The organism is Parafrankia sp. FMc2 (genome assembly GCF_041008525.1).
Classification (GTDB): Bacteria; Actinomycetota; Actinomycetes; order Frankiales; family Frankiaceae; genus Parafrankia.
Genome location: NZ_JBFLUG010000013.1, coordinates 1 through 57,671, shown reverse-complemented (window position 1 = coordinate 57,671; position 57,671 = coordinate 1). Strand labels below are relative to the sequence as shown.

Below are 57,671 nucleotides of genomic sequence, written 5' to 3'. Positions count from 1 at the left end.
AACGCGCGTCCGGTGTTCTGCTCCACGCTGCGCGGCGCGGCCGCCGGGGGGGTGCTGCGCGATCTCGCCGGGGTGGACGCCCTGGTCGTGACGGTGCTCGCCGCCGGCGGCACCCGCCCTGCGGACGCCTCCGCCGGTGGTGACGAGGAGGCGTGGGACGTCGGCGCGCTCGCCGCGCTGGACGTCCCGGTCGTGCAGGGGCTGTGCCTGACGTCCTCCCGTGCGGTCTGGGACGGCAGCGACGCCGGCCTGTCGCCGATGGACGCCGCCATGCAGGTCGCCATCCCCGAGTTCGACGGCCGGATCATCACCGTGCCGTTCTCCTTCAAGGAGGAGGGGCCGGGCGGTGTCCCGGTGTACGCGGCGGATCCGGAGCGCACCGCCCGGGTCGCCGGGATCGCCGCGCGGCTGGCCGCGCTGCGGCACACCCCGCCCGCCGAGAAGAAGATCGCCATTGTGCTCTCCTCGTATCCGACGAAGCACTCGCGGGTGGGTAACGCCGTCGGCCTGGACACGCCCGCCTCGGCGGTGCTGCTGCTCGACGCGCTGCGCGCCGCCGGCTATGACCTCGGCGACGGCTACCCGGGAGAGGAGCTGCGCCCCGCCGCCGCCGCCGAGATCACCAGGCCGGACGCCTCGGTCGGGGACACGCTGATCCACGCGCTGATCGCCGCCGGCGGCCACGACGTCGAATGGCTGACCGCCGAACAGCTCGCCGCCGCGCCCGCGCGGGTGCCCGCGTCGACCTACGAGCGCTGGTTCGCCCGCCTGCCCGAGCCGCTGCGCGCCGCGATGTCCCAGCACTGGGGCCCGCCGCCCGGCTCGCTCTACGTCGACGACGGCAGCCCGCTGGTCGGGAACGGCGCCACGAGCGGCGCCACGAGCGGCGTGGGGGTGCGGTCGGGGACGTCGGCGGCGGAGCCGGCGATCGTGCTGGCCGCGCTGCGGTTCGGCAACATCGTCGTGATGATCCAGCCGCCGCGGGGGTTCGGGGAGAACCCGGTGGCGATCTACCACGACCCCGACCTGCCGCCGTCCCATCACTACCTGGCGGCCTACCGCTGGCTGGACGAGGTCTTCGGCGCCGACGCCGTCATCCATCTCGGCAAGCACGGAACGCTGGAGTGGCTGCCCGGCAAGGGGCTCGGCCTGTCGGCCGGCTGCGCGCCGGACGCCGTCCTCGGCGACCTGCCGTTCGTCTACCCGTTCCTGGTCAACGACCCGGGGGAGGGCACCCAGGCCAAGCGCCGCGCGCACGCGGTGATCGTCGACCATCTGGTGCCGCCGATGGCACGGGCCGACTCCTACGGCGACATGGCCCGGTTGGAACAGCTCCTGGACGAGTACGCGACGCTGGCCGCCCTCGACCCGGCGAAGCTGCCGGCGGTGCGCGCCCAGATCTGGACGCTGATCCAGTCCGCCCAGCTGCACCACGACCTCGGCCAGGCCGACCGGCCCAGCGACGACGACTTCGACGACTTCCTGCTGCACGTCGACGGCTACCTGTGCGAGGTGAAGGACACCCAGATCCGCGACGGCCTGCACATCCTCGGGGTGGCGCCGGCGGGGGAGGCGCAGACGAACCTGGTCACCGCGATCCTGCGCGCGAACCAGATGTGGGCGGGCAGCGCAGGCGCCGTACCGGGCCTGCGCACGGCGCTCGGGCACACCGAGGGCGACCTCGAGGCGTCCCGGGCGCAGGTGGACGCGTTCGAGGAGACGGCCCGCTCGCTGGTCGCCGCACTGGAGTCCGCCGCGTGGTCACCGGACGCCGTCCGCGACGTCGTGGCCCGTCATGTGATCTCCCCGGCCGACGCCGGAGCCGGTGCCGGGCCCGGTGCCGGAGCCGCCGCCGGCGAGCCGGGGGGCGGCGTCGGCGAGCCGGGGGGCGGCGTCGGGGTGCCGGCCGCGGCGCGGAGCGTCGGGGTGCCGGCCGCGGCGCGGAGCGAGGTCGAGCGGGTTCTCGGGTTCGCGGCGACGGAGGTCGTCCCCCGGCTGAACCGCACCCCGGACGAGATCGGCAACACGCTGCGGGCGCTCGGCGGCCGGTTCGTGCCGCCCGGCCCGTCCGGCTCGCCGACCCGCGGCCTGGTCAACGTGCTGCCCACCGGGCGCAACTTCGCCTCCGTCGACCCGAAGGCCATCCCGTCCCGGCTCGCCTGGGAGACCGGCCGTGCGCTCGCCGACTCGCTGCTGGAGCGCTACCTCGCCGACACCGGCGGCTACCCGGCCTCCGTCGGGCTGACCGTGTGGGGGACGTCCGCCATGCGCACCCAGGGCGACGACATCGCCGAGGTGCTCTGGCTGCTCGGCTGCCGCCCGACCTGGGATGACGCGTCCCGGCGGGTGACCGGCTTCGAGATCGTGCCGGGCCCGGAGCTGGGGCGTCCGCGGGTCGACGTGGTGGTACGGATCTCCGGGTTCTTCCGCGACGCCTTCCCGCACGTCGTCGCCCTGCTCGACGACGCGGTACGGGCGGTGGCCGCGCTCGACGAGCCGGACGACGTCAACGCCCTGGCCGCGCACGTCCGTGCGGACCTGGCCGCCCTCGGTCTCCCCGGCGCCCTGCGCCCGGCGAGCCCGTCCGGATCGGCGGATCCGGCCGGTTCCTCCGGTTCGCCCGGCGCGTCGGGCCCGGTCGACCCGGCGGCGTTGCGGCGGGCGACGACGCGGATCTTCGGGTCGAAGCCCGGGGCCTACGGCGCCGGCCTGCTGCCCCTGATCGACTCGCGGCAGTGGCGCTCGGACGCCGACCTCGCCGAGGTGTACGCGGTGTGGGGCGGCTACGCCTACGGCCGCGGTCTGGACGGCGCCGAGGCCCGGGCCGACATGGAGACGGCGTTCCGCCGTATCCAGATCGCGGTCAAGAACCAGGACACCCGCGAGCACGACCTGGTCGACTCGGACGACTACTTCCAGTACCACGGCGGGATGGTGGCAGCCGTGCGGGCGCTGACCGGGACGTCTCCCGCCGCCTACGTCGGGGACAGCGCGCTGCCCGACGCGGTGCGCACCCGCACCCTGCAGGAGGAGACCCACCGGGTGTTCCGCGCCAGGGTGGTGAACCCGCGCTGGATCGCCGCGATGCGCCGGCACGGCTACAAGGGCGCCTTCGAGCTGGCCGCGACCGTCGACTACCTGTTCGGCTACGACGCCACCGCCGGGGTCGTCCAGGACTGGATGTACGAGTCGCTGGCGGCCTCCTACGTGTTCGACCCGGAGAACCGGGAGTTCCTCCGGACGTCCAACCCGTGGGCTCTGCGTGGCATGACCGAGCGTCTGCTGGAGGCCGCCGAGCGCGGCCTGTGGGAGGCGCCCGAGGAGAGCACGCTGGCCGGTCTGCAGGCCACCTACCTGGAACTGGAAGGTGACCTTGAGGCCGCGGGCGAGGAGGGCGCCGCGGAGTAGGAGGCGCCAGCGCCGGTCGGGATTCTCCCGGCGCGCGGGCCCCGCCGCGGCGATGAGCTTCTGTCGGTGGGTAGGTCCAAGGTGTCGACACCACGCGAACGGCGGCGGGGGCGCACCCCCAGGCCCACGCACCGTGCGCCACGACGGCGAAGGAGCCCGCGATGCCCGCGAACGACACCACCCTGCCCGGCGCCCCCTGCTGGATCGATCTGATGACCTCGGACGTCGACGGTGCCCGCGCCTTCTACGCGGAGCTGTTCGGCTGGGTCCCCGGCGAGCAGTCCGAGGAGTTCGGCGGGTACTTCATGTTCTTCTCTCCGGACGGCCGGATGATCGCCGGCGGGATGCCGAAGCAGGCGGCCGAGGCGCCGGACGTCTGGACCACCTACCTGCTGACCCCGGACGCGGCGAAGACCACGGAGGCCGTGAGAGAGCACGGCGGCACCGTGATGGTCCCGCCGATGCCCATCGCGGACCTGGGCACCATGGCCGTGGTCACCGACCCGACCGGCGCCGTGGTCGGCATGTGGCAGCAGGGCACGCACCGCGGGTTCCAGGTGCTCGCCGAGCCGGGTGCGCCGGGCTGGTTCGAGCTGATGACCCGCGACTTCAGGGCCGCCGTGCCCTTCTACAGGCAGGTCTTCGGCTGGCAGGCGGAGGTCGTCGGTGACAGTGACGAGTTCCGCTACTCCGTGCTGGTCGACGGCGCCGGCGAGCAGTACGCCGGGGTCATGGACGCCGCCGGCTTCCTCCCGGAGGGCGTGCCGTCGCACTGGGGCGTGTACTTCGCGGTGGAGGACACCGACGACGCCGTCGCGCTGGCCGAGAAGCTCGGCGGCTTCACCGCCCAGGCCCCGGTGGACACGCCCTACGGCCGCCTGGCGATCGCGGCCGACCCCACCGGTGCCATCTTCAAGCTCGTCGGGCCGAACAAGGAGGAGCAGCCGAAGGGCTGACGCCCGCCGCGGGTGCCAGCGCGGCGGGTGCCAGCGCGGCGGGCCGGCGAAGCGGGCGGAACCGGGCTTCCGCCCGCGGCCGGCGCCTTCTGCCTGCTTCTGGGCGGGATGGCCGTGCGGCGATGAGTTTCTGTCGGTGGTCGGGTCCAAGGTGTCGACAGCACGCGAACGGCGAACGCCGGGCGCACACCGCGTACCGCGCGCCACGACAGCGAAGGAGCCCGTGATGCCCGCTCACGAGACCACCCTGACCGGAGCCCCCTGCTGGGTCGACCTGATGACCGCCGATGTCGACGGGGCACGCCGCTTCTACAGCGAGCTGTTCGGCTGGACCGCCGAGGAGCCGGATGCCGAGTTCGGCGGGTACTTCACCTTCACCCGCAACGGTCGCCGCGTCGCGGGCGGGATGCCCAAGCAGCAGCCCGAACTGCCCGACGTCTGGTCCGTCTACCTCCTGACGCAGGACGCGGAGAAGACCGTGGCCGCGGTCCCCGAGCACGGCGGCAGCGTCATGATCCCGCCGATGGCGGTCGCCGACCTCGGCACCATGGCCGTGGTGACGGATCCGGCCGGCGCGGTGATCGGCCTGTGGCAGCCGGGAGCGCACCGCGGCTTCGAGCTGCTGGCCGAGCCGGGCGCGCCGGGCTGGTTCGAGCTGATGACCCGCGACTTCGGCAGCTCCGTGCCGTTCTACCAGGAGGTCTTCGGGTGGCACACCAAGATCATGGGTGACGGCGACGACTTCCGCTACACCGTCCAGGTCGACGACTCCGGCGACGAGCACGCGGGGATCATGGACGCGTCGGCTTTTCTCCCGGAGGGCGTGCCGTCGCACTGGGGCGTGTACTTCGCGGTCGAGGACACCGACGCCACCCTCGCGCTCACCGACAGGCTCGGTGGCGCGACCGTCCAGCCGGCCACCGACACCCCCTACGGGCGTCTCGCGGTCGCGACCGACCCGACCGGGGCCGTCTTCAAGCTGCTCGGCCCGAACAAGGAGGAGAAGGAGGCGCCGGCCAAGGGCTGAGGCACCTACCCGCCGTCGCCCCGGGGCGGGCCGCACCTGGAGCGGGCCGCCAGGGGCGATCTGGCGGATGCTCGCGGTCGGGCCCAGCAGGCCTGGCCGGGCGCAGATCTCCCCGCGGGCTTCGAGGACCGCCCGGTCCGACGCCCCGCCCTGACCGCCCCACAGGAACCGGGCGGGCGTCCGCGGCCTTGCGCATCGCCGCGATCTCGACCATGGTCCGCGGCGACAGCCGCGCAGGACTGCCGGCGCGGGTCACGGGTGCGGGTTGTCGGAGGCTGTGGGTACAGGTCCGTGGCTGTTGACCATGCTGACGGTGCCCTCCGCGAGCCGGTACGACAGGCCGACCACAGCGCATCGTCCTGCGGCGACCTCGGCCGCGAGCAGGACCGACCGGCCGACCAGGCCATCAACCGTCCGCCGGATGTGCGTGCGTACGAACGCGTCGATATCGGTGTGCCCGGCTGCCCGCGCGGACAGCACGCTGGGCATGACCCGCTCGACCACGTCCCCGAGGTAGCCCACAGGCGCGATCCCGTCACGATCCGCCTCGGACGCCGCGGTGACGGCGCCGCACGAATCGTGTCCGAGAACGACGACGAGGGGTGCGCCGAGCACGCTGACGCCGTACTCGATGCTGCCCAGTACCTCGGGCCCCGCGACGTGCCCGGCGGTCCGGACCACGAAGAGGTCTCCCAGCCCCCGATCGAAGATGATCTCGGCTGCCAGTCGGGAGTCGGAGCATCCGAACAGCACGGCGAAGGGATGCTGTCTGGGCGCCACCGCCGAGCGGCGGTCGGCGTCCTGGTTCGGGTGCAGCCGTTCACCCTGTACGAAACGCGCGTTGCCTTCCCTCAGGACTGCGAACGCCTTGGCGGGCGAGGAGACAGCGAGATCGAGATCGGGCACGCACAGCAACCTATCTCTGGTCCGGGGCACAACGAGCCCGATCGCGACAACACCGCCGACGTTGCGGAACTCGGCGACGACGGGCACCGGCACCGGCACCGCCAGCGCCGCGCCGCGCCGTCCGATGGATCAGAAATCGAGCAGGTTGTCGCGGAAGAGGTCGTGCGGGTAGGAGGAGCGCATCAGGCCGCGCCGGCGCAGGGCGGGTGCGAGCCCGTCCGCGATCTCGCTGACGGACCGGCGGTGCACCGGCGTGGCGATCAGGAAACCATCGCCGCCGACGGTCTCCATGACCTCGCCCATCTGCACGGCGACCGTGTCCGGTGAGCCGACCAGCTCCACGGACTCGACCGTGTCGTGGTCCATCACGGTCTCCCGCAGCGTGCGCCCGCCGGCGGCCGCGGTGAAGCGGGCCATCGAGCTCTGGTGCCCGTTGACCTTCCCGGTGAGGTCGGGGAACGGCGCGTCCAGATCGAACTGCGCGAAGTCGATGCCGCTGAAGTAGGACATCTGGCCGAGGATCGTGTCCATGACCGCCGGGTCGCGCTGCCGGGCGCGGCGGCGGGCCAGGGTGTCGCGGGCCTCGGTGTCGGTCTCCCCGAGTACGGGGCTGACCAGGAAGAGCACCTTGCAGTCGGACGGCTTGCGCCCGTGCCGGATCATCCGCGCGGAGATGTCGTCGCGGTAGGCGCGCATGGCGTCGACCCCGTGCGGGACGGCGATGATCGTGTCGGCGTGGCGGGCGGCGAACTCCCGGCCGGCGGGGGAGCCGCCGGCCTGGCAGATCACCGGCCGGCCCTGCGGCCCGGCGGGGGCGTTGAGCGGCCCGCGGCTGCGGTGGAAGCGGCCCTCGAAGTCGATCCTGTGCACCTTGCGGTGGTCGGCGAACACCCCGTCGGCGGCGACGACCGCGCCGGGCTCCCAGGAGGAGAGGAGACGGTCGACCAGCTCCATCCACTCGTCGGCCATGTCGTAGCGCAGGTCGTGCTCGAAGTGCTCCGGCAGGCCGAAGTTCTGCGCGCTGCGGTGGCTGCTGGACGTGACCAGGTTCGCCCCGACACGGCCCGCGGAGAGATGGTCGAGCGAGGCGAGCATCCGGGCCGCCATGAACGGTGGGTAGAAGGACGTGGACACGGTCGCGACCAGCCCGATGTGCGAGGTCGCCTGGCTCATCACCGCGACCGCCGCCATCGGGTCCAGCCGCGGGGACTCCCAGGCGTGCGCGAGGTCGACCTCCATCGTCCCCTGGTACGTGTCCGTGATCATGAGGCCGTCCTCGAGGATCAGGTAGTCGAAGAAGGCGCGTTCGAGTGAGCGGGCGAGGTCGGTGTAGAAGCCGCCGCCCGTCCACTCGGTGGCGAGGGTCCCCGACCACTGGTCGTTCCAGGCCTGCGGCCCGAAGCCGCTGCCGACGAACCAGCCCAGGTGGAACATGCGCGCCTCCCGCACAGTCGCACCCGCGCCCGGACGGCATGCGGCGACGAAGGCCGGCGGGGATGGTCTGGCCGGCCTGACGCGCGCGGGTCGGTGGATCCGATCACGCGGCAGTGTCACCGCCGGGGATTGCGGGGCAGCCACCGCCTGATTGCCCTGCCGTTGCGCCGCGCACGCGGCGGGGGAGCCTCGGGCTGGCGTGCGGTTCGGACCTCTTCGCGCCGCCCCGGCCCCGGGTTTCCCCCACCGAAAAAGACCGGCCGATGCCGTGACCCGTGCTGGAAGATGGGGCCGTGAGCGATTTTCGGCTGGTCAGCCCGCCTGTTCTGGCAGGGGCGAAGATCCTGCGCGACGAACACCTTCGGCGAGACGCCGGCCGCCACCAGCTGGGCTGGGCCGCAGCCCAGGTCGTGATCGTCGATGCCGAGGGCCGCAGCCCGGTCGAGTGGACAGCCGCCCCAGCCGTCCCCAGCGCCCCGGCCGCCTCCGGCGCGTCGCAGTCCGACACCGCGCAGCCCGGGCCCCGGCTGCGGACCGTCGCGGCCAGGGACTTCGCCGCCGCCCCACCGCCGGACGCGGTGCTGCTCGGTGAGGCCGAATCCCTGACCTACTGGGCGGTGCGGGGCGCGCGGGACGAGGCTGCGGCGGACGGCCCGTCCCCGTGGCTGAACCTGTACACCGTGGGCGCCGAGCTGCCGGCGCTCGAGGCCGCCGTGATGGCTGCCGCCGTCGCCCTGCTGAGCTGGCACGACAACGCACGGTTCTGCGCCAGGGACGGTTCGCCGACGCGCCCGCGCAACGCCGGCTGGGCGCGGGTCTGCGAGGCGGGGCAGCATGAGGAGTACCCGCGCACCGACCCGGCGGTGATCTGCCTGGTCCACGACGGCGCCGACCGGGTGCTGCTGGCCCGCCAGCGCACCTGGCCCGCCGATCGTTTCTCGGTGCTCGCCGGCTTCGTCGAGGCCGGTGAGTCCCTCGAGGCCTGCGTGGCACGGGAGATCGCCGAGGAGGTCGGCGTCGACGTCTCCGACATCAGCTACCTGGGCAGCCAGGCATGGCCCTTCCCGCGGTCGCTGATGATCGGTTTCCACGCCGTCGCGGACCCGCGCCAGCCCATCCGGCTCGACGACAAGGAGATCGCCGAGGCGAGATGGGTGCACCGCCACGACCTTGACGGTGCCCTGGCGCGGAACGACTGGGCAGCCGCAACCGACGCCGACCGGGGCCAGCTGCTGCTCCCAGGACGGCTGTCCATCGCCCGGACCATGATCGATTCCTGGGCTGCGGCAGTGACGTCACGGCACTGACGTCGGCACTGATGTCTGCACTGACGTCGCGGTGGTGACGTCACGGCCCTCGGTCGAGGGATCGGTCAGGGCAGGATCTCGACGTACCCGTCGGTTCCGTGCACGCGGATCCGCTGCCCGTCCCGGATCAGCCGGGTGGCCCGCTGCACGCCCACGACGGCCGGCAGGCCGTACTCCCGGGCGATCACCGCGCCATGCGTCATCAGGCCGCCCACCTCCGTCACCAGGCCGGCGACCGCGACGAACAGGGGCGACCAGCTGGGGTCCGTGAAGGCCGTGACCAGAATGTCGCCCGCCTCGAGATCGGCCTGCGCCAGGTCAGGGATGACGCGGGCCCGCCCCTCGACGGTCCCGGCGGAGACCGGCACACCGATCAGGGCACCGGCCGGCACGTCGTCGCGCCGGTACGCCCCGGTGAGGGCCTCGCCGTCCGAGGTGAGGACCCGGGGCGGGGTGAGCGCGTGGTACGAGCGGAACGCGTCCCTGCGCTGCTGGAGGAGCTGGTCATCCACCTGCTGCGCGCGCACGACGTCATGGAACTCCTGGAACGTGAGGTAGAAGACGTCCTCCCGCTCGCGGAGGACACCGGCCCGCACCAGGCGCTCGGCCTCCGCCAGCAGGGCCTGCCTGTAGACGAAGGAGCGGCTGACGATGCCGTACTTCGGGTACTCCCGGTACCCGATGAAAGTGCGGACCCGGTCGATCATCCGCCTGGTCTCGTCGGCCTTCTCGTCTCCGCCCGGCAGGGCCCGCAGGCGTGACAGCACGTCCTGTGCCTTCCGCTGTGCCCGCTGCCGGCCCTGCTCGAAGCGCCGCCGGGCGGCGCCCGGCTCGAAGTTCCTGACATTGTCAAGGATGACGGGCACGAGCGTGGTGGGGCGCTCGCGCCACCGCGGCCTCGTGATGTCGATCTCGCCGACGCAGCGCATGCCGTACCGGTCGAGATACGCCTCGATGGCGTCGCGCGCCTCGGCCCCACCCGGCAGTGTCGCCAGCTCGTCCAGGAAGTCGTCGTCCTCGACGCCCTGCAGGAACGCCACGACCTCCGACAGCGGGCGGATCACGTCGGCGACGTCGAGCAGCGCCAGGCCCATCTCGGACGTGACGTTGCCGGGGGCGGACAGCGTCAGCGTGTCAGCGGCGTTCTTCTCGCCCAGCCACTCCTGCAGCCTGTCGTTGAGCCACCAGGTGGCCTCCATCCCCGCCATGATCACCCGCATGCTCAGCGGATCACCCAGGAGGCGCCTGTGTTCCGCGAAGGCCTCCAGCAGGAAGTCGAACAGTGCCGGTCCGGTCCTCGTCCGGATGTCGCGCTCGAGGGCGGCGACGGACGCCCGGCTGCGCTCGACCAGCTCGGCGACGATGGCCGGATCGGTCTCGACCGGGGCGGGCACGGCGCCGCCCGGCGGCCCGGCGGGACTCGTGTCCGGGAGCGACGGGACGAAGCCGTCCTGGTCGAGGACGGTCTCCAGCGCGTCCCTGACCAACGGATCGCCCCTGCCCATGGCGTCCAGCAGGCCGGCGCGGCTCGCGGGTGAGACCAGCCGCGGGGTGACGTCCACGAACAGCCTCCCGCCGGCCTCGTGCATCGGCACCAGGGCCGTCAGCCGCCACAGGGACAGCCCCAGCGGCTTCATCGGGTCGGTCATCATCTGCCCGTGACCGACCGAGACGTAGACGTGGTTCTCCTGGTCACCGGCCTCGGGGATGGGGAACAGCGTCGTGATCGGCCGGCTCTGCACGATCTGGAAGCCACCCTCGGCCAGGCACCATTCGATGTCCTGCGGGCGGCCGAAGTGCGCCTCGATCCGCCGCCCGAGCCGCACGAGCCGCAGGACCTGCGCGTCCGTCAGCGCCGGCTGCCTCTGCCGCTGCGCGTCGATGGCCACCACCTGCGTACCACCGGCCGCCACGGCGTGAACGGCACGCTGTTTGGCGGCGATCGCCCGGGCGACGACGTCGCCGTGCCGCACCGTGAAGACGTCCGGGTTCACCAGGCCGGAGACCACGGCCTCGCCGAGGCCGAAGCCGGCCTCCACGGTGGCGACCGTCCGGTTTCCCGTGACGGGGTCGGCCGTGAACAGGACGCCGGCCGCCGCCGGGAGAACCATCTGCTGCACGACCACGGCCATGTGGACCGTGCGGTGGTCGAGGCCGTTGCGCTGGCGGTAGGTCACGGCCCGCTCGGTGAACAGCGAGGCCCAGCACCGGCTGACGTGCCGCAGGATCTCCGCCGGCCCGACGACGTTCAGGTAGGTGTCCTGCTGGCCGGCGAAGGAGGCCGTCGGCAGGTCCTCCGCCGTCGCGCTCGATCGGACGGCGTAGGCGGCCTGCTCGCCGTGCCGCGCAAGCGCGCGGATGATCGCCGACGCGAGGTCGTGCGGGATGGCGACCCCTTCGATGATCCGGCGAAGCTGTGCGCTGAGTGCGCGAATCCCCTCCCGGTCGTCCGGGCTCATGCCGGACAGCTGCTCCAGCCGATCGTCGATCGACGGCGCTTCCGCCATGATCCGCCGGAAGGCACCGGTCGTCACACAGAAGCCACCCGGCACCCGGATGCCGTCGATCCGAGACAGCCCGCCCAGGTGCGCGCCCTTGCCACCAGCGACCGCGGCCTGCGTCTCGTCGACCTCCCGAAGATCCAGCACATACTTTTCGATCATGAACGATGCCTCCGCGGCAGCCGTGCTCGCCTCCACTGACGCGGCCGATCGCATCACCGGCGCCGCCAGCGCTGCCGAACCTCTCGTCGGGCCTGTCGTCATTCCTGGCCGTCCTCCCTCTGGTGGGTCAGCCGGTCGCGCCGGCCGTTCGGTCGGCACGCAGCCCCGCACCGGTGCCCCGAACGCCCGCGAGCGCACTGCCAGTTCCACCGCTGGCCCGGCCTCACCATGTGCCCCCTACGTCGACACCACACCCCACGTCGTGCCCCCTTTCCGCGTGTCGTGGCCTCGGCCGACGATTCTGTGGCACGACCCGGGCCTTGCTGCAAGCCCCCCCGTGCGATATAAATTAGAAGTGGCGGGGAGCGGGTTTCCCCGCCGTTCTGATGCCTCCGCCCTTCTCGTATCTCTACCTCTGCTGTTCGTTCATCTCGCGCCGTCGGTGTTGTTCGTCGCTGAGACTGACTGGCTTCCTGTCGGGCGGTGGCGTGCGCATACGGATTCGTGGGTGTAGGTGGAGGTCTTCTTGGCCCGCGACGCAGCCGTCGAACTGGGCGTTCGCCGCTGTCGGCAGGGCTCGAAGGTGATTTCCTGGCCGGGAGATGGCGTCGGCCATCTCCCGCTGTGCCGGTATTGATAAAGGTCGGACCGGATGAGTGGCGCGGGCGAATGAAAGGGTTCACGTCGGCGGCCTGAACGGGTCGCCGAAACGCGGGAAGAATCCGCTGAAGTCTTTGGTTGACGCGCTTCCACCGGCTTCTGCCGGCTTTCGATGTCGGCGTCGGACCGTGTTCGCACCTCTGCTCTGTTGCCGGTGTGGCGCCGGGCGGGGTCGGCTTTGTCCGCGCCCCGACCCGTCTCGAGCGTGCGTCAGGGCGAGAGCCTCGGCGGCCGTGACAGCCCCGCAGGTGCTGGTTGCTGAAACTAGTTACATGTGTGATGGTCTGGCTGCTTGCCGGTGCGCACGTCCCGCCGCCAACGGCCTGGGTCCTACCGCGGTCAGTGGAGGATTCCCGTCGTCCGTGACACGGACGTTCCGATGCCTCGGATGGCGCCGGCATCACCTGTCCCATCAGTCCCCTGGCGATCGGGGAGCAAGGAGCAGCAGCATGACCGTGGTCGTTGTCGGCGCCGGTGTCTACGGCGCGGCGGTAACTGCCTCGCTGACAGAACGGGGTGCTCACGTCCTCCTGGTGGAGGCCGCAGCGGCGGGAGGCGGCACCTCCGGCGCGACGTTCGCGTGGACGAATTCCTCGGGTCGGCATCCGCGTCCCTATCATGATCTTCGTGTCGCGGGAATGGAGGCCCACCGCCGGTTGGCGGCCGCGGTGCCCGGCAGCGACTGGTACCACGAGAGCGGGAACCTGGAATGGGTCGCCGGTGATGACGAACGGGAGAAACTGCGGACGAGGGTCGCCGGCCTCGTCGCCCGCGGCTATGAGACACAGTGGCTCAGCCGAGCGGAGGTGGTGGCTCTGGAACCGGGTATCGCCCCCGACGAGCTGCCGGCAGCCGAGATCGTTTTCTTCCCCCGGGAGGGATGGCTCGAGCCGGCCCGCCTGATCGGGCACCTGCTGGCCAGCTCCGCGGCCCGCGGCGCCGAACTCGTCACCGGGGACCCGGTCACCGGCCTGGAGATCCCCGCGGGAGGGGGATTCTCGGTTCGACTCGCCTCGGGACGGCGGATCGCCGCGGAGGCGGTGGTGAACTGCGCGGGCCCACAGGCCGATGAGATCGCCCGTCTCGCCGGCCTGGACCTGCCGATGCGCAACACCCGCGGCGTGCTCGTCCGCACCGCCCCGACCGCCCCGACCGCCGCTGCCGCCGTCCCGGTGTCCCGTGTGGTCCGTGCGCCACGCGTCCATCTGCGCCCGGACGGAAGCGGCGGGCTGCTGCTGCACTCCGCCGAGATCGACCGTGCCCTTGGCACGTCCGACACCGGCGAGATCAGTGTCGCGCCGTCAGCGGTCGAGGAGCTCCTCGAGGCAGGCCGCACGCTCTACCCCGGCACCCGACCCGCGGCGGGCGCGACCGACGCGGCGGGCACGGCGGGCACGGCGGGTACGGCGGCGCACAGCGTCCTGGTCGGTGAACGGCCCATTCCCACGGACGGCCTGCCGGTGCTCGGGCGGGTCGCCGATCTACCTCGCTTCCACTTCGCCGTCTCGCACAGCGGCGCGACGCTCTGCCTGCACGCGGGCGACCTGGTCGCGGCGGAGGTGCTCGGAGAGGACCGCGGCGAGGCCCTGGCGGCGTTCCGGTTCGAGCGGTTCCGCCCGCCGGGCGGGTGAGGCGGCGGCGATGCCCATGGTTGTCCTGCACAACGCCGACGTGATCGACGGCCGCGGCGGCGATCCGCGCCGCGGCCTCGACATCGTCATCGCCGGCGATGTGATCCGAGAGATCGTTCCGTCGCGCCCCGCCGAGTCGTACGAGACGGTCGACGAGATCCTCGACTGCGCGGGCATGCTGGCGATTCCCGGTCTCATCAACAACCACACCCACGGCACCGCGTACGGTCCGCTGTTCCCGAGTGGGCATGTCGGCCTGGCTCCCGAGCAGGTGCTGGCCAATCTCGACCGGCACCTGCTGGAGGGGACGACGACGGTGCTCTGCGTGGACGGCTTCGTCACCGCGGACGACCTCGCCCGGACCGACAGCGCTCATCCGGTCAACGTCCGGCTGGCCAGCTGTAACACTCCCGCCTGCCTGGAGGCGGCCACCATCGCGGACGGTGGCGGTCTCACCGAGGCCAACCGCCGGTTCACCGCCCGCCAGGCCGTCGGCGCGGGAGCCGTCGCGCTCGGTGAGATCGGGGCCGGTCACACCCTCGGCGGGGGAGGGGCGAGCTATCTGTACATCCCGGCCGAAATCGCGCGACGCACCGGGGTCACGATCACACCGCGACAGGCGAACGGGCTGAAGATCGCCGTCCTGGGCCGCCACATCGCGGTGTCGGCCTTCGATCGGGACGCCGTCGAACAGGCACTGGCCGCCGCCGGGCTGACCGGCCGGCTGTCGGTCGAGGACGTGCGAGACCTTGTCTCGTCCATCGTGCTGCCCGCGTTCGACGTCGCACTGCACGGGCTCGGCGAGGCGGCCGAGCAGGCACGCGCCCTGGGCGTGCCGGTGGCGGTGCACAACGCGGCCGCGTCGATGACCCAGGTCATGTCCCTCGCGGCCACCGATGTCACGATGATCGCCGGGCACTCCAACCACTCCAGCTTCGAGCTGCGCGAAGCCCTCGAGCATGCGGAACGGCTCAGGGAGGCGGGGGTCATCGTGGACGTCTCCACCCTCGACACGTTCGGCGCCAGGCGGCTCACGACCGGCCCCGAGCTGCTCTATGCGCTGTTCTCCGCCGGGCTCGTCGACACGATCTCGACCGACTACGCGGGCGGCCACCACGATCCGATCCTGCTGGCGATCGACAGCTCCGTCGCAGCGGGTGTCGTGAGCCTGCCGGCCGCGATTGCCATGGCGACCGCGAACGTCGCGGATGCCATCCCGGGGCTGGCGTCCCGCCGTGGCCGCGTCGTGCCGGGCGCGATCGCAGACCTGGTGGTGACGGATCCCGCGCGGCTGGCTGCGGTGGACACCGTCCTGATCGGTGGCGAGATCGCCGTCCGTCACGGCCGCCGTGCCACCGACTGACCAGAGGCCCTGACGAACGCAGCTCTGTGCGGCCCCGAGGAACGCGGCCCCGAGGAAGGTACCGGAGGAGACATGACGAAGCGGGTGACCATCGGTGACGTCGCCGCGCACGCGGGTGTGTCCACGGCGACGGTCTCCCGGGTGCTCAACGGCGGGCCCGTCACCCCGCCGACGGCCGCCCGGGTGTGGGAGACGGTGACCCGTCTCGGATACACCCCCAACGCGCTCACGAGAGGCATCTTCGCCGGGCGCTCCCGCACGATCGGCGTCGTCGTCCGTGACCTGAGCAGCCCCTTCTACCTGGACCTGATGCGCGGCATCGATGACGTCGCGGCCGCCCACGACAGCCTCGTGATGTTCACCAGCACGTTCCGCCCGAACGACCACGAGGCCGCGCTGGTCGGGATGATGGACGAACACCGGGTGCGCGGGCTGATCGCGACGACCGACGAGAGCACCGACGGCCGCCTCCGCCAGCTGGCCGAGAACGGCACTCCGTGCGTGATCGTCGCGCGCGCTGTTCCGGGTGCGGGCGTTGTTCCGGGTCCGCCGCCGGCCCTGCACTCCATCAGCCTGGACAACGTGGCGGCCGGCCGGCTGATGGCCACGCATCTGGCCGCGTGCGGGCGGTCATCCGTCGGGGTCGTGACCTCCGGTGACCGCTCCTCCCAGCTGGGGCGCCTCGCGGGGCTGCGTAACGCCCTCACCGGCCTCGGGCTACCCCTGCCCGAGTCGGCGGTGACCGTTGCGCAGAGCGTGACGGAGGTCGACCGGGCGGTGGGCCTGCTCCTCGGGCGTGCTCGGGACCAGGGGAGGCCACTGGACGCGATTGCGTGCACCGCCGGCCGGCTGACCGTGGCCGCCCACACCGCGCTGACTGCCCGAGGGCTCGCCATGCCCGGCGACATCGCCTTCCTGACGATGGACGACTTCGCCTGGGCGCCCGCGCTCGGCATCACCGTGATCACCCAGCCCGCCTACCGGATGGGCCGCCGAGCCGCCGAGCTCGTCGTCGAATCCCCGGGCGAGACGGTCGCCGTGCTCGTCGAACCGTCGCTGGTCGCCCGCAGGTCCTGCGGTGAGGCTCAGGAATCCCGCGAGGTGCTCCGCGAGCGACGGCGGGCGGACGGCCGCCACGACCAGTGACCGGGCAGATCGACCGATGACATCCCGGCCCGCTGCCGGCGGGACCACAGGCGCCAGGTGAACGGACCCGCCTTCATGCTGACCGAGGACAGGCCCTGGGCGCCCATGTTGAACCGCAGCGGCCCGGCCTTGGACCGGTTCGTGTAGCGCAGACCCATCGTTTCCTCCTGGTGGGCAGGGATTCTCGGACTCGCGTGGTGTCGGATTCGCGCGGTGCGGCCGGCTGTGCCCCTTGTGTGCCCCGATCGGGCCCGTCAAACCTTTGTCCGCCGCCGCGGGGGTGACGGCGGTGACACATCCGCTGGCGCGTTGGTGGCAGCGTCTGCCCACTGTCGATCGGCGGCCGGCCCCCTGGCACATAGCGTTTCCTGCCGAAGGCTCCTGCGGCGGGCCCGCCGGACGCCGCGTCGGAGGCTGCCCGGGCACCCGGGAACGCTGCACCTGACGAAGGGGCTCGCCGGATCGTGGGCAGGCGCCGCGCGGCCCTGTGACGCGAACACGTCCACGTTCCCTCCCGCCCAGCCGGTGCCCCCAGGGGCACCCGACCGAACACGACGGGTGACACAGATGGCCACAGACAACCCTGCCCCCGCCGAGACCGCCCCGGGCCCGCTGGGCGCCCCGGGCCCGCCGGGCACGCCGGGCACGCGCCCGCAGCCGGTCGGTGTGTTCCCCCTGCCCGCGGGCTTCCTGCTGGTGCCCGGCGGGGAGGAGACGGCGACCGTCCGCCGTTCCCTCGCGGCGGGGATGCTCCCGACCGCGTGGCCGCCGGAGCTGGCCGCGATCGAGCTCGCCTACCGGGGGGACGTCGCCGGCGCCGCCGAGCGCCTGCAGGGCGACGACGTGGTCACCCGCTACAACCGGTTCGTGCTGGACCCCGCGGGCACCCCGGCGCAGCAGCTCGTGGCACTGCGCGCGGACCTCGGCGCGGAGCTCGGCGTGCTGGTGGACGTCGTGCGCTTCGCCACCGGCGAGCGGCGCGAGCCGCCCGCCCCGGGTGACGCGACCGGGGAGATCGCGGCGCTGGTGTGCTCCGCGCAGGCCGCGCACGCGATGGCGGCCGGCCGCATCGGTGACGCCGGGCGGGCACTCGCCCAGGGCATCGGCGCGGCAGCGGAGTCGGCCCCCGGCCTGGCCGCCCAGCTGATGGCGACCGCCGCCGGGCTGCGCCGCGATGCCGAGGGCCCCACCTTCGCCGTCGTCACCGACCTCACCACGGCGCTGGCCGCCCTCGCCTCCACCGACCTGGCCGCCGGACGGGCCGAGCTGCACCTCACCCTCGGCTCGGTGCACCACGAGCTCGCCGGCGACGACCTGGCCGGGCTGCGCACCGCCGCCGAGAACTACCTGGCGGCACTGCGCCTGATCACCATCGACACCGCGCCGGAGCTGTTCGCCTCCGCCCAGGTCAGTCTTGCCGCCGCCTACCTGGCGATGCCGATGAACTCCGCCTCCGACCAGCTGCGGATCGGCGTGGCCATGCAGGGCCTGCGCACCGCGCTCACGGTCTACACCCGTGAGACGCATCCGTCGGAGTGGTCCAGCACGCAGCTGAACCTGGCGAACGCGCTGGTCCACGCGCCGTCCGCGCACCGGCGGGACAACCTGGTGGAGGCCGCCGGCCGCTACCAGGAGATCATCGCGACCCGGGTGGGCCTGGACAGCCCGGTCAGCTACGCCCGGGTCCTGGCCAGCCAGGGCAACGCGCTCGCGCAGCTGGGCGCCCTGCCGCAGGCCGCCGCGGTACTGCAGGAGGCCTGTTCGATCTTCGAGAACAGTGGGGACGACGACTCGGTGGCGGCCGTGCGCGCCGTGCTCGACGAGATCGCCCGCCACCGCGCGCTGACCGGCTCCACGTGACGGGGCAGCCGGCGACCGCCGGCACCCGTCGGGCCGGGCACGGGCGGCGCGCGTGACGTCCGGCAGCGCTCCCCGGGTCCGGCGGCAGGTGACGATCGAGGGCGTGGTGCAGGGCGTCGGATTCCGTCCGCACGTCTACCGGCTCGCCGCCGGGCTCGGGCTGGCCGGTTTCGTCCGTAACGACGCCAGCTCGGTCGTCGCCGAGGTCGAGGGAGCCGACCCGGACGTCGCCGAGTTCCTGCGGCTGCTCGCGGCGCCGGCGCCGCCCCTGGCGCGCGTCGAGCGGATCACGGTGACCGAGATCGCCTCCGCCGCACCGGCCCGTCGCAGCGGCCGGGTCCCGGCGGCCCCGCCGAGCCCGCTGACCCTGGCGACGTCGGAGGCCTCGGCGGCTTCCGCGCAGCGGGCGGCCGCAGCGGCACCGACGGACACGACGGCGTTCCGCATCGTCGAGAGCGCGACCGGCCCGTCGGCGGCGGGGCCGCGCACGATGGTCCCGCCCGACGTCGCGGTCTGCGCCGACTGCCGGCGGGAGCTGACCGACCCCGCCGACCGCCGCTATCGGCATCCGTTCATCACCTGCACGAACTGCGGCCCGCGTTTCACGATCATCGAGAGCCTGCCGTACGACCGCGCGGCGACCTCGATGGCAGGTTTCCCGATGTGCCCGCGGTGCGCCGACGAGTACACCGATCCGGCGGACCGCCGCTTCCACGCCGAGCCGATCTGCTGCCCGTCCTGCGGCCCGAGCCTGCGGTTCCACCCGGCCAACGCCGACGGCGAGCCCGGCGTGGGTGGCGAGCCCGGCGTGGGCGGCACGGACGGCGCTGACGGCGCGGATGGCACTGACGGCGCTGACGCCGCGCTCGCGGCGGCACAGCGGGCGCTGGCCGCCGGCCAGATCGTCGCGATCAAGGGCATCGGCGGCTACCACCTGGCCTGCGACGCCGCCGACGACGCGGCGGTCGCGCTGCTGCGGGCCCGCAAGGGACGTCCCGACAGGCCGCTCGCGGTGATGGTGCGGGACGTGGCGGCCGCCGCGCTGATCGCCGACCTGTCCGCGCCCGAGCGGGACCTGCTCGCCTCCGCCGCCGCGCCGATCGTCCTGGCCCGGCGCCGCCGCGCCGGATCATCCCTGTCGGCGCTGGTGGCACCGGGAAGTCCGCTCGTCGGTCTGCTGCTCGCCTACACCCCGGTGCACCACCTGCTGTTCATGCCGGTGCCGGGGCCCGGCATGCCACAGCCGCCACAGGCGCTGGTGATGACCAGCGGCAACCGTTCCGGGGAGCCGATCTGCGTCGACGACGCCCAGGCGCACACCCGGCTGGCCGGCATCGCCGACGCCTACCTGACCCACGACCGGCCGATCGTCGCCCCGTGCGACGACTCGGTGGAGCGCTGGGACGGCGAGCGGGTGCTGCCGCTGCGGCGCTCCCGCGGGTACGCGCCACAGGTGGTCGACCTCGGCCGCGCCGTCCAGCCGGTGCTCGCGGTGGGCGGCGACGGCAAGTCGACGATCTGCCTCACGACCGGACGGCACGCGATCGTCTCCCAGTATCTCGGTGACATCGCCGGGCTGGACGCGCTGCGGCTGTTCGAACAGTCCTGCGCGCGGATGGCCCACCTGCACGGTGTCGCCCCGTCGATGATCGCCGCCGACCGGCACCCCGGCTACCTGACCCGTGCCTGGGCGACACGCCAGCCGGCCGACGGCGCGGCGACCGCAACGCCCGCGGGCCCGGAGACGCCGGTGCCGGTGCCGACCCGGGAGATCCAGCATCACCATGCGCACGTCGCCGCACTGCTGGCCGAACACGGGCGCCTCGGTCCTGCCGGCTCTGCTAGCCCAGCCGGCTCTGTTGGCGAGGGTCGCCGGGTGGGAGCGCCGGTGCTCGGGCTGGCGTTCGACGGGACGGGCTTCGGTCTCGACGGGACCATCTGGGGCTGTGAGGGCCTCCTGGTCGGCCCGGAGGTGACCCGCGCCGAGCGGTTCGCGTGGCTGCGCCCCGTCACGCTGCCCGGCGGTGACGCGGCGGCCCGCAACCCGTACCGCAGCGCGCTGGCCCATCTCGCCGCCGCCGGCCTGCCCTGGGCAGACGATCTGCCGCCGGTGGGCGCCTGTTCCCCGACCGAGCTGGACGTCCTGCGGGTGCTCGTGGAACGGAACCTCTCCAGCGTGCCCTGCGGCAGCATGGGACGTCTGTTCGACGCGGTGGCCTCCCTGCTCGGCGTGCGGCAGCGCAGCACCTTCGAAGCGCAGGCCGCCGCCGAGCTGGAAGCCCTCGCCGCGGACGTCCTCGCGCCGGACCCGGACAACGCGCCCACCCTGCCCACGCCGCCCACCCTGCCCACGCGGGCCGTCCCACGCCTGACCTTCGGAGTTGGCGTGGATGTCGGCGGCGAGGCCGGCGGAGACGGCGGAGAGGGCGGTCGCGTGGCCTCCTGTGTGCTCGACGCGGCTCCGGTGATCACCGGACTGGTCGCGGGCCTGCGCGCCGGAACGCCGGCGCGGCTGCTGGCCCACGCCTTCCATCTGGCCGTCGCGGAGGCGGTGGTCGAGGTCGCGCGCGCGGCGCGTGACCGGCACGGCGTCGAGGCGGTCGGGCTGACCGGCGGGGTGTTCGCGAACGTCGTCCTGCTGCGCGCCTGCCGCGACCGGCTGACCGCGGCCGGGTTCGAGGTGCTGACCCACCGCGTCGTCCCGCCGGGTGACGGTGGGCTCGCACTGGGCCAGGCGGCGATCGCCGCGCTGAGCCAACCGCCGCCCGACCTGGCGGGCGCACCACCGCCCGAGGGACTGAGCCGACCGACACCGGCCGACGAAGAGCCCCCGCGGAGAGGAGCTGAGATCGTGTCCCTGGCGAGCCCCGGCCGCGTCACCACCGTCCGGGAGGACGCGGGTGGGGGCCGATGAGGTACCTGCGGGAGTTCCGTGATCCCGAGCTGGCGGCCCGGCTGGTGGGCGCGATCGCCGCCGCCGCGACCCGCCGCTGGACGATCATGGAGGTCTGTGGTGGGCAGACTCATTCGATCATCCGGAACGGCATCGACCAGCTCCTCGCCGACCAGGTCGAGTTCGTGCACGGCCCCGGCTGCCCGGTGTGCGTGACGCCGCTGGAGACCATCGACCGGGCGCTGGAGATCGCGTCCCGGCCCGGGGTGATCCTCTGCTCCTTCGGGGACATGCTGCGCGTGCCCGGCAGCGCCACGGACCTGTTCACGGTCCGCGCGCGCGGCGGGGACGTCCGGGTGGTCTACTCGCCGCTGGACGCCGTCCGCATCGCCGCGGAGAACCCGCACTGCCAGGTCGTCTTCCTGGGCATCGGTTTCGAGACGACCGCCCCCGCCAACGCGATGGCCCTGGTGGCCGCCCGGGACCGCGGGCTGCGCAACTTCTCCATGCTCGTCAGCCATGTGCTGGTACCGCCCGCGATGGCCGCGGTGCTCACCGCCCCCGACAACCGGGTCAGCGCCTTCCTCGCGGCCGGGCACGTGTGCACGGTCATGGGCACCACGCAGTACGAACCGCTGGTGGCGGCACACCGGGTGCCGATCGTCGTCACCGGCTTCGAGCCGCTGGACCTGCTGGACGGGGTGCGCGCCGCCGTCCAGCAGCTGGAGGACGGGCGGGCCGAGCTCGAGAACGCCTACCCGCGGGCTGTGCGCCCCGAGGGCAACCCGGTGGCGCGGCGCACCCTGGACAGCGTCTTCACGGTGTGTGACCGGGCCTGGCGGGGCATCGGCGTGATCCCGGACTCGGGCTGGCGGCTCGCCGACGAGTACGCGGAGTTCGACGCCGCGATCCGCTTCGACGTCACCGGGCTCACCGCCGAGGAGTCACCGGAGTGCCGCAGCGGGGACGTCCTGCGCGGGGTGATCAAGCCGCCGCAGTGCCCTGCCTTCGGCGGCCGGTGCACCCCGCGGACGCCGCTGGGCGCGACCATGGTCTCCACCGAGGGCGCCTGCGCGGCCTACTTCCAGTTCCGACGGTTGGCACCTGCCGGCACCGCCCCGAGGGCGACCGGCCATGACGGCGGCGGCCGACCATGACCGAGGTTCACATGACCGAGGATCGCCATGACGGGGGTTCGCCATGACTGAGACGGTCGACCCGACGCGCTGGGTGTGCCCGCGCCCGCTGCGGGACCACAGCGCGGTGATGCTGGGCCACGGCGGCGGCGGAGTGCTGTCCGGTGAGCTGGTCGAGCATCTGTTCCTCCCCGCGTTCGCCGCGGCACCGGACGACGCCCGGACGCCGGTCCCGGCACTGGCGGACTCGGCGGTGCTGGAGGTGGGCGGGGTCCGGCTCGCGTTCTCCACCGACTCCTATGTGGTCCGTCCGTTGTTCTTTCCCGGCGGGAGCATCGGCGAGCTGGCGGTGCACGGGACCATCAACGACCTTGCCTGCAGCGGTGCGGTCCCGGTGGCGCTGTCCGCCGGGTTCATCCTCGAGGAGGGCCTCGACCTCGAGGTGCTCGGCCGGGTCGCCGAGGCGATGGGGCGGGCCGCGGCCCGCGCCGGCGTCCGGCTGGTCACCGGCGACACCAAGGTCGTCGAGCGGGGCCTCGCCGACGGGCTCTACGTCAACACCAGCGGCATCGGGGTCGTCCCGCCCGGCGTCGACATCCGCCCCGAGCGGGCCCGGCCCGGTGACCGGGTCCTGGTGTCCGGGCCGATCGGGGAACATGGTGTGGCGGTGCTGAGCGTCCGGGAGAACCTGGAGTTCGGCGGGGACGTCCGCTCCGACACCGCGGCCCTGCACGGCCTGGTCGCCGCGATGCTGGCGGCGGCGCCCGGCGGGGTGCACGCGCTGCGCGACCCCACCCGGGGCGGCCTGGCGACAACCCTGTGCGAGATCGCCGCCGCCTCCGGGACCGGGGTCGAGTTCACCGAGAGCGCGGTGCCCGTGCCGCCGGTGGTGGAGGCGGCCTGCGCCTTCCTCGGCCTCGACCCGCTCCACGTCGCCAACGAGGGCAAGATCGTCGCCTTCGTCGCCGCCGACGAGGCGGACGCGGCGCTGGCCGCGATGCGCGCGCACCCGGCCGGCCACGAGGCGGCGATCATCGGCACGGTCACCGCGGACCATCCGGGCCTGGTCGTCGCCCGCACGGCCTTCGGAACCACCCGCGTCGTCGACCGTCCGCTCGGCGAGCAGCTGCCCCGGATCTGCTGACAGGGCGACAGCCGCGGCTGTCGCTGGTGGTGGGGGCCGGTCAGACCACGAACCGGGTCAGACCACGAACAGGTCAGTGCGCGGGAGCGGTGAGGGTGGCGCAGGACCAGGTGAAACCGGCGCCGGTGCTCAGGACCAGCGCGGTCTCGCCAGGAGCGAGGATCTTGTTGTCGATCAGGTCCGCGATACCGGTGGTGAGGTCGCCGGCGCCCAGGTGCCCGGTCGCGCGGCCGAAGTCGATCGGCTCGGCGCCGGTGACCTCCTCGACGACCGGCGCGAAGACGGACTCCAGCGGAGCCCGGTGCACCCGGGGGAGCACCACGCAGCGGGGCCGTTCGCCGTCGCGGGTCAGCCCCGCCTCGTCCAGCGCCAGCGCCAGCAGGGTCCGGATCCCTTCCCGCTCGGCGACCCGGTAGCCGGAGCTGCCGTGCCGGCGCAGGTAGGCCTTCTTGGTACGTCGGACGTCCACCGCCGGCGTGGCCAGGCGCGCGGCGGGGGAGAAGTCGTCATTGCCCCGGTGCATGCCCTCCAGGCCCGGCGCCGAGACGGAGCTGACCGCCACCAGCCGCAGCTCGCCCGCCACCCCGGCGTCCGCCCCAGCGATGTCCGTTGGCCCCGCGGCGGACGGGCGAACGTCCACCACGTCGGTACCCGCCGGGGCGGTGGTCGTCCGGCGCACCAGGAGGGCGCTGGCGCCGTCGCCGTAGGCGACGCCGAGATCACTGTTCCAGCGGTCGAAACCCGGTGGGCAGAAGCGGTCCGCCGTGGTGACCAGCACCCGGCCGATGGCCGGATCAGCCAGCAGGTGCGCCGCCGCGGTCTGCAGCGCCGCCGCCCCGCCGTTGCACATCTGCTGGATCCCGAACGGCTGCGCGTCCCGTGCCCCGAGCTGGTCGGCGAGGTAGTGCGCCGGGGACCAGAAGTCATGACCCTGGTAGTAGCTCCACGCGTGGAGGACGAGGTCGAGCTGGTCACCGCTCCAGCCGGCGCGGTCCATCGCGGCGGTCGCGGCAAGCACCGCCATCTCCGGAGCCGACGGGCCATCTGACACCGCCAGCGCGGTGTAGCCGGCATCCTCGGGGGCGACGCCGGCCTCGGCCGGGGCCTCGCGGCGCGGCGGGAGCCAACCGGCGGCGGCACTGATGACGACGGTGTCTGTCCTCACGCGGACCGATCCCTCCAGGGTCGACTGGCACGGAGACAGGGCACAGCAGGATCCGGCACCGACATCCAGAGAATATGCGCATCTGGGTGGGACGTCCGGCGGCGGGCGGTGGATGCGATGTACATCGCGGGCTGCCCCGGCGAGAGCCAGGATGAGACACCGTGGAGGTACCCCCGGACGCCCGCCTCGCCCTCGGGCTCATCCTGCTGCTGGCGCTGGCCTTCGCCGCGCTCAGCTGGGCCGGGGTCGGGCGCCGCAGGGACGTCGTCACCGCCTCGCTGCGTGCCGCCGCCCAGCTCGCGGTCATCGGTCTTGCGCTGCGAGGGGTCTTCGCGGCACCCGCCGCCACCATCGCCGTTCTGGCACTCATGCTCACCGCGGCGGTCACCACCGCGGCCCGACGCCTGTCCGGGCTGCCTCACGCCGGCCGGGCCGTGCTCGCCTCGTGCGTGGCCGGCGCCGCGCTGCCCCTGGGAATCACGTTCGCCACCGGGGCGATGGAGGTGTCCACCCGGAATCTGATCGCCCTCACCGGGAGCGTCGTGGGCGGCACGATGACATCCTGCACGCTCACCGGCCGGCGGCTCGTCGAGGGCCTCCGGCAGCGCCGGGACGAGATCGAGGCCTGGCTCGCGCTCGGCGCGACACCGCGGCGGGCCTGCCTGGACGTCGCCCGCCACAGCGTCTCCGAGGCGCTGGTGCCCGCCCTCGACCAGACGCGGACCGTCGGCCTGGTCACCCTCCCGGGCGCGTTCGTCGGGGCCCTGTTCGGCGGCGCCTCACCCGGGCAGGCCGCCCGCTTCCAGCTGGTGGTGCTCGTCGGCCTGCTCGCCGCCGAAAGCATCGCCGCGGTCACCCTCGCCCACCTGCTCGGCGCGCCCCCGGTCCTCCCGGCGACTTCCCAGGGATACCCGGACACCGAAGCGGCGCCCGCCCGCCGACCCGAGCCAGAAGACCCGTCCGACGGCCACAGCGCCCGCGGTGAGCCTGACCGGTGACTGGATCCCGCCGTCCCCGAGTTACTGGCGACGGGCGGTCATCTCGTTCCGGACGTGCAGGGACGCAAGGTCGGCGGCCGTCCGGCCGAGGGCACTGCCTTCGCTGTCCGACGCGGTCACCGACTTCGTCACGACCTCCGGGAACATCTTCGTCGTCGTCTGCCGGACGGAGTCGTCCCGGGCGGCGAGCACCGGCAGCAGCCGGTCGTGGCCCGGTTCGGCGGCGGCCTGCGCGCCCACCTCCTCCGTCGCGGCCTTGAGACGCTCGCCGATGCGGGTCGCGAACGAGGTGAGGAACGACTGGCGGAACGCGCGGGTCCGGGACCGCCCCTGACGGTCCTGGCGGGAACCAGCCTGCATCATCGCCGTGGTCGCCTGCACAAGCAGGGAGGTGTAGAGCACCTCGACCGCGTCCAGGTCCGCCGGGTAGCCGATCACCGTCGAGAAGCCGAGGCTCTTCGCCCACACCGTGCGGCAGCGGTTCGCGTCGGCGATCACGTCCAGCAGGATCGCCTTCGCCGCCTCGTAGGGGTTGTCGATGCCGAGCCGGCGGCCGCCCGGTTCGGCGGCCTTGCCGGTGCTGCGCGCCGCCAGCAGCGCCTCGTCGATGCTGTGCCGGGCCATGAGCTGCTGGGCCTTGGCGGTCAGTGCCTCGGCCTCCTCGGCGAAGGTGGTCGATTCGGCCTTCGCCAGCAGCCCGCGGACCTTGTCGAGCATGCCGGTGCCGCCGTTGAGGACACCGGCGCCGGCGGTGCTGGCAGCGTCCGCGCCGGGCCGCGTGTGTCGGCGCGCCGTGCCCGGGGCAGGGCCCAGCATCTGAATCGCGGGCAGGCCGTGCAGCAGGTGGAGAAGCTCCACGACGTCGAAGAGCACCTCGACCTGATCGAGGCCTTCGCGGCTGCCCCGGGCCGCCAGCCATCCGTCGTCGTCGTTCCACCAGGCAGTCGCGTCGAGGGCCCGTAGCTGCGCCTCCCACTGCTCGTCGACGGTGGCGGCGGCATAGCGGCGCATCTGCGCGGCGATCGCGTCGAGAGCCAGCCGTGCCACCCGTGGGCCCGCCTGCCGGCCGGCGAACCGGTGCACATCCGCCGGCTGCCAGCCGCCTCGCCAGCAGAGCTCGATGATCCGGTCGAGCCAGGCGAGCAGGCAGCGGTTGACGGTGTCGTGGCCGCCCGGCCCGCCCGACACCGCGGCCAGCGCCGCCACGTGGCGCGCCAGCGCGGACTCGTCACCGCCGCGACGGGCCTGCAGCGCGGCGGTGAGCTGGAGCTCGGCAGACGCCCAGCGGAGCTCCCGAAGGTCGGGTTCCTCGCCGAACCCGTTCGCCGGACCGGCAGCCCACGAACGGTTGCGTTCGGCGCGCGCCTTTTGCTTGGCCCTCCGCTTCTCACGGTTCCTGGTACTCATGATCACCTCGTCTGGTGCGACCGACTCCCCGACGTTCATTGTGCGGCCCGCGGCAGACAGCCCGGCCACCCGCCGGAGACGAGAACCGCACAAGGCCACCGGGTGGTCTCCCGGTTCCCTCTGCGTCAGTCCTGGGTGAGACACCCGCCCGGTGCGCCGAGGGCTACGGATCAGGTGCCGACGCTCAGCGCGGCCGTCCCGGCCTGCAGTTCCTCGACTACCGGGGAACGACCGTCCCCGGATAGACGACGAGGAGTGTCGCGATCTGGTCGTGAAACTCGTTGATCGGTCCCTGAACGACGAGAAGGGCCACCGCGGAACGGCGAAGGCCCAGGCTGCCAGGACCAGCACTCGTATCAGCATCGGTGCTTCGCGGGACGGCGCCGGTGCGGGCGATCAGCGCCTGCCAGCATCCACGAAGCCGGATTCGTAGGCGATGATGACCGCCTGGGTGCGGTCACGTGCGCCGAGCTTGGTCAGCAGGCTGCTCACGTGGGTCTTGACGGTCTGGATGCCGAGGTACAGCCGGGTGGCGATCTCGCTGTTGGACAGGCCTTCGCTGATCAGACGGAGTACGTCGGCCTCCCGGTCGGTGAGGAGGGCCCGTCGCATCGCCTCGCGGGCCTCCCGGTTCGGTCGCCTACCTGCCATGGACCGGATCGCTTCGGGAAACAGCAGGTTCTCGCTGCAGACGATCGCGCGGACGGCCTGGAGGATCTCCGCGGGCCGTGCACGTTTGAGCAGGAAACCGTTGGCCCCGCTGCGGAGCGCCTCGTAGACGTAGTCGTCCAACTCGAAGGTGGTGAGCACAAGGATCTTCGGCGGATCGGCAACGTCCGCGAGGATCTCCCGGATAGCCGCCAACCCGTCGACCCTCGGCATCCGGATATCCATGATCACAACGTCCGGGTTCTTCTCCCGGATCAGTGGCACGACCTGCGAGCCGTCAGAGGCCTCCCCGACAACGTCGATCTCGCCGCCTGACTCCAGGATCACACGCAGCCCCACACGCACCAGTTCTTCATCGTCGACAAGGAGGACTGAAACCGGCACCGGGCCATCCTGGGCACGTTTCATGTTCTGGGTGTCGCGAACACAACCGCGATCTTCCTTGGGGCCGTCCACTGTCACGACCGACCGTCCGCTGTGATGACGCCGTTCTCGTAGCTGGAACCGGCCAGGCCGCGACGCATGGCCTGAGGACCAGATCCCATGCCGAGGGGAAGCCGGGCTTCGACGATCCAGTGGTCGTCCCGGGGCTTCGCGCTGAACTCGCCACCGAGGAGCACGGCGCGTTCCCTCGCTCCTCGCAGGCCTTTGCCGTCCTGCCGTGGTGGGCTGATGGATCCGGCGGGCAGCGGGTTGACGACGCGCATTTCCAGACAGGAGTCGTCCACGACGACATCGATGGTCATCGTGTTGCCGGGCGCATGCCGTAGTGCGTTGGTCACCGCCTCCTGCAGGATCCGGTAGGCCTCCCGCGACACGATCCCGGGGATGTCGTCGATCCGTGGACTGACGTCGGCGAGGATCGGGGTTCCCGCGGTCCGTGCGCCGTCCAGCAAGGTATCGAGCCCGGCCAGCGTGGGACGGGCCCGCGGTCCTGCCGGGGCGTCGCGGAGGAGCCCCACGGTCCGTTCGAGATCGTCCATGGCGCGCCGACCGGTCTCCTCGATGACTGTCAGCGCACGGTGGACGAAGGCAGGATCGGTGCTCGCGAGCTGCTTCGCCGCACCGGCCTGCAGGATGGTCAGGGTGAGGGCGTGGCCGATGGAGTCGTGCAGCTCCGCGGCGAGTCGGTTGCGCTCCAGGAGCTGCTCGGCCCGGTGCTCGACCTCCGCCAGCCGCTCGGCCGGAGACGGACCGAGGAGGGCCCGGGCCGCTCGCGCCTGAAGCTCGCCGGCCGCGACGATCGTCCCCATCAGCGCAAGAACCAGAGGCGGTGCCAGGAGCGGGCCCAGGAAAAGGCGATCGCTGTCCAGCACGCGAATCCCGGCGGCCTGCAGCGGTCCCTGCCGAAAAGGAGCGAAACCGAACTGGACGGCGAGGGCGAACCCGTTTGCCGTCAGCGCCAGGACGGCAACGCCGAGCCAGACACGGAAAACCAGCCAAAGCCCGGTCCGCCGCTGGTCGTACAGCGAACGCGAGGGCGCGAGGCTGATCTCGGTGCCATCATGCGGTTTCAGGAGCCATCGTGCCTGGGCACCCTCCGCGTGCCGGGTCCCGGGCACGATCGCGGCGAGCACCAGCAACGGCAACGGGGAGATCAGGCAGAAAAGCAGGGTACGTGGCAGGGATTCATCGAAACCGGGCACCACCATGACACAACTGCCGGCGAAGACCCCGCCCATGGCCAGGTGCAGCCAGCGTGTGTACACAGCGGGCCGGAGCAGGGCTGCGACAAAGATCGGCACTGCTCCATGATGCCTAACGCCATCCCCAGAACACCTCCCCCAAGGGAGGGAGCGAAGGTGAGACCACCGGGGGATCCGCTCGGAACATGCCATGGCGCCTACTACGACCATGACAACCAAGGAGGAACGACCGCCCCGGGCGTGCGTCGAGGTTCGGGATCTCACCAAACGCCACGGAACGAACGTTGCTGTGGACCGGCTCAGCTTTCAGGTCGAACCGGGTCGGGTGACCGGTTTTCTCGGTCCCAACGGGGCGGGCAAGTCGACCACCATGCGGATGGTGCTCGGCCTCGACCGGCCGACGGGCGGCGAGGCGCTTGTCAGCGGCCGGCCGTACGCGCAGATCCGGGAACCGTTGCGGCACGTCGGTGCGCTCCTTGATCCGTCCGCCGTGCATCCAGGCCGGCGGGCCCGTGACCAGCTCCTGGCCCTGGCCAGGAGCAACAGGATCCCGGACGCACGGGTGGACGAGATGCTCGACCGGGTGGGCCTGGCCGCCGCAACCAGACGCCGGATCGGCGGCTTCTCCCTGGGCATGCGCCAGCGGCTCGGGCTCGCGGCCGCGCTGCTCGGTGATCCTCGGGTGATCATCCTGGACGAGCCGCTCAACGGCCTCGACCCCGAGGGCATCCAGTGGGTCAGGAGCCTGCTCAGGGAGCTCGCCGAGGACGGACGGGCGGTCCTGGTCTCCAGCCATCTCATGAACGAGATGGCGGTGACCGCCGACCATCTGATCATCATCGGCAGGGGCCGTCTGCTGGCCGACGTCAGCATGACCGAGTTCGGCGCCCGGTACGGCCGCGGCCGGGTACGGCTGCGCACGACCAGGCCCGAACAGCTGGGCAGGGCCCTGGCTGCCGTGGGGTTCGCCCTGACACCAGGGGATGGCGGGACGTGGGAGGTTCCTGGCGCCCAGCCAGACGAGATCGGCGTGGTTGCCGCCCGTGAGGGCGTGCCGCTTCAGGAACTTGCGCTGCACAGCGACTCCCTGGAGGAGGCGTTCCTGCGCATGACCGCTCACTCCACCGAGTTCACCGCCACCGCCAACGCCGGACGGGAGCACGCTCTGACATGATCCTGAAGCCGGTGCTGTACTCGGAACTGACCAAGATTCGATCCCTCCGTTCCCTCGTCTGGTCGCTGGCACTGGCCGCCGTCATGCTCGTCGGCATCGGTGCCCTCGCGTGTGCGGCCTACGGCGACGCGGAGGCCACCCGGGCGGACTACGATCCGCTGGCGGTGGGTTTCTGGAGCCTGAACTTCGCCCAGATCGCGCTGGCCGTCTTCGCGATGCTGTCCCTCGGGGGCGAATATGAGAAAGGAACAGTCACCACCTCGCTCACCGCCGTTCCCCAGCGGACCCGCTTCTACCTGGGCAAGCTCCTGGCAACCGCGGGCCTGTCACTGACCATCGCCCTCCCGGCCGCACCGCTGACCTTCTTCCTGACCCAGGGCCTGCTGGACGAGCACGGGGTATCCCTCGGCGATCCCGGCGCGGTGCGGGCCGTGATTTCGTTGATCCTTTACTTTCCGCTGCTGACCCTTCTGTGCATGGGCCTCGCCGCGATGACCCGTTCCCTGGCCGCGACGTTGGGCCTTTTCCTGCCGTTCCTGTTCCTGCTGTCCCCGTTGAGCATGGAGGTTCCCGGCCTGTGGAACGTCACCCAGTTCCTGCCCGACCGGGCCGGGCTGTACGCGGTCATGAACGTCCAGCCGGACCCCGACGTCTTCTACAACCCGTGGCTGGGCCCACTGATCACGGCTGTCTGGGCGGCAGCTGCGGTCTCCGGTGGCTGGCATGCGCTGCGCAGCCGTGACGCGTGACCACCGGAGCGGAAGACACCGCGCCGCCCGTGCTTCGAGTCGACGGTCTTTGGGCGGCCCCCTCGGGTGGGAGTCGCCTGTGCGGTAGGTGATGGCTCTCTGCTGTGTTCGCTGCGCGGAAGGCGGAGGTTTTGTGGCCCTCCGGCGTCGCCCTGTGGGGGAGGAGTCAGGTCACCTCGTGGTGCGTTAGCTGAAGACTGTCGTGCTGGGCGTCGAGGAAAGACGGGGTAAGGCCTGTCAGGCAGGGGCCGGGAAGACGAGCGCGAGTGAACCACTGCTGACATGTCGAGATTGAGGAACTGACATGTGAAGGTGGGTGTCAATGCGGTCCCGGGATGGGCCTGGCGATGCCCGCCTATTGGCCAGGCGGTGTCCGGTGCGGAGGTGGTGTTAGTCCGCTCTGTATGGGACGAGCGGAGTGGCGGGAGGCAGCCACGCTCCGTTCTGTGGGAGCCCGGGGGTGAGATCCCCTCGGACCACCCGGTACTGGTGCGGGTCCGGTGGCCCGAGCGTGGAGCCGGGAGGCGACACCGGGAATCAATACGGGGGCGACGCGGTGGCGGAAGCGACGGAGCCGGTGGAGCTGGCGGAGCTGGGCGCAGGCGGCGCAGACAGTGGACAGGACAAGGACATAAATGTCCTCAGTGGCAATGTCCCGCCAGTCATGTAATAAGGTTCATTCGCTGTTTGTCGGTGGGCATCGCTACATCTCGGGGGCGTGGTGGGGGATTTTTCCATGGGCGAGGGCGGAGGGGCAGCCCGGCTGGCCGTCGTCCGGGTCGGCGATCAGAACTGCCGCGCGGGATGCGGCGCCGGAGGCGCCGGTGCAGGTGCCGGGAGCGGCGTCGATGGTGGTACTGCCAGCGGTAGTGGAGCCGGTGGAGGTGACGCCGCGGGTTTCGCCGCCGACGCCGCGCGCCTCGTCCTTCCGGAGGGGTATCGCACCACTGTTGTCGACTCCACGGCCGCGGTGGATGTCGCGGATTCTCTCGCCCGCGTGGCCGCAGAGGCCATCGAAACCTTCGGAATCTACTGGCACGGGCCGCTGCGGCTCGCCGATGACGGTTCACCTGAATTCGTGGTGGGCAGTACGGCGCTGACTCTCGCGCACCTGCTCGCGCTGATCTCCGCCGCACCGGCCCCGCGGCGTTTCCTCGTCGTCGGCGGTCACGTCGCCGTCGGGGGGAGGCTGGGCCGGCAGACCGGGCCGGTGCGGGGTACCAGGGAGATTCCGGCGGGGGAGTCCGCTGGTGGCGTGGCCGCCGAGCGGCTGCTGGCGGCGGTCACGATGCTCGCCCGGGCCACGGCACCCGAGGTCGAGCTGCTGGTCCGTGTCGCCCCCGACTGCCGGTCGGGAGCGGAGGAGTCGCTGTTGGCCCAGCTCGCCGGCCTGCTGTCCGGTGGCGAGCCGTCCGGGCCGGCGGATCTCACGCCCGGCGATCCGCACAATCTCCCCACCGGTCGGCGGGAAGCGGCGACGGTCAGCGTTGCCCGGGTCTCGGCCGCCTGGGCCCACGAGGCCGCGGTGGCCCAGCCGGCGGGTCGGCTCGGCCCGCCGGCGGCGGCGGATCCCGCCGGGACAACCGCGGTGTTTCCGCCGGCCGAACGGCAGACGCCGGCACCGCCCGGTTCCCGGACTTTCTCCCGAATCGATGATCCGGACTGCCCCTATCCCGGGTTGAGCGCATTCGACGACACGCGGGAGAAGTACTTCCGCGGGCGGGGCGCGTTGGTCGGGCAGGCCCTGGAACTGCTGCGGCAGCGCGCCGGTGGCGGTGACGGCCCGCTCGTTCTCGTGGGGGCTTCCGGCTCGGGCAAGTCATCCGTGCTGCGTGCGGGGATACTGCCCGCGGTGGCGCGCGGGGCGCTGGGAACGGTGATGCCGCCAGGCTCGGTGCGGGTGGTGCTGACGCCGACCGAGCACCCACTGGCCGAACTGGCGAGCCGGATCGCCGACGCGCTGTCCGTACCCGGCCTGCGCGCGGTGCTGGCGGACACGCTGCGCACCGCGCCGGAACATGCCCCTGGGGTCGTCTCCGAAATCCTGGCCGGTCTGGCTCCGCCGGCCCCGGGCCGGAGGACCGCGGCACCCCCGCGACTGCTGCTCGCCGTCGACCAGTTCGAGGAAGTCTTCACCCTGTGCGCGGACGAGGCCGAGAGGGAGGCGTTCGTCCGCGCGCTGTGTGCCCTCTCCACCGCGCCGGCGCCCGCGGTGGTCGTCCTGGCTGTACGCGGCGACTTCTACCTGGAATGCGCCGCCTACCCGGCCTTGGCGGAGCCGTTGCAGGACGGGCAGATCGTGGTCGGCCCCATGCGCAGGTCCGAGCTGCTGGAGGCGATCACGGGGCCGGCCCGCGCGGTTGGTGCGGAGGTGGAGCCGGCACTGGTCGACCTGCTGCTGGACGATCTCGCCGCGGCCAGCGGTCAGGCCCCCGCTCCTACGACCGCGGACCCCGCCTCCGCGGCCCCGTCGGCCGGTGCGGAGGCGGGACTGGCGGAGACCGGCGCGCTTCCGCTGCTCGCGCACGCCTTGCGCGTCACCTGGGATCACCGGGTGGACGGCACGCTGCTGGTGCGGGCCTACCGGGACGCCGGCCGGCTGGCGGGCGCCCTGGCGAAGACGGCCGACGACCTGTACCTGCAGCTGGGGGAGACCGGCCAGCAGGCCGCGCACGAGCTGTTGCTGCGCCTGGTGCGCCTCGGCAGGGGTGGGCCGACCCGCCGCCCGCTGCGGCGTGATGACCTGCTCGGCGAGGTCGATCTGGGACGCGCCGACGCCGAGCCGGTCCTGGACCGGCTGATCGCGGCCCGGCTGCTGGAAGCCGACGCGGAGCGGGTGCGGATCGCCCACGAGGCCCTGCTGTGGGCATGGCCGCGGCTGCGGGACTGGATCGAGCTCGACCGGGCGGGCGGCCTCGTCCGCCAGCAGCTCGACGACGCCGCCCGCGAGTGGGAGACACACGGCCATGACCCGTCGTTCCTGCTCTCCGGTCCGCCGCTCGCCGCCGCCGAGGACTGGATCGTCGCCGGTGGCCGCCGGCGGGGCCTGAGCGCGCCGGCGAGGGCGTTCTACGACGCGTCCCGGGCGCGGGAACAGGCCCGGGCCGCCGCGGTCCGGCGGCGTACCCGTCGGCTGGTCGGGCTCGCCACCGGTCTGGCTGTGCTGTCGGTCCTCGCCACGGTGCTGGCCGTGGTCACGTTCGACCAGCGTTCGTCCACGATCAGTGCCCGTGACCGGGCGCAGTCCCAGCGGCTCGCCGGGCTGGCGGGCGATCAGCGTCTCACCCGGCCCGAGCTGGCCACTCATCTCGCGCTGCAGGCCGACAGGGTCGCCGGCACGGCGGAATCCCGCTCGGCCATCCTCGCCTCGAACCCGTCCACCACCCTGCGGGGTGTGCACACCGCGCCGATCGGCACGGTGGCCTACAGCCTGGACGGGAAGCTGGTGGCCAGCGGCAGCGACGACGCCACGGCCGCGCTGTGGGACGGCGCGCGGCCCGGGCGGGGGCTGATCAGCCACCTGCCGCGGTACGTGGGCCCCGACGGGCGGCAGTACGCGGTCAAGGCGGTGGCGTTCAGCCGTACGGGGCGGACCCTCGCCGCCGGGATGGCCGACGGTGCCACCCAGCTGTGGGACATCACCGACCCGCGGCGCCCGGCGCTGCGCGGTGAACTGCCGCGGGCGGTGGCGGGCAGGCGGACCGGTGTTCATGGCCTGGCGTTCAGCCCGACCGCGGACGTCCTGGCCGTCGGCGGGTACGGGACGACCGTCCGGCTGTTCGACGTCACCGACCCGGCCGCGCCGCGGGCGCTGGGCATGCTGGGCCCGGCGGGCGGCTCCGGCGCCGCGGCCGCCGGGCCGGCGCACACCGCCCCGGTGCGTGATGTCGAGTTCAGCCCGGACGGGGCCCGCGTCGTCACCGGCGGCCTCGACGGCAGGGCCGTTCTCTGGACGCTGGCGGACGGGGCGTCCGCCGCCCGGGTGGTCGCGGAACTGCCCTGGCCGGACGAGCCCCTGATCGGGCCCGCGCTGCAGGCGGCGCGCCTGGTGGACACGCCGGTTCCGGTCGCCTTCAGTCGCGACGAGAACGCGGTGTACTACGGGTGCTCCGCCTTTCTGTGCAGGTCGGACCTCGACGGCGCGGAGGGCGCCCCGACCTTCCGGCAGTACGCCTCGTTCGAGGCGACGAAGATCCACGACATCGTGTCGCTGCCCGACGGGTGGGTGGCGGTGGTCTCCGACCTGGCCCGACTGTCGCTGGTCAACCCGGTCTGGGGCCTGCGCGAGCAGGCGTACGGGGCGTTGGAGAACCACGGCTGGGCACTGGCCGCGCGTCCCGACGGCCCGGAGATCGTGATCGGCGCGGACGACCCGGGCCTGCATGTCCGTTCCGGGGCCGGCGTCATGGTCAATGACGGGCGCGAGGGCATCGATGCGGTGGCGGCCGGCCTGGCGGCGAACGGGACCGACACGCTCGTCTTTCTGGGCGGTGACAGCAACGTCATGGTCTACCGCTCGGATCCGTCCGGGCAGCATGCCACGACCCTGCTCGGCTGGATCCACAACGCGCATCCCTTCCACGCCTCCGCCGCCGACATCGCGCGCGGCCGGGGAAGCCTCACCACCAGAGGCATCGAGTTCCGCGCCAGCGACCAGGTCCTGATCACCGCTAGCTCGGAGGGCATTCGCCTGTGGGACGCATCCGAGGCGGCGCTGGCCGGATGGAGCCGGGAACCGCTGCGCGGCGCGGACGTCCTGCTCCACGGCTATCCCCGGCCGCCGGCCCGGCCCACGCCGCTGGCGTCGGTCGCCGCCGACACCCGGCCCGCCGGGGATGACACGGCCCGGGTGGCGAGCATCGATCTGAGCCCGGACGGCTCCCGGCTCGTCGTCGGTGACAACCGTGGCGGCATCACTGTCTGGGATGTCTCCGACCCGCGCCGTCCGGCCCGGATCGCCTCCCGTCAGGATGCGCATCCCGGCTCCGGCTATGTGATCGCCGCCTTCGGCGCCGACGGCGGTCTCGTCGCGAGCGCGGGCGCGGACGGCCTGATCCGGCTGTGGCGCACGGTGGACCTGGCCGCCGGCCCGCTGGGCGAGGCCAGGTACGACGGGACCCCCGAGGTCGTGGAGTTCGCCCCGCACGCCCCGCTGCTCGCGGTCGGCGGGTCGAACCCCCAGGTCCAGCTGCTGGAGGTTTCCGACGCGTCGACGCTGACGGCTGTGGGTACGACCGATCCGGCCAGCGGTGGGATCTTCGGCCTGCGGTTCAACGCGGACGGGACCCGCCTGCTGGTCAGTGGCGGCGACCTGAAGCTGTGGAACGTCGCCGCGCACCACCGGGCGGATCCGGAGCTGGTCGCGAACCTGCCGGGGTCAGGCCGCACGCCGGTCTTCAGCCCCGACGGCCAGTACGCGCTGACCGCGGGCGGGAACGACGCGGTGTCCGTGGGCTGGTTGCCGACGCAGGCCGACCGGTTCACCGCACAGCTGTGCGAGTGGATCGGCGACCCCGTCCCCGCCGAGGAATGGGCTCGGTTCCTTCCCGACGTGGCGAACCGCGATCCCTGCGCGGACTGATCCGACCGCTGCCTCCGATCTCATCTTCGAGGAGAACCGGTGAGACACGACTTTTCGGGTGCGGCTGTGCCGTCGGATTCCGTCCGGGCGGTGGAGCCGGAGTGCCCCTACCCGGGCCTGAGCTTCTTCGACGCCGCCGCCGAGGACTACTTCTTTGGCCGGTCCGAGCTGGTGGCCGACGCCCGGGCCCGGTTGACGCACCGTGCCGCGGGGCTCGGCCCGCTGGTGGTGGTGGGGGCGTCCGGTGCGGGGAAGTCCTCGGTGCTGCGGGCGGGAGTACTGCCCGCGACGCGGCGCGGCGGGTTGCGCGACGTGCTGCCGCCCGGGTCGCCGCAGATCACCCTGGTCCCGACCGAACGGCCGCTGGTGGAGCTGCTGGCCCGGGTGACGAAGGCCCTGGGTTCGACGGCGACGGCCCCGGACGCGGACGCGGACGCGGTGCGTGCCGAGCCGGCGCGGTTCGCGGCCACCCTCGTCGACCTGCTGGCCGCTGCGCCATCCACCGCCACCGGCGGCGCGGGCCCCACGCCGCGGCGGCTGCTGCTCGCCGTCGACCAGTTCGAAGAGGTCTTCACGCTGTGCGCGGACGAGGTGGAACGGGCGGCGTTCATACGCGCCCTGTGCGCCGCGGCCACCGGACCGTCCGCGCCCGCGGTGGTCGTCCTGGTGGTCCGCGGTGACTTCTACCTGCGGTGCACGGCCTATCCCGAGCTTGCGGAGGCACTGCAGCACGGGCAGCTCGTCGTCGGCACGATGGAGCTGGCGGAGGTACGCGAGGCCATCGTGGAACCGGCCCGCATGGCCGGCGGCGATGTCGAGCCGGCCCTGGTCGACCTGCTGCTCGACGACCTGGCCGAGGCTGGCGGGCCAGCCGGAGCCGGGCCACAGGCCGGGGGGTCACGGGCCGACGTCGGCGCACTGCCGCTGCTGGCACACGTGCTGCGGGCGACCTGGACGCTGCGGACCGGCCAGACGCTGCGCGTCGCCAGCTACCGGCAGGCGGGCCGGCTGGCGGGCGCGCTCGCCAAGACGGCCGAGGACCTGTTCGCCGCGCTGGACGACGCCGGCCGGGCCGCGGTGCGCGAGCTGCTTCCGCGGCTGGCCCGGGTGGGTGCGGCCGGCCAGGTCACCCGCCGGCCGCTGCGCCGCGAAGCCCTCCTCGACGAGGTGGGGGGAAGCCGTGCCGAGGCGCAGGCCGCCCTCGACCGGCTGATCGCCGCTCGGCTGGTGGAAGCCGACGAGGACCGGGTGCAGATCGTGCACGAGGCGCTGCTGCGTGCCTGGCCGCGGCTGCGGGAGTGGATCGAGCGCGACCGGGCCACGGCACTCGTCCGCCAGGAGCTCGACGAGCGGGCCGAGGAATGGGAGCGCCACGGCGGCGACCCGTCCTTCCTCTTCTCCGGGTTGCGCCTTTCCGCCGCCCGCGCCCAGCTGGAGGGCCAGGGCCAGGGCCAGGGTCGGGGACAGGGCCAGACCGGGCCGCGGGCCCAGCCCGACGGGCGGGGACTCAGCCCGCGGGCCCGTCGGTTCTTCGACGCCTGCGTCGCCCGGGAACACGCCGCGGCCGTCGCCACCCGGCGCCGTACCCGCCGGCTGCGCGCGTTGGCCGCCGGGCTGGCCGCCCTGCTGGTGCTCGCCGTCTCGCTGACCGGCCTGTTCGTCGACCAGCGCTCGGCCGCCGCCACCCTGCACGACCGGGCCCGGTCGCAGTTCGTCGCCGGGCTGGCACAGGACCAGGCGTCGGGCCGGACGGAGATCGGTGCCCAGCTGGCGCTGGTCGCGCGGGGCTTCGCCGACACCAGCGAGGCCCGGTCGGCGATCCTCGGGGCCCGGGGCTCGACCCGGCTGCGCGACGCGCACACCGGCCCCATCCCCGCGGTGGCCTACAGCCGGGACGGCGCACTGCTCGCCACCGGCGGCGAGGACGCGACGGTCGCGCTCTGGGAGGGCGCCACGCCGCAGAACGGCCTGATCAGTCGACTGCCGGCCTATCGCGGCGCCGACGGGAAGCCCTACCGGGTGGGCTCGGTGGCGTTCAGCCGGGACGGGCACGTCCTCGCCGTCGGCACCGCTGACGGGGTGGTGCGGCTGTGGGACGTCACCGACCCCGCGCGTCCGGTGCCGGGCACGGCGCTGCCCACGGCCTCGGCGGATCCCCGGACCGGTGCGGTGGGGCTGGCTTTCAGCCCGACGGCCGACCTGCTGGCCGTCGGTGGGTACGGCGCGACCGTGCTGCTGTTCGACGTCCGGTATCCGGCCACACCCCGGCCGCTGAAGGCGCTCGGCGACATCGCGGACGGTCTCCGGCACACCGCCGCCGCGCGGGACGTCACGTTCAGCCCGGACGGCACCATGATCATTACTGGTGGTCTCGACGCGCGGGCCATCCTCTGGGCGGCGCCGGACCGCTCCACCGCCACACCGGCGCGCCCGATCACGGAACTGCTCAGCCCCGACCTCCCCGCGCCGGTGCCCGGGGTGCGGACACCGGTGGCGTTCAGCCTGGACGGGACAACCGTCTACCGCGCGAGCGTGGCGAAGGTGGATTATTTCCGCCTGACCTCGGCCGGTGCGGCCCCGGAGTACCGCGGGTTCACCCTCAGACGGAACGTCCCGTACTTCAACCACCTCGTGGCCCTCGCCGGTGGTGCGCTTGCTGTGGTCTCGGACTACTCCGAGATCGACATCTACTATCCCGGGTGGGGCCGGGACCCCCATGTCACGCTGCCGCTCCCTCGCGGAGGGCTGGCTCTTGCCGCCAGCCCGGACGGTCGTCGCCTCGCCAGCGGCACCGCCGACGGCGATCTGCGTGTCCACCGATGGGACGGTGTCCTGCCCAACGACGGTCTTCCGGGCATCGTCGCCGTCGAACCGGGCGGGCCCGCCGACACGGTTTTCATGAGCAGCATGCTCGACATCATGGCCTTCCGGGCTGATCCCACCGGCCGGCACGCGATCGAGCTGCTCGGCTGGGTTGACAACGCCCACCCGTTCGACGCCACGCCCGAGGAGCTCGCGCTGGGGGTGGGCGGCTTCGAGACGCTGGGCCTGGAGCTGCGTTCCCGTGACCAGGTGCTGATCTCCGCCTCCGCGGAGGGGTTCAGCCTGTGGGACGTCTCGCCCCGTGCGCTCGCCCGGTGGAGTCGTGAACCGTCCGACGGGGCGGATGTCCTGCAGAACGGTTCTTCCCGAGTTCAGCGACGGCCGAGTCCGCTGGCCTCGGTGAGAACGGGGGAGAGTGCCCGGGACGGCGCTGCCCGGCGTTTCATGAGTATGGATCTGAGCCCGGACGGCTCCCTGCTCGCCGTCGGCGACAACCGTGGCGGCATCGACCTGTGGGATGTCTCCGACCCGCGGCACCCGGTGCACGTCGGTGAACGTCGCACGGCGCATGCCGACACCAACGACGTTCTCGTCGCGTTCAGCGCGGACGGCGGCCTTCTCGCCTCCTCCGGCAACGACCAGAAGGTGCGGCTGTGGAATCCCGCCGATCTCGACGCCGGCCTGCTGGGAGAGGGCGGCTTCGGGGGGCATCCCGGCGACCTGGAGTTCTCGCCGACCGGGCCGGTGCTGGCCGTCGGCGGGGCCGACCGCCGGGTGTACCTGGTGGACGTGGCCGACCCGGCCGCGATGCGGCAGCTCGGCCGGACCCCGCCGGCCAGGGATCCGATCCAGGCGGTGGCCTTCAGCCCGGACGGCGGCCGTCTCGCCGCCGGGGGCGGCGATGTGAAGCTGTGGGACGTCGCCGCCACCGCCGCGGCCGCCGCCGACCCCGCTCTGATCGCGATCCTCCCGGTGGGCCCGCAGGTCAGGGGCCTGGCCTTCAGTGCTGACGGGCGGTACGTGCTGCCGGCGGGGGCGGACCTGCTGTCGACCAGCTGGACACCGGTCGACCCCGACGAGGTGGCCCGGCAGCTGTGCGGGCAGCGGGGCGACCCGATCTCCGCGGTGGAATGGGCGCAGTACCTGCCAGACATCGCCTACCGTGATCCGTGCCGATGACCGGGAGAGCCGGATGCCGTTCGAGCGGGAGGAGGCGATCCTCCAGGGGCAGTACGAGCTGATCGAGGTCGTCGCCGAGAGCGGGAACAGCGTCGTCATCCGCGGCCGGCACCGCGACATCGACCAGCAGGTGGCGATCAAGCGGATCAGCGCGGGGGACTCCTCCGCCCAGGCCGCTCGCCTGCTGCGGGCGGAGGCGGAGATCCTGGCCGTCCTGAGCCATCCGCACATCCTGCGGGTCTACAGCTACCGGACCGACGGTGAGATGCACCTGCTGGTGGTCGAGTGGCTGGAACGCGGGACGCTTCGACAGTACTTCGCCAGGGCCGAGCGGTCCGTGCTCGATGTGTGCGCCGCCGGGATCGTCACCGGCTCCGCGCTGCAGGCCGCCCACCTGCGCGGGGTTGTGCACCGCGACATCAAACCGGCGAACCTGCTGGTCGCGGCCGACCACACGATCAAGGTCGCTGACTTCGGCATCGCCCAGATCGTCGACCGGGACGGCCGGAGCGGTCAGAACAACCGGGCCGCCACCCTGGCGTACGCCCCCGCCGAGCAGATCCATGACGGCACGTCCTCCCCGGCCGTCGACGTGTACGCGCTGGGCGTCACGCTCTACGAGCTGTTCAGCGGTCGGCTGCCGTTCCCGCCCCCGCCCCGCGCGGCCAGCCCCGTGGACCCGTGGGCCTACTTCGCCGACCAGCACGCCACCGTCATCCCGCCCGCGCTCGACGCGATCGGTGCGACCTCATCCGCGGTGGCCGCGGTCATCGCCCGCGCGATGCACAAGGATCCGGACCGCCGCCACCAGAGCGGGCTGGAGCTCGCCCTCGATCTCGCCGCGGCCGCCGTCCGCACCTTCGGCCGCGACGCGTTCGCCCGCTGCGCCCTCCCGCTCTACGTGGACCAGGAGCTTCAGGACACGATCTTCGGCGTCGGGCTCGGCACGTGGGCGGTCCCGGCCACGGATCTCACAGCGGACGCCGCCGCGGCCTACCGCGACCTCACGGCGGTGCCGCGCCCGCGTGGCCCGCGGCGGCGGTGGTCGGTCGTCGGTGGGCGGGGCACCGCCGCGCCGGGTGAGCCGGTGTTCAGCGTGCTGCTGGACGTCCCGAACACCCCCGCGGGCTCCCGCTCCGGCCGCCCGCGCCCCGCCGGGGCCGGGGGTGGGGGCGGGAACCGGGCCGATACCGTGGCCGCCCGGCGGCGGGGGCGGCGACCGGCTCCGGTACCGGAGCCGGTCCGGGTCCTCGACGCCCACGGAATCGCGCTCGGCCCGGACGGCTCGGTCTACCTCAGCCAGCCGGCCCGCCACCAGGTGCTGCGCCTGTACCCGTCGGGGCGGGTGCGGCGGGTGCTCGGCACCCGGGAGGCCGGCTACTCCGGCCCGGCCGGCTCCGCGCGGATGGCCCGCATCGACACCCCCTACGGCCTGGCGTTCGGCCCGGACGGCCTGCTCTACGTCGCCGACAGCGGCAACGGCCTGATCCGCCAGGTCGACCCTGACCGCGACATCGTGCGCACCGCGGCCGGCGTCGGCGCCGATATCGGCGGTGGCTCCAGCTCCAGCTCCGGCGCCGGCGGCTGGTGGACGTTGGCCGGTCCGCGCGGGGTGGCCTTCACCGACGACGGGGCGCTGCTGGTGGCGGACACCGAAGCCCACCGGGTACTGCGGATCGAACCCGGTGGCGGTCCGGGGCGGGACGGTAGCCGGGTCGCCAGGGGGCGGGTCACCGTCGTCGCCGGCACTGGCGCCCCCGGGCTGACCGGCGACCACGGGCTGGCCCAGCGGGCCCGGCTGTGCCGGCCCAGCGCCGTCGCGGTGACTCCTGACGGCCGGATCCTGATCGCCGACACGGACAACGACCGGCTGCGTGCCGTCGCCCCGGACGGGCGCATCACCACCCTGGCCGGCGCGGCCTATGACCCGCGGGGGCACCGCCTGTCCCGGCCGGCGGCGGTGGCCGCCGGCGCCGACGGGCGCATCGCCGTCTGCGCCGCCTCCCCGGCCGGACTGCTGGAGCTGCGCCCGACCCCCGGGGACGGCGCCGGGCGGCAGTCGCCGCCGGTCGAGGTGGTGCCGGTCGACACGGGCGCGCTCGCGCTCGACGCGGTCGCGTCCGCCGTGGCCGGGGTCGCCTACCTGCCGCGCGGCGCGCTGCTGTCGGTGCGCCCCGGCTCCGGCCTGATCCGCGTCCTGGAACCGGACGGCCGGCGGGGCACCCTCGCCGCCGACCCGTGGCAGCCTGCCGACGCCCCGCACGAGCAGACCACGGCTCACGCCCGGCTCCAGGCCAGGCCGTAGCTCAGGCCGGGCCGAAGGTCACGGAACCGCACCCGCACCTCACCCGCCGGGTCCGGCGCGAGCGGCTCGTCGCCGGGCAGGAACTCCTCGACGACCCGCGGGGGCACCCCGTCCAGCCGCCACAGCCGGGTGGGTGGCGCCGCGCCGAACCGGACGCGGGCGCTCACCTGGTCGTAACGGCGCAGCGGCGTCACCACGTAGTAGGGCAGCAGCCCGGCCCGCGCCTCGATGGTGAACGTGACGCCGAGCCGGTGCTGCTCACCGGCGGTCAGCCCCCGGGGCAGCGCGATCACGACGCGGGTGTGCCGGGGCGAGGGCCGCACCTCCTCGATGATCCGCCCGCCGTACGGGACCGCCGCCGTCACCACCGGCGGATGCTGCCTGCTGCCCACCTCCGGCCGGTACGGAACGCTCAGCGCGCAGACAACCCGGTCCAGCCGGTCCGCCGTCGCCGTGATCACGCGATCCTCGGTGAGTGCCAGGGGACGGGTGTCGAGGGATAGCGTGGACCGCATCGACGACACATACCAGCCTTCGGAGACAAACAGACTGGACGTGCCGGGGCCGGGCGCGGCGCTCGCCGCGACCCCACTGGCCGCGCCGGTCGGAGAGCTCGGGGCGGCAGGAGTGGCAGGAGCGGCGGTAGCGGCCGGGTCGGCGAAAGTCTCCGCCAGCATCCGCAGGCCCTCGTCGACGCGGCGGCGGGCCGTGCGCGTCGTTCGTTCCAACCGGGCAGCGACCCATTCGACCCGCTCGTGCAGAAACTTCTGGTCCGCCTGGTCGTGCAACGCGAACGCGGCGAGCACCGCCAGCCGCAGATCCCCCGGCAGCTGTTCGCACTGCTCGGTGAGAACGCCGACGAGCTTCTCCCGCAGCCGCCGCGGCGAGTCCTCCTCAGTAATGCCGCAGAACAGCCGCAGATGCAGGCCGGTCCTGCGCGGCAGATCATCCGAACGCAGCCCACGGCCACGGCGAAGCTCACGCAACTCCCTGAGCACGGCCGCGCTCTCGCTGCCCATACACCGCCCCTCGCCGCCGCCGCCGCTCATCGCGGCCGACCTGCTGCCCGCCCGGCCCCGATGAGCGGCGCCGGCAGTCCTCCCGGTATGCCGCTGATTGTGCTCTACCGGCAGGCAGCCGGCCTGAACCGCGAGATCGACCCCCGCGCGAACGCGCTGGGCATCGACACCCGCTGGCTGGTTCGCTCCGGTGCGGCCTTCGGTTTCGGGCGGGCCCCGTCCGAGGTTGATATCGCCGTGCCGCTGATGACCCCGACCGGTGCTCCGGAGCCGTCCATGCCGCGGCTGGCGGGACGGATCAGCCAGCTACGCGGCCGGTGGGCGGTGGAGAACCGTTCCACCACCGGCACGAAGCTGCTGCTGACCGCCCCCGGGCTGTACCGGGAGATCACCCGGCACAGCCCACCGGAACTGCTTCCCCGCCCCCGCCAGTGGCTGACCCTGCGGTCCGCCGACGCCGACGTGGAGCATCGCTTCCACCTGATCGTGCAGGGGCCGACGGCGCCTGGATTCCCGCCGGCACCACACCCCATACCGCCGCCGGACGCCGTCGCACCTGCGCCGCCGGACGCGCGGGCGGAGGCCACCACGACTGCCGCGGCGCCGCCCCCGGCCTGGTCACCGGGGGATGCCCGCACGCTCGCAGCCTTCTGCTACCCCGAGCTGTGCGGGCTGCCACCGCGGCCACGCGACCGCACCCGCCAGACCTTGAGCCTCCTGAACCGTGCCCACGACCAGGCCAACGAGAAATGGCTCGAACGGCAACTCGCTCGACTACGCCGCGACGCGGCGGAACGCCTCGGCACGGACCTGCGTGGTGAGCACCGCACCCCGTTGTTCGTCGACCACGTGGTACAGCACCACGCACTGCTCGGCCCCGCGCTGCGAAGCCTGGACGAGGAGTTCCTGGCGACCCACCGCCCTGTCAAGCGCTCGCGGTAGCTCCGGGGGTCGGCCCCCGGTCCACTGCCATGCGCTGGATAGCCCGCACCACCCCTGATTCCCTGGAGAACATGGAAACCGAATAACGAAACCGGAAGAATACGCGCGCGGAAATTGCCGCCACCCTGAGCGCAGTGCTTCCGACATCCTCGCCCATCCCTTCTCTTCACCCCGGCAATCGCCCGCTGAAGCTGTCAGGACTCGGCGGGCTGGTAGTCGAGACGCGGCGTCGGGCCGCCGACGACCTCGGGGACGGTGGACGTCCGGTGGCGGGGGACGAGCAGGGAGCCGAGCGTTCCGGCGCCGGTCGCGGCCGCGCCGACGAGCAGGGCGACGCGGATGCCGTCGGTGAAGTCGGTGGCGGTGGCGTAGCCGCCCGCGGTGGCGAACACCGAGGCGAGAACGGCGATGCCGAACACTCCGCCGACCTCGCGGACGGCGTTGTTGACGCCGGAGGCCAGGCCCTCGTGCTCGGTGGCAACCGACCCCATGACCACGTTGGCGACCGGGACGAAGAACAGGGCCATGCCGATGCCGGAGATGACGAAGGCGGGCACGAGGGTCAGGAACGAGGTGTCGGGGGCCAGGTCGGCGCGGAGCCAGAGCAGCCCGCCGGTCATCAGGGCCAGGCCGGTGACCATCAGCGGGCGTCCGCCGATCCGGTCGGACAGCGGGCCGGCGATCGGCGCGATGAGCAGCGGCATCACTGTCCAGGGCAGGGTGCGCAGGCCGGCGTCCAGCGGCGAGTAGCCCATGACGTTCTGCAGGTACTGGGAGATCAGGAAGATCGAGCCGAACATGCCGAAGGAGAAGAGGGCCGCGACCGCGTTGACCGCGGCGAACCCGCGCCGGCGGAACAGGCTCATCGGCAGCATCGCCGCGCCGCCGCGCCGCTCGGACCGCAGCTCCCAGCCGACGAACGCGACGAGCCCGACCGCGCCGGTGATCAGCGTGCTGAGCACCCCGGTGCTCGTCCAGCCGTGCTCCTGGCCTCGGACCACGCCGAGGACGATTCCGAACAGGCCCAGGCTGACCAGGGCAGTGCCGGTGACGTCCAGCCGGCTGGACGCCTCGCGGCTCTCGGTGAGACGGGTGAAGGCCAGCGGGATCGCGGCCACACCCAACGGGACGTTCAGCCAGAAGATCCACTGCCAGGCGGCGCCCTGGGTGATGGCCCCGCCGACCAGCGGCCCGAGCGCGATGGCAAGACCGGAGACGGCGCCCCAGATGCCCAGGGCGGCGCCGCGGCGTTCGGCCGGGACCGCGGCCGACAGCAGCGTCATCGACAGCGGCAGCACGATCGCCCCGCCCACACCCTGCACGGCCCGGGCCGCGATGAGTGTGCCGACGGTCGGTGCCAGCGCGGCGGCGGCGCTGGCCACGGTGAAGAGCGCCAGACCGGCGGCGAAGACGCGGCGGCGGCCGAGCCGGTCGCCGAGCGCCGCTGCGGGCAGCAGCAGGACCGCGAAGGCCAGCGTGTACGCGTTCACCGTCCATTCCAGCTCGGCCAGGCTGGCGTCGAGGGTCTCGCGGATCGACGGCAAAGCCATCGTGACCACCAGGTTGTCCAGGGAGGTCATGAAGGCGGCGATACAGGTGATCACGAAGGTCCAGGCGAGGCGGTTCCGGTCGGTGGTCATCGGCTTCCTTTCAAGGTAGTGACTGACCACTTCCTTCGGCGGCCATAAAGAGACCACCGAAGGCCTGGTGCAGCTCGGTCGATGTCGATCGCGCCGGTGGCGGCGTCGGCTGTGTGGTCGATGTTCAGTGCTGGATGCGCTCACCGGTGGGGTCGTCGGTGTTGGCGGCGTCGTCGGTGTCGGCGCTGGCCGGGCCCAGGAAGCCCCCGGCCAGAGCCTGCTTGCTCGTCTCGATGCCCACGCCGTCGGAGCAGATGATCTGGGCCCAGCGTTCGTCGAGGGCGGGCAGGTCCATCGCCGCGGAGACGTTGCAGAGCATGCCCATGGCGAAGAAGGCACGCAGCACGTCGACCTCCAGACCGGTGAGACGCTCGACCGCGTACCAGAGGTCGCGGAAACCCCGCCGTGTCACGACCCGGATGTCCGGATCACCGCAGGAGGCATAGGCCTGCATCTGCATCAGCAGGTAGCTCGGTTCGGCCAGCAGGTCGTTGTAGGCCGTGGCCATGGCGGCCAGGGCCTCCTGGCCGGACCGCTCGCCCGCCGCGGCCTCGAAGGTCGCGACGGTGCGGGCGAACGTCTCCTTGACGGCTGCCAGGAACAGGCCCTTCTTCGAGCCGAACAGCCGGAACAGATAGGGCTGGGAGATTCCGGCCGCGGTGGCGATCGCCTCGGTCGAGGTGCCCTCCAACCCGCCCCGGGCGAACTCCGACACGGCTGCCGCGAGCACCGACACGCGCCGTTCCTCTGCCGTCTGTCTCGTCCCGGTCGTTGCCACACGTCGAAGTTAGTGGCCAGTCACTACCGCGTCAAGCAGATCATCGGCGGCAGTCGAGATGCGTCTCCTGGCCTCCTCCGGTCCCGACGCCAGGCGCAGCGGCCCGCGACACCCGGCCCGCGACACCCGGCCCGCGACACCCGGCCCGCGACACCCGGCCCGCGACACCCGGCGCGCCGCTCGAGGCCCAGGGCGCTGGCCGTCGTGTGCCGTCGCCGGCCAGCTCGCGGACCCCGGCAACGCTGTGGACCCGGATCCGGGGGATGCACGCCGATCCGCTGGGTTCCCTGGTCGGGGATTCGGCCCCACGCGTCTCACGGCCAGTGAATTGTTTGTGGATTCGACGTCGACGTGTGCTCCCGTGCGTTCAGTGTTCGTCAAGTGCCCGCGCTCTATTCTGACCCTCGATCGCGGCCGACAAGGCCGAGAAGGAAGATGCGCGGGAGTCAGGGTGTCGAAGGACGATATGGTGTTCGTACCGGTCGGTGGTCCGCTCGACGGTCCGGCCGCAGCAGGCCCGATGACGTCGCTCTGGATTCCGCGTTGATCCTGTCCAGTCTGCCTTTCGCTCTCGGCATCGTCATGTTCGGCCTGGGCCTCGGTCTGAGCCCGGACGACTTCCGGCGGGTGGGCCGGCATCCGAAGGCGGTCACGGTAGCGCTGCTCTGCCAGCTCGTGCTGCTGCCGGCGATCTGTTTCGGCCTGGTGATCGCCTTCCGGCTCCCGCCGGAGCTGGCGGTCGGGCTGATGCTGGTCGCGGCGTCGCCGGGTGGCCCGACAGCCAACCTGTTCAGCCACCTGTTCGGCGGGAACGTCGCCCTGAACATCACGCTGACCGCGACCAACTCGGTGCTGGTGGTGGTCACCCTGCCGATCGTGGTGAACTTCTCGGCAGGGCATTTTCTGGCGGACGGGGCCGCGGTCGGGCTGCAGGCCGACAAGATTCTTCAGGTCTTCTCGATGGTGCTCGTGCCGGTCGCGGTCGGAATGCTGGTACGCGGGCGGGCGCCGGGGGTGGCGCGGCGGCTCAACCGCCCCGTCCAGATGCTGTCGGTGGTGGTCCTCGTCGGAGTCATCTCCGTCGTGCTGTTCGGGCAGTGGGAGAACCTCGCCGACTACTTCCTGTCGGTCGGGCTGGCCGCGTTGGCCTTCAACCTCGTAAGCCTGCTGGTCGGCTACGGCGTGCCGCGTCTGGTCGACGTCGATCAGCCGGCGGCCGTCGCGGCCGGGTTCGAGATCGGTATCCACAACACCGCACTCGCCATCACGGTCGCGCTGAGCCCAGCGTTGTTGGACAGCGCCGAGATGGCCATCCCGGGTGTGGTGTACGGCATTGTCATGTTCTTCACGGCGGCCGGGTTCGGCTGGCTGGTCACTCGTCGATCCCGGCGTCACTCGGCCGCGTTCGGCGTTCCTGGTGTCGAGCAGCGCGATGTGCCTGGTGTCGAACAGCGCGATGTTCCCGCTGTCGGGCGGCGTGATCAGAGCGTGGCGAGGAACCTCTCGGCGCGGCGGGCGAAGAGGTAGGACTCGCGTTCGGTGGACCGCTCGCGGGCCTTCTCGGCGGCGGCCCGTACCGCGGTGGTGGGTTCGTTGCGGGCGTGGAGCAGGCGCGCTCGCAGCAGCAGGACAAGTCCTTCCGCGTAGCGCTGGCCGTAGGCCTCGAGGGCGTGGTCCGCCCGGTCGAGGGCGGTACCCGCCTTGTCCGGCAGGCCGGCGGCCAACCACATCTCGGCGATCAGTGCGTGGCCGAAGGCGACTCCCCACCGTGGCGGGTCGACCAGCGTCCCGGCCAGGAGCTGTTCGGCCTCCGCCACGACACCGGCCGGGTCATCGCCGGTGAGGGCGCGCGCCCAGTACCAGTTCAGCCGCACGTAGTGCTCCTGCTGGACGGCGGCGCGACCGGTGCCCACGGCCATCCACCGCTCGATCGTGCGCATCACCCAGCCCGCGTCACCGGCCATCGCCGCGATGATGGTGACGTAGTACGCCCAGGTCGCGACGGCGTACGGGTCCTCCGGGCCGTTCCACTTGCCGATCATGGCCGCCGCGGTCCCGACGTCACCGTGGAGTGCGGTGACGACGGCCAGCCAGCCGGGCCACTCACCCGAGACGTCACGCCGGATCGGGGTCTCGCTGTGCGACGAGACAACCCCGTCGAGAAGGGCGGGGTCGTTCCCGCTGAAACACCGGTAGGCCTCGCCGATGTTGCCGCTGTCCCACTGATGCAGGCCCCAGGCCTGCCGGCCGTACACCTGGACGACCGGATCGCGGGACGCCTCCCCCTGCTCGGCGAGCCGGCGGACCAGCCGTTCACGGTCCCACTCCAGGAAGGTGTAGGCCCCGAAGAGACGAGCGAAGAGGAGGCCGGCGGCCTCGACCTCGCGGCCGAGCTGGCGGGCCAGGAGCTCCGCGCGCTCCAGCAGATCGAAGGTCGTTCCACCGAACCCGGCCTGGCGGCGCGGGGCGATGGCGAGCAGCGAGAGGGCGGAGAGCTCGAGTTCCGGGAGCCCGGCGGCTCGCGCGATCTGGGCGGCTGATTCGAGGTGCCGATCGGCGGCCGTGAACGCGAGTCTGGTCGCGGCGCGGCGGCCGGCGCGTTTCAGCGCCTCCACGGTGCGGACCGGGTCGGCGAGGGGGCCGGCGGCCCGCAGGTGGTACGCGAGGCGCTCGGTGATCGACTCGTCGTCGGCGAGACTTTCCTCGAGCGCGTCCGCGATGCGCAGGTGCAGCCGGATGGCCTGCTGATGCGCCGTTGTCCCGGTGACCGACTCGCGGACGATGTCGTGCGCGAAGCGCCACGAGAGCGGGTCGTCCGGTGCCGATTCGAGCAGGCCGAGCGCGCGCAGCGGTTCGAGGCGTTCGAGGCAGTCCGTCCTGCCGAGGCCGGCGGCACGCGCGAGCAGGTCGAGGTCGAGGTCACGGCCGATGAGCGCGGCGACCCGGAGCAGGTCGCGTCCGCCGTCGTCGAGGCCTGCCATCCGGTCGCGGACGACGTCCCGCACGGTGGCCGGCACTCCGGCGCGGACAGATGCCTCCCTGTGGCCGTCGCCGCCCCCGTTGCAGCTGTCGCTGTCGCTGTCGCTGAGCGCGCCGCGGTCGCTGAGGAGCCGCGACAGTTCACGGACGAAGAAGGGATTGCCGGCAGTGCGCACATGGATGGTGCGGGCGACGTCCGCGCCCGGTTCGTGGCCGGTCTCGCGGCGGATGAGTTCGGCGACCTCGGTCAGGCCGAGCGGGCCGAGCGGGATCCTGCGGTGGCTGGTCAGCCGGCTGGCGGCGGCGAGCACCCGCGAAAGGTCGGAGCCGGGTCCGGGGGCGCGGTCGCGAAGAGCGCCGATGATCGCGGTGCCGGGGGGCAGCCGGCCCGCGAGGTGGCCGAACAGCTGGAGCGAGGCCGCATCGGCCCATTGAAGATCGTCCAGGACGAGCAGCATCGGCCGTTCCGCGGCAGCCTCGCCGATGACGGCCACGACCTGCTCGAACAGACGGAACTGTGCGCGGGCGCCGGAAGCCGGTGGCGCGGCGTCATCATGTCGGGATGCGAGGAGACCACCGAGCTCGCTGGCCAGCCACGTCTCGCGTGCCGGCGCGGGCAGTCCGTCGAGAACAGCCCCGAGCGCCTGCTCCCACGGCCACATCGGTGGTGTTCCGTCGCCCTCCAGGCAGGAGGCCCAGACGACGCGCGCTCCACGCTGGTCCGCGGCGGCGGCAGCCTGCTCCAGCAGGTGGGTCTTGCCCACCCCCGGTTCGCCCTCGACGATGCCGAGCCCGGTGCGGCCGGCGAGCGCCGCCTCGATGGCCTGCCGCAGCACGCCGAGCTCGTCGCGCCGGCCGACCAGCCCGGCTGCCTGCCTTGCCGGTGCACCCGCACCCGCACCCGCATCCGCACCCGCGCTTGCGCTCGCGCTCGTCGCGACTGCGTTCGCGGCCGGCCTCGGGGTCTGCGTCAGCACTCGCTGGTGCGCGGCCCGCAGCGCCGGGCCGGGGTCGATGCCGAGCTCCTCGGCGAGACGGTCGCGGACCGCCTGAAACATCGACAGCGCCTCCGCCTGCCGTCCTGCGGCGCCGAGGGCGGTGATGAGGCTGGCCTGCACGGGTTCGTGGAACGGTGCCATCGACGCGGCCAGCTGCAACGGCGGGATCACCCGCGCCGGCTGGTGTGACGCCACGGCCAGGTCGGCCGCTGCCGCGCACGCGGCATGGAACTCGTCGTCGAGGGCGGCCAGGACGGGTGGTGTGGTCGATCCGTGAAAGGCTCCGTCCCCCGCGGGGCCCTGCCAGAGGCCGAGCGCCTCGACGTGGTGGTCGAGCGCCACGTCGCGAGCATGCTCGGCGAGAGCGGCCTGGGCGGCCTTGAGGAGGTCACGGAAGGTGACGAGGTCCAGGGTGTGGGGGCCGGCGTCGAACACGTACCCGTTGCCGCGGCGGTGCAGGTAGGTTCCAGGTTCCCGGGCGGGCAGCGCGGGTTCGAGTACCCGCCGCAGGGCCCCGACGTACTTGTGAATGATGTTGAGTGCACTGGCCGGGACGTCGTCGGCCCAGATCAGGTCGATGAGCTCTCTCGTGCTCACCGGGCGGCCCACGCGCGCCAGGAACAGCGCCAACATCTGCGCCTGCTGACGGGGGCCGGCATCCAGCTCGGCGCCGTCACGCCACAGCCGCAGCGGGCCGAGGATCTGCAGGCGCAGTGAACCGGCGCCGGCTGGTTGATCTGTGCTGCCAGGCCGAACTGGAGAGGCTCGCCCAGCCACGTCTGTCGACTCCCGGATGGACAGGACGGCTTTGTCCGCTTGCGACCGCTGTGGGAGGCGGCGCGCACATACTAGCCGAGCTGGTTCGGGCCTGTCGTACGGAGGTGGAGATCCGGCTGGCGATGAGTTCCGGGCCCGGGCGTGGTCTGTACAGGCATGGACGTCACGAATCTCGCCGACCTCTACGACCTGCCGCTGCTGGACTGGGCCGCCATCCAGGCGCGTCTGGATGCCGGGTTCACCCAGGCGCCGGGCAGCGGCGGGCCCGACCGGCACACCTGCTGGCTGACGACGATCAACGCGGACGGGTCCCCGCATGTCACCGGCATCGGAGCGCTGTACATCGACGGTGTCTTCTGGTTCGAGACGGGGGAGCGCACCCGCAAGGCGCGCAACATCGCCCGCGATCCGCGCTGCGCGCTGAGCCTGGCCCTCGATGAGTACGACTTGGTGGTGGAGGGCCGGGCGAACCAGGTGACCGACCCGCCGACCGTGGCGGCGATGGCCACCCACTGGAGCGCGGACGGCTGGCCGGCGCGGGTGGACGAGTCCGGTCGGGCGCTGACCGCGGAGTTCAGTGCCCCGTCCGCGGGGCCGCCGCCCTGGCACGTCTACCGGATCACCTCGTCCGCCGCCACGGCGCTGCAGACTGTCGAGCCCGGCGGGGCGAGCCGCTGGCGCTTCTGACGGTGCCTGCCGGGTACCGCCGGACCTCGTCGGGGGTGGGAGGCCAGTCGGCGGTGTCTCCCACCGCGGTGCCTCCCACCCCCGGTCTCCACCTGCGGCTCATCCAGCGGTGATCAGACCTGCCGGGCGGGCCGCCGGGTCAGTTGACGGGCTGAAGGTTCCAGCCCCGGTCCTCGCGGAAGATCGGCGACAGTGCGATCAGGGGCGGGTAGATGAGCGCCGGGTGCAGCCCCAGCGTGAGCTGGTTGTTGTCCACGACGGCGATGTTGAAGGTGCCGGGCCGGGGACCCTCCTCGATCCGCCACTCCCGGGGCTCCGGCCGCGGGCGGACCGGCTCGAACGTGTCCGGCTCACCCTCGAATCCGAGGAATTCCGGCGAGGAGGCGTTGCGAATGGTGTACGTGCCGTTTCCGGTGTTCTGGATCTCCCACTCCTGGCCGCGGCCGTTCTCGGGCAGGAGGACGGTGGGGCCGTTGCCCGTGTTGGTGAGGAGCTGCTCGCCGTTGATGCTGATTCGGTAGATGCCGTCGACCACGTTGCTGCTGCCCACGTCGTCCCGCTTTCTGTGATGTATTGGCGCCAGTCATGCGCTCCGCACGACTGGTTTCGGGCATGGAGTATCAGCCGGCTCTGCCGGAGAGAGTCTTCAGGTGCGCTGGGTTCACCGACTCTTCGTGCAGCCCTCTCCCGGGCACGCTGGCGTCGGTGGTCTGGTGAGGATTCGCGTGCCCGGTTCGCTGGGATCACGTTCGGACTTCGGTATCCCGGTGCCAGGTCATTGTGCCCGGCGCCGTCGCTGCTGCCCGGCAGCGACGCACCCGCGGGCCGCGCCGGTCGCGGTGTGGGCGCCCGTTGCCCTGGGTGAAGAACAGCCCCAGAACGAGGATGTCGTCGACGTTGGTGACGGCGAAGAGACCGACGGCCTGCCCGACGATGCCCAGCTTCATGGGTCAGGCGCGGGCTTCTCGCCCACTGCCCGTCGCCGAACTGGCCCCAGCCCCAGCCTCTGAGTCGGTGCCTGCGTCGGTGTCTGCGCCTGCGCCGGTGTCGGTATCGGCGAGGGCGCTGGCTACCGTGGCGGCGCCGATACCGGTGCTTGTCGCGGCATCACTCGCCACGGCCTCCTCGGCGGCGCCGACAATCGCTTCGGTTCCCACGGTCGCGCCGGCACCGCCGGCACCGCCGGCCCCGCCGAAGGTGGTCGAACGCGGACCAGTGGTCGAGCGTGGGCTGAGCACCAGCACCCCGGCGGCGGCGAGCATGGCGAACCCGGCGGCGATCAGGTAGCTGACCGCGAACGGGCCCGGGTCCAGCGTGTCGGCGACGAGGGCCGAGAGCAGGCTGGTGCCGACGACACCGCCGATCTGGCCCGCTGTCTGCTGCAGCGAGGTGACGAGCCCGAAGTTGCTCTCCGAGGCGCCGTGGCTGGCGATCACGATCAGTGGCGGCTGGGCGTGCCCGAACGCGAGACCACTGAAAATCAGACCCACGATCACCACCCACAGGACGCCGGCCATCGTCCCGTAGGCCAGCAGGATCAGCGCGAGCGCGTACACGCCTCCCGCGATGCTGGCCAGCAGGCGAGGCCCGAGCCTCGTCCCGAGCCAGCTCGCGGACGGCGCGGCCAGGGCGATCGACAGCGTGCGGCACATCGTCACGACGGAGGTGAGCGTCACCGACAGGCCGAAGCGGCCCTGCAGGAGCAGCGGCGTCACGAGGAAGTTCCCCATGTGCGAGGCGGAGAGCATGAAGGAGGTGAGGCCGGCGGCCCGGACCTCCCGAGCGGCCAGCAGCTCCAGCGGCACGACCGGCTCGGCGCTGCGGCGCTCGATCACGGCGAGCAGCCAGAACAGGGGGACCACCGAGGTAAGGAGGATGATGACGAGCGGGGTCGCGCCCCAGACCGCTGCCCGGTTCACGCCGAAGGTCACCGCGAACACCGCCAGCGCCAGGACGGCGGCGCCGGCCCGGTCGAGGGCAACCTTGCGCACACCCCGGTCCGGGGGCAGCACCCGGATCGCCGCTATCAGCGGAACCGCCGCGATGATGGCCTGCAGGGAGAACACGGCACGCCAGCCGACCAGGTCGATGATCACGCCGCCGATGGCGAGCCCGGTGACGGACGCCCCCGAGAGCACTCCCGAGGCCCAGGCGGACGGGCGCACCCGCTCGTTCGGGGGGAAGACGGCGAACAGCATCGCGAAGGACGCCGGGATCGTCGCCGAGCCGGCGAGCTGGGCGATGATCCGGAAGGCGATGAGGGACGTCGCGTCCCAGGCAAGCGCGGTCGCCGCGGAGAAGACCACAGCGAGGGCGGTGCCGGTGATGAAGGTCCGGCGGTGGCCGCGGATGTCCCCGATCTTGCCGAGGATCGGCATGGCGACCGCGAGGGCGAACAACGACCCGGTCACCGCCCAGGAGACCACCCCGACGGTGCTGCCCAGGTCGTCAGCGACGGTCCGCAGCGAGACGGTGAGCAGGGTCGCGGTGAAGGTGGTTGCGAACATCCCGGTGAGGCAGGTCAGCAGCACCCGCCGCCGCTGTGCCGGATCGCCCACCGGTCGATCGTTCCCGGCCTGTGCGGTCGCGCTCGGCATCGGTGTTGCCTCCCCCCGCGCGGGCGCGGGCGGCACCGGCCTTCCGATCGTGTGTCCTCATTATGTCTCCTGGCAAGGTTTGCGCTATGTGATCCGTGAGTGCCGGTCCGCGTCGTCGACTGGCCCGGCGTGCCATGCGCACCCCGGCCGGGCTGCATCGATCACGGCGGGGTCCGGGCGTTTCTCCTGGATCGGGGCGGGGCACCTTGATCAGCATGGTCGACGTCCACGGCACGGCCCCGGGCCTCCGCCTCGCGGGTGACCCACAGTGAGAGGTACCTCGAGGCTCCGCATCCCCGTCGGACTGGTCACGGTGGCCGCGGTGCTCGGCGCCATGCTGGTTGCCGCCGGGCGGCTGATCGTCGACGGCTTCGCCGGGATCGACGACGCCGACGCGGCGGCGGCCCGCGAGCTCGCCGCGGGTCGCGACGGCTGGCTGCTCGACCTGACCTGGGCCGGGACATACCTCTCCGACACCTACGTCGTGATCGTCGCCACCGCGGTGATCGCGGCGGTGGCGGTGTGGTTCACGCGGCAGTGGTGGCTTCCGGGCGGCGTGATTCTGCTGACCGCGGGTGAGACGGCGATCTACGAGGTGTCGAACAGCCTCGTCGACCGGCCCCGCCCGCAGGTCGCCCGCCTGGACCCGGGGGACCCGATGGCGAGCTTCCCGTCGGGCCACACCGCGGCTGCCGTCTGCCTGTACGGCGGTCTGGCCTGCATTCTGATCGGCCTCGCGCGCCACCGCGGGGGGCGGATCCCGACGGTGTCGGCCGCGGTGGCGGCGCCGCTGGTCGTCATCGTTCCGCTGGTGGTGGCGTTCTGCCGCTCCTACCGCGGAATGCACTATGCCTCGGACGTCGTCGCCGGCCTGTTTCTCGGATGGTGCTGGCTGATGACGGTCAACCACCTCGTCCTGTCCCGGGCGTGGTCGGCCCGAGAGGCCGGCGGGCGTGCCGCGCCGGCCCCACGACCGGCGACTATCCCTCGTCCGGCTGAACCTGCGCCGGTGAAGGGTACGCCGTAGGGGCCCGTCGTTTTAACGTGTTGACGCCGGGTACTCGGCACCGCGTATCGCGACAGATCCGCGAAGGTGCGAAAGGTCGGTGTCCGGTGTCACTTCTCGCCTGGGCCATTCTGGTGGTCCTGATTCTCGGCGCGGTTTTCGCCGTCGTCTTCGTCGTCGATCGCTCCCGTTCATCGCGTCTCAGAAACCGGTTCGGCCCCGAGTACGACCGGACGTTGCAGGAGACGGGCGACCGGCGGGGCACCGAACGCCGGCTCGCCAGCATTGCCCGCCGCCGGGACTCGCTCGACATCCGACCGCTGACCAGCGACCGGCGCGCGGCCCTGCGGACCGAGTGGGCCACTCTGCAGGCTCTGTTCGTCGACGAGCCGGCGACCGCGACGACACGTGCGGACGGGCTTGTCACCACCGCGCTGCGTGAGCGCGGCTATCCGACCGACGACCGGGACGAGACCGCCAGCCTGCTCGCCGTCGACGACCCGGCCGCCGCTTCCCGCTACCGCAGCGTCCCCGGCCCGGCGCGGGCCGGGAGCACCGGTCCCGGCACCGGCACCGCTACCGACACGGCCAGGCCGCCGTCCGCCGCGACGCAGTCCGTTGTGGACAGGGCGGGGCCCGACGACACCGACGCGCTGCGGGAGCGCTTCCTGAGCCTGCGGGCGATCTTCGAGGCGCTCACCGTCGCCGGCGAGGGCACGACGGCCCGCTCCGACCGGCCGGTCGGCTCCACTCCCGCCCCGGCGAGCACGGACACCGCGGACCGACGCACCGCGGAGCCGACCACCGACACCCCGAACACCGACACCCCGAACACCGACACCCCGACCACCACCCGCGAAGAGGCGACCACCGGCCGCCGGCAGCGTGCCTGAAGGGAATCTGAATGACCGTGTCAAGCCGCCGCGGTAGCGGGTTGCGGCGCGGTTGGTGCGAACGTGCGGCCGTCGCGCAGGAGTGCCCACAGAACGTCGACGAGGCGGCGAGCGAGGGCGAGCAG

General features: G+C 72.8%; 36 protein-coding genes and 1 pseudogene (1 of these 37 running past the window's edge). 22 read left to right on the top strand and 15 right to left on the bottom strand.

Features of this window, described 5'->3' with window-relative positions; all coding sequences use genetic code 11:
* The 3 genes from cobN to AB1460_RS07390 form a co-directional block, all read left to right on the top strand.
* Positions 1 to 3,408 carry the 3' portion of a cobaltochelatase subunit CobN gene (cobN, locus tag AB1460_RS07400; protein ID WP_368959851.1) on the top strand. Its footprint begins 618 nt before the window's first position, so only the last 3,408 of its 4,026 coding nucleotides appear in the window; its start codon lies beyond the left edge, outside the window; it ends in the stop codon at positions 3,406 to 3,408.
* 161 nt (positions 3,409 to 3,569) lie between these two features.
* Entirely contained in the window at positions 3,570 to 4,364 is a 795-nt protein-coding gene (locus AB1460_RS07395) for a VOC family protein (RefSeq protein ID WP_368959850.1), read from the top strand.
* A 226-nt stretch (positions 4,365 to 4,590) separates the two neighbouring features.
* Positions 4,591 to 5,391, top strand: coding sequence for a VOC family protein (locus tag AB1460_RS07390; RefSeq protein WP_368959849.1), 801 nt, complete (start codon positions 4,591 to 4,593; stop codon positions 5,389 to 5,391).
* A gap of 252 nt (positions 5,392 to 5,643) precedes the next feature.
* Here the strand turns inward: AB1460_RS07390 and AB1460_RS07385 are convergent, their stop codons facing one another.
* The gene (locus AB1460_RS07385) at positions 5,644 to 6,297 is read right to left on the bottom strand and encodes a carbonic anhydrase (RefSeq protein WP_368959884.1); all 654 of its coding nucleotides are present in this window, start codon (positions 6,295 to 6,297) and stop codon (positions 5,644 to 5,646) included.
* A gap of 129 nt (positions 6,298 to 6,426) precedes the next feature.
* Positions 6,427 to 7,731, bottom strand: a complete 1,305-nt coding sequence (locus AB1460_RS07380) for an NtaA/DmoA family FMN-dependent monooxygenase (protein ID WP_368959883.1) — start codon at positions 7,729 to 7,731, stop codon at positions 6,427 to 6,429.
* Positions 7,732 to 8,024: 293 nt separating this feature from the next.
* Here AB1460_RS07380 and nudC point away from each other — a divergent pair, with 293 nt between their 5' ends.
* Positions 8,025 to 9,038: an NAD(+) diphosphatase gene (gene nudC / locus AB1460_RS07375; RefSeq protein ID WP_368959848.1), complete on the top strand. Its 1,014-nt coding sequence runs from the start codon at positions 8,025 to 8,027 to the stop codon at positions 9,036 to 9,038.
* 65 nt (positions 9,039 to 9,103) lie between these two features.
* On the opposite strand, the gene rph is transcribed toward nudC, so the two are convergent.
* Positions 9,104 to 11,701 carry a rifamycin-inactivating phosphotransferase gene (gene rph / locus AB1460_RS07370; protein WP_368959847.1) on the bottom strand — a complete coding sequence of 866 codons (2,598 nt, stop codon included), beginning with the start codon at positions 11,699 to 11,701 and terminating at the stop codon, positions 9,104 to 9,106.
* Between the two features lie 1,109 nt (positions 11,702 to 12,810).
* Between rph and AB1460_RS07365 the strand changes: the two genes are divergently transcribed.
* The 3 genes from AB1460_RS07365 to AB1460_RS07355 all read left to right on the top strand — a co-directional run bounded on the left by AB1460_RS07365 (position 12,811) and on the right by AB1460_RS07355 (position 16,501).
* Positions 12,811 to 13,992 (top strand): NAD(P)/FAD-dependent oxidoreductase, encoded by a 1,182-nt coding sequence (locus AB1460_RS07365; protein ID WP_368959846.1) that lies wholly within the window; start codon positions 12,811 to 12,813, stop codon positions 13,990 to 13,992.
* Between the two features lie 10 nt (positions 13,993 to 14,002).
* Positions 14,003 to 15,355, top strand: coding sequence for an amidohydrolase family protein (locus tag AB1460_RS07360; protein WP_368959845.1), 1,353 nt, complete (start codon positions 14,003 to 14,005; stop codon positions 15,353 to 15,355).
* Between the two features lie 72 nt (positions 15,356 to 15,427).
* Positions 15,428 to 16,501: a LacI family DNA-binding transcriptional regulator gene (locus AB1460_RS07355; RefSeq protein ID WP_368959844.1), complete on the top strand. Its 1,074-nt coding sequence runs from the start codon at positions 15,428 to 15,430 to the stop codon at positions 16,499 to 16,501.
* Here AB1460_RS07355 and AB1460_RS07350 read toward each other — a convergent pair.
* On the bottom strand, positions 16,441 to 16,608 hold the full coding sequence (locus tag AB1460_RS07350; RefSeq protein WP_230204882.1) for a DUF4236 domain-containing protein: 168 nt from the start codon (positions 16,606 to 16,608) through the stop codon (positions 16,441 to 16,443). The two genes, AB1460_RS07355 and AB1460_RS07350, sit on opposite strands and share 61 nt — an antisense overlap.
* A gap of 460 nt (positions 16,609 to 17,068) precedes the next feature.
* Here AB1460_RS07350 and AB1460_RS07345 point away from each other — a divergent pair, with 460 nt between their 5' ends.
* The 4 genes from AB1460_RS07345 to hypE are packed head-to-tail and all read left to right on the top strand — an operon-like array spanning position 17,069 to position 23,534.
* A complete protein-coding gene (locus AB1460_RS07345; protein WP_368959843.1) occupies positions 17,069 to 18,361 on the top strand; it encodes a hypothetical protein in 1,293 nt (430 codons plus the stop codon).
* A gap of 52 nt (positions 18,362 to 18,413) precedes the next feature.
* Complete coding sequence (gene hypF / locus AB1460_RS07340; protein ID WP_368959842.1) at positions 18,414 to 21,275, top strand: carbamoyltransferase HypF; 2,862 nt, start codon at positions 18,414 to 18,416, stop codon at positions 21,273 to 21,275.
* Complete coding sequence (gene hypD, locus AB1460_RS07335) at positions 21,272 to 22,411, top strand: hydrogenase formation protein HypD (protein ID WP_368959841.1); 1,140 nt, start codon at positions 21,272 to 21,274, stop codon at positions 22,409 to 22,411. Before hypF ends, hypD begins: the two co-directional genes overlap by 4 nt.
* A gap of 43 nt (positions 22,412 to 22,454) precedes the next feature.
* Positions 22,455 to 23,534 carry a hydrogenase expression/formation protein HypE gene (gene hypE, locus AB1460_RS07330; protein WP_368959840.1) on the top strand — a complete coding sequence of 360 codons (1,080 nt, stop codon included), beginning with the start codon at positions 22,455 to 22,457 and terminating at the stop codon, positions 23,532 to 23,534.
* 73 nt (positions 23,535 to 23,607) lie between these two features.
* On the opposite strand, the gene AB1460_RS07325 is transcribed toward hypE, so the two are convergent.
* Positions 23,608 to 24,699: a 3-oxoacyl-[acyl-carrier-protein] synthase III C-terminal domain-containing protein gene (locus AB1460_RS07325; protein WP_368959839.1), complete on the bottom strand. Its 1,092-nt coding sequence runs from the start codon at positions 24,697 to 24,699 to the stop codon at positions 23,608 to 23,610.
* A gap of 161 nt (positions 24,700 to 24,860) precedes the next feature.
* On the opposite strand from AB1460_RS07325, the gene AB1460_RS07320 reads away from it, so the two are divergent.
* Positions 24,861 to 25,697, top strand: a complete 837-nt coding sequence (locus AB1460_RS07320; RefSeq protein ID WP_368959838.1) for an ABC transporter permease — start codon at positions 24,861 to 24,863, stop codon at positions 25,695 to 25,697.
* A 21-nt stretch (positions 25,698 to 25,718) separates the two neighbouring features.
* On the opposite strand, the gene AB1460_RS07315 is transcribed toward AB1460_RS07320, so the two are convergent.
* The 3 genes from AB1460_RS07315 to AB1460_RS07305 all read right to left on the bottom strand — a co-directional run bounded on the left by AB1460_RS07315 (position 25,719) and on the right by AB1460_RS07305 (position 29,518).
* Entirely contained in the window at positions 25,719 to 27,104 is a 1,386-nt protein-coding gene (locus AB1460_RS07315) for a DUF2786 domain-containing protein (RefSeq protein ID WP_368959837.1), read from the bottom strand.
* 396 nt (positions 27,105 to 27,500) lie between these two features.
* Entirely contained in the window at positions 27,501 to 28,157 is a 657-nt protein-coding gene (locus AB1460_RS07310) for a response regulator (RefSeq protein ID WP_368959882.1), read from the bottom strand.
* 74 nt (positions 28,158 to 28,231) lie between these two features.
* A complete protein-coding gene (locus tag AB1460_RS07305; RefSeq protein ID WP_368959836.1) occupies positions 28,232 to 29,518 on the bottom strand; it encodes a sensor histidine kinase in 1,287 nt (428 codons plus the stop codon).
* Between the two features lie 109 nt (positions 29,519 to 29,627).
* Here AB1460_RS07305 and AB1460_RS07300 point away from each other — a divergent pair, with 109 nt between their 5' ends.
* The 5 genes from AB1460_RS07300 (at position 29,628) to AB1460_RS07280 (ending at position 43,230) form a co-directional block, all read left to right on the top strand.
* Entirely contained in the window at positions 29,628 to 30,593 is a 966-nt protein-coding gene (locus AB1460_RS07300) for an ABC transporter ATP-binding protein (protein WP_368959881.1), read from the top strand.
* Complete coding sequence (locus AB1460_RS07295; RefSeq protein ID WP_368959835.1) at positions 30,590 to 31,342, top strand: ABC transporter permease; 753 nt, start codon at positions 30,590 to 30,592, stop codon at positions 31,340 to 31,342. The genes AB1460_RS07300 and AB1460_RS07295 overlap by 4 nt, the downstream gene beginning before the upstream one ends.
* Positions 31,343 to 32,078: 736 nt before the next feature.
* Positions 32,079 to 36,923, top strand: coding sequence for an AAA family ATPase (locus AB1460_RS07290; protein WP_368959834.1), 4,845 nt, complete (start codon positions 32,079 to 32,081; stop codon positions 36,921 to 36,923).
* Positions 36,924 to 36,962: 39 nt separating this feature from the next.
* A complete protein-coding gene (locus AB1460_RS07285; protein ID WP_368959833.1) occupies positions 36,963 to 40,925 on the top strand; it encodes an AAA family ATPase in 3,963 nt (1,320 codons plus the stop codon).
* Between the two features lie 13 nt (positions 40,926 to 40,938).
* The gene (locus AB1460_RS07280; RefSeq protein WP_368959832.1) at positions 40,939 to 43,230 is read left to right on the top strand and encodes a serine/threonine-protein kinase; all 2,292 of its coding nucleotides are present in this window, start codon (positions 40,939 to 40,941) and stop codon (positions 43,228 to 43,230) included.
* Here the strand turns inward: AB1460_RS07280 and AB1460_RS07275 are convergent.
* Positions 43,203 to 44,249, bottom strand: a complete 1,047-nt coding sequence (locus AB1460_RS07275) for a hypothetical protein (protein ID WP_368959831.1) — start codon at positions 44,247 to 44,249, stop codon at positions 43,203 to 43,205. The two genes, AB1460_RS07280 and AB1460_RS07275, sit on opposite strands and share 28 nt — an antisense overlap.
* 87 nt (positions 44,250 to 44,336) lie before the next feature.
* Here AB1460_RS07275 and AB1460_RS07270 point away from each other — a divergent pair, with 87 nt between their 5' ends.
* On the top strand, positions 44,337 to 45,191 hold the full coding sequence (locus tag AB1460_RS07270; protein ID WP_368959830.1) for a hypothetical protein: 855 nt from the start codon (positions 44,337 to 44,339) through the stop codon (positions 45,189 to 45,191).
* A 194-nt stretch (positions 45,192 to 45,385) separates the two neighbouring features.
* Here AB1460_RS07270 and AB1460_RS07265 read toward each other — a convergent pair whose 3' ends face one another.
* Both AB1460_RS07265 and AB1460_RS07260 read right to left on the bottom strand, forming a co-directional pair.
* On the bottom strand, positions 45,386 to 46,831 hold the full coding sequence (locus tag AB1460_RS07265; RefSeq protein WP_368959829.1) for a DHA2 family efflux MFS transporter permease subunit: 1,446 nt from the start codon (positions 46,829 to 46,831) through the stop codon (positions 45,386 to 45,388).
* A 124-nt stretch (positions 46,832 to 46,955) separates the two neighbouring features.
* Positions 46,956 to 47,567, bottom strand: a complete 612-nt coding sequence (locus AB1460_RS07260; protein WP_368959828.1) for a TetR/AcrR family transcriptional regulator — start codon at positions 47,565 to 47,567, stop codon at positions 46,956 to 46,958.
* A 573-nt stretch (positions 47,568 to 48,140) separates the two neighbouring features.
* Between AB1460_RS07260 and AB1460_RS07255 the strand changes: the two genes are divergently transcribed.
* A complete protein-coding gene (locus tag AB1460_RS07255) occupies positions 48,141 to 49,136 on the top strand; it encodes a bile acid:sodium symporter family protein (RefSeq protein ID WP_368959880.1) in 996 nt (331 codons plus the stop codon).
* Here the strand turns inward: AB1460_RS07255 and AB1460_RS07250 are convergent.
* Entirely contained in the window at positions 49,091 to 52,363 is a 3,273-nt protein-coding gene (locus tag AB1460_RS07250; RefSeq protein WP_420497213.1) for an ATP-binding protein, read from the bottom strand. The genes AB1460_RS07255 and AB1460_RS07250 overlap by 46 nt on opposite strands.
* A 156-nt stretch (positions 52,364 to 52,519) precedes the next feature.
* Here AB1460_RS07250 and AB1460_RS07245 point away from each other — a divergent pair, with 156 nt between their 5' ends.
* Complete coding sequence (locus AB1460_RS07245; RefSeq protein ID WP_368959827.1) at positions 52,520 to 53,050, top strand: pyridoxamine 5'-phosphate oxidase family protein; 531 nt, start codon at positions 52,520 to 52,522, stop codon at positions 53,048 to 53,050.
* A gap of 139 nt (positions 53,051 to 53,189) precedes the next feature.
* On the opposite strand, the gene AB1460_RS07240 is transcribed toward AB1460_RS07245, so the two are convergent.
* The 3 genes and pseudogenes from AB1460_RS07240 to AB1460_RS07230 all read right to left on the bottom strand — a co-directional run bounded on the left by AB1460_RS07240 (position 53,190) and on the right by AB1460_RS07230 (position 55,647).
* Positions 53,190 to 53,600, bottom strand: a complete 411-nt coding sequence (locus tag AB1460_RS07240; protein ID WP_368959826.1) for an RICIN domain-containing protein — start codon at positions 53,598 to 53,600, stop codon at positions 53,190 to 53,192.
* A 280-nt stretch (positions 53,601 to 53,880) separates the two neighbouring features.
* Positions 53,881 to 53,997, bottom strand: a pseudogene (locus AB1460_RS07235) (cadmium transporter); the annotation flags it as partial.
* 3 nt (positions 53,998 to 54,000) lie between these two features.
* Complete coding sequence (locus AB1460_RS07230) at positions 54,001 to 55,647, bottom strand: MFS transporter (protein ID WP_420497212.1); 1,647 nt, start codon at positions 55,645 to 55,647, stop codon at positions 54,001 to 54,003.
* Positions 55,648 to 55,915: 268 nt separating this feature from the next.
* On the opposite strand from AB1460_RS07230, the gene AB1460_RS07225 reads away from it, so the two are divergent.
* A complete protein-coding gene (locus AB1460_RS07225; protein WP_368959825.1) occupies positions 55,916 to 56,674 on the top strand; it encodes a phosphatase PAP2 family protein in 759 nt (252 codons plus the stop codon).
* An 86-nt stretch (positions 56,675 to 56,760) separates the two neighbouring features.
* Positions 56,761 to 57,546 (top strand): hypothetical protein, encoded by a 786-nt coding sequence (locus AB1460_RS07220; protein ID WP_368959824.1) that lies wholly within the window; start codon positions 56,761 to 56,763, stop codon positions 57,544 to 57,546.
* The last annotated feature ends 125 nt before the right edge of the window (positions 57,547 to 57,671 follow it).

Bases quoted from the DNA above. Each gene is read 5' to 3' on its own strand.
- AB1460_RS07395 (WP_368959850.1), top strand. From the start codon at position 3,570: ATGCCCGCGAACGACACCACCCTGCCCGGCGCCCCCTGCTGGATCGAT.
- AB1460_RS07390 (WP_368959849.1), top strand. From the start codon at position 4,591: ATGCCCGCTCACGAGACCACCCTGACCGGAGCCCCCTGCTGGGTCGAC.
- AB1460_RS07380 (WP_368959883.1), bottom strand. From the start codon at position 7,731: ATGTTCCACCTGGGCTGGTTCGTCGGCAGCGGCTTCGGGCCGCAGGCC.
- rph (WP_368959847.1), bottom strand. From the start codon at position 11,701: ATGATCGAAAAGTATGTGCTGGATCTTCGGGAGGTCGACGAGACGCAG.
- AB1460_RS07365 (WP_368959846.1), top strand. From the start codon at position 12,811: ATGACCGTGGTCGTTGTCGGCGCCGGTGTCTACGGCGCGGCGGTAACT.
- AB1460_RS07360 (WP_368959845.1), top strand. From the start codon at position 14,003: ATGCCCATGGTTGTCCTGCACAACGCCGACGTGATCGACGGCCGCGGC.
- AB1460_RS07355 (WP_368959844.1), top strand. From the start codon at position 15,428: ATGACGAAGCGGGTGACCATCGGTGACGTCGCCGCGCACGCGGGTGTG.
- AB1460_RS07350 (WP_230204882.1), bottom strand. From the start codon at position 16,608: ATGGGCGCCCAGGGCCTGTCCTCGGTCAGCATGAAGGCGGGTCCGTTC.
- AB1460_RS07345 (WP_368959843.1), top strand. From the start codon at position 17,069: ATGGCCACAGACAACCCTGCCCCCGCCGAGACCGCCCCGGGCCCGCTG.
- hypD (WP_368959841.1), top strand. From the start codon at position 21,272: ATGAGGTACCTGCGGGAGTTCCGTGATCCCGAGCTGGCGGCCCGGCTG.
- hypE (WP_368959840.1), top strand. From the start codon at position 22,455: ATGACTGAGACGGTCGACCCGACGCGCTGGGTGTGCCCGCGCCCGCTG.
- AB1460_RS07315 (WP_368959837.1), bottom strand. From the start codon at position 27,104: ATGAGTACCAGGAACCGTGAGAAGCGGAGGGCCAAGCAAAAGGCGCGC.
- AB1460_RS07300 (WP_368959881.1), top strand. From the start codon at position 29,628: ATGACAACCAAGGAGGAACGACCGCCCCGGGCGTGCGTCGAGGTTCGG.
- AB1460_RS07295 (WP_368959835.1), top strand. From the start codon at position 30,590: ATGATCCTGAAGCCGGTGCTGTACTCGGAACTGACCAAGATTCGATCC.
- AB1460_RS07290 (WP_368959834.1), top strand. From the start codon at position 32,079: ATGGGCGAGGGCGGAGGGGCAGCCCGGCTGGCCGTCGTCCGGGTCGGC.
- AB1460_RS07280 (WP_368959832.1), top strand. From the start codon at position 40,939: ATGCCGTTCGAGCGGGAGGAGGCGATCCTCCAGGGGCAGTACGAGCTG.
- AB1460_RS07275 (WP_368959831.1), bottom strand. From the start codon at position 44,249: ATGGGCAGCGAGAGCGCGGCCGTGCTCAGGGAGTTGCGTGAGCTTCGC.
- AB1460_RS07270 (WP_368959830.1), top strand. From the start codon at position 44,337: ATGCCGCTGATTGTGCTCTACCGGCAGGCAGCCGGCCTGAACCGCGAG.
- AB1460_RS07265 (WP_368959829.1), bottom strand. From the start codon at position 46,831: ATGACCACCGACCGGAACCGCCTCGCCTGGACCTTCGTGATCACCTGT.
- AB1460_RS07245 (WP_368959827.1), top strand. From the start codon at position 52,520: ATGGACGTCACGAATCTCGCCGACCTCTACGACCTGCCGCTGCTGGAC.
- AB1460_RS07230 (WP_420497212.1), bottom strand. From the start codon at position 55,647: ATGCCGAGCGCGACCGCACAGGCCGGGAACGATCGACCGGTGGGCGAT.